The 56,790-nt window shown below is 65.5% G+C and carries 52 protein-coding genes and 1 pseudogene (1 of these 53 only partly in view); 31 read left to right on the top strand and 22 right to left on the bottom strand.

Annotated elements, in window-relative coordinates; translation table 11 throughout:
- The 5 genes from rfaD to JKF87_RS03505 form a co-directional block, all read left to right on the top strand.
- On the top strand, window positions 1–936 hold the 3' portion of the coding sequence (rfaD, locus tag JKF87_RS03525) for an ADP-glyceromanno-heptose 6-epimerase (RefSeq protein WP_236261101.1). Its footprint begins 66 nt before the window's first position; only the last 936 of its 1,002 coding nucleotides appear in the window; the start codon falls outside the window, past its left edge; its stop codon occupies window positions 934–936.
- Window positions 936–2,042, top strand: a complete 1,107-nt coding sequence (locus JKF87_RS03520) for a DUF3089 domain-containing protein (protein WP_201097364.1) — start codon at window positions 936–938, stop codon at window positions 2,040–2,042. Before rfaD ends, JKF87_RS03520 begins: the two co-directional genes overlap by 1 nt.
- Window positions 2,043–2,113: 71 nt before the next feature.
- Window positions 2,114–3,112 (top strand): SPFH domain-containing protein, encoded by a 999-nt coding sequence (locus JKF87_RS03515; protein WP_201097362.1) that lies wholly within the window; start codon window positions 2,114–2,116, stop codon window positions 3,110–3,112.
- 15 nt (window positions 3,113–3,127) lie between these two features.
- Window positions 3,128–3,586 carry an NfeD family protein gene (locus JKF87_RS03510; protein WP_201097360.1) on the top strand — a complete coding sequence of 153 codons (459 nt, stop codon included), beginning with the start codon at window positions 3,128–3,130 and terminating at the stop codon, window positions 3,584–3,586.
- A gap of 90 nt (window positions 3,587–3,676) precedes the next feature.
- Window positions 3,677–5,041 carry an MFS transporter gene (locus tag JKF87_RS03505; protein WP_236261100.1) on the top strand — a complete coding sequence of 455 codons (1,365 nt, stop codon included), beginning with the start codon at window positions 3,677–3,679 and terminating at the stop codon, window positions 5,039–5,041.
- Here JKF87_RS03505 and rnhA read toward each other — a convergent pair.
- Window positions 5,038–5,490, bottom strand: coding sequence for a ribonuclease HI (rnhA, locus tag JKF87_RS03500; RefSeq protein ID WP_201097356.1), 453 nt, complete (start codon window positions 5,488–5,490; stop codon window positions 5,038–5,040). The genes JKF87_RS03505 and rnhA overlap by 4 nt on opposite strands.
- A 111-nt stretch (window positions 5,491–5,601) precedes the next feature.
- Here rnhA and JKF87_RS03495 point away from each other — a divergent pair, with 111 nt between their 5' ends.
- From JKF87_RS03495 to JKF87_RS03480, 4 genes are all read left to right on the top strand, one after another.
- Window positions 5,602–5,820 (top strand): twin-arginine translocase TatA/TatE family subunit, encoded by a 219-nt coding sequence (locus tag JKF87_RS03495; protein ID WP_201097354.1) that lies wholly within the window; start codon window positions 5,602–5,604, stop codon window positions 5,818–5,820.
- Window positions 5,821–5,843: 23 nt separating this feature from the next.
- Complete coding sequence (tatB, locus tag JKF87_RS18570; RefSeq protein ID WP_201097352.1) at window positions 5,844–6,389, top strand: Sec-independent protein translocase protein TatB; 546 nt, start codon at window positions 5,844–5,846, stop codon at window positions 6,387–6,389.
- Entirely contained in the window at window positions 6,386–7,273 is an 888-nt protein-coding gene (tatC, locus tag JKF87_RS03485) for a twin-arginine translocase subunit TatC (protein ID WP_236261099.1), read from the top strand. Before tatB ends, tatC begins: the two co-directional genes overlap by 4 nt.
- Before the next feature lie 98 nt (window positions 7,274–7,371).
- On the top strand, window positions 7,372–7,770 hold the full coding sequence (locus tag JKF87_RS03480) for a hypothetical protein (protein WP_201097350.1): 399 nt from the start codon (window positions 7,372–7,374) through the stop codon (window positions 7,768–7,770).
- Between the two features lie 68 nt (window positions 7,771–7,838).
- Here the strand turns inward: JKF87_RS03480 and glnA are convergent, their stop codons facing one another.
- Both glnA and JKF87_RS03470 read right to left on the bottom strand, forming a co-directional pair.
- Window positions 7,839–9,248, bottom strand: a complete 1,410-nt coding sequence (gene glnA / locus JKF87_RS03475) for a type I glutamate--ammonia ligase (protein ID WP_201097347.1) — start codon at window positions 9,246–9,248, stop codon at window positions 7,839–7,841.
- 84 nt (window positions 9,249–9,332) lie between these two features.
- Entirely contained in the window at window positions 9,333–9,671 is a 339-nt protein-coding gene (locus JKF87_RS03470) for a P-II family nitrogen regulator (RefSeq protein ID WP_054765773.1), read from the bottom strand.
- 114 nt (window positions 9,672–9,785) lie between these two features.
- On the opposite strand from JKF87_RS03470, the gene JKF87_RS03465 reads away from it, so the two are divergent.
- The 6 genes from JKF87_RS03465 (at window position 9,786) to JKF87_RS03440 (ending at window position 20,207) form a co-directional block, all read left to right on the top strand.
- Window positions 9,786–10,616: an NAD(P)H-hydrate dehydratase gene (locus JKF87_RS03465; RefSeq protein WP_201097345.1), complete on the top strand. Its 831-nt coding sequence runs from the start codon at window positions 9,786–9,788 to the stop codon at window positions 10,614–10,616.
- 66 nt (window positions 10,617–10,682) lie between these two features.
- Complete coding sequence (locus tag JKF87_RS03460; RefSeq protein WP_201097343.1) at window positions 10,683–11,315, top strand: LysE family translocator; 633 nt, start codon at window positions 10,683–10,685, stop codon at window positions 11,313–11,315.
- A gap of 774 nt (window positions 11,316–12,089) precedes the next feature.
- Window positions 12,090–13,019 (top strand): hypothetical protein, encoded by a 930-nt coding sequence (locus JKF87_RS03455; protein WP_201097341.1) that lies wholly within the window; start codon window positions 12,090–12,092, stop codon window positions 13,017–13,019.
- Between the two features lie 342 nt (window positions 13,020–13,361).
- Complete coding sequence (locus JKF87_RS18565; RefSeq protein WP_201097339.1) at window positions 13,362–16,019, top strand: PD-(D/E)XK nuclease family protein; 2,658 nt, start codon at window positions 13,362–13,364, stop codon at window positions 16,017–16,019.
- Window positions 16,019–19,174, top strand: a complete 3,156-nt coding sequence (locus JKF87_RS03445) for a UvrD-helicase domain-containing protein (protein WP_201097336.1) — start codon at window positions 16,019–16,021, stop codon at window positions 19,172–19,174. Before JKF87_RS18565 ends, JKF87_RS03445 begins: the two co-directional genes overlap by 1 nt.
- Before the next feature lie 19 nt (window positions 19,175–19,193).
- On the top strand, window positions 19,194–20,207 hold the full coding sequence (locus tag JKF87_RS03440) for a hypothetical protein (protein ID WP_236261098.1): 1,014 nt from the start codon (window positions 19,194–19,196) through the stop codon (window positions 20,205–20,207).
- Window positions 20,208–20,349: 142 nt separating this feature from the next.
- On the opposite strand, the gene JKF87_RS03435 is transcribed toward JKF87_RS03440, so the two are convergent.
- The 6 genes from JKF87_RS03435 to JKF87_RS03410 form a co-directional block, all read right to left on the bottom strand.
- A complete protein-coding gene (locus tag JKF87_RS03435) occupies window positions 20,350–21,645 on the bottom strand; it encodes a ThiF family adenylyltransferase (protein ID WP_201097334.1) in 1,296 nt (431 codons plus the stop codon).
- The gene (locus JKF87_RS03430; protein WP_201097332.1) at window positions 21,645–22,085 is read right to left on the bottom strand and encodes a Mov34/MPN/PAD-1 family protein; all 441 of its coding nucleotides are present in this window, start codon (window positions 22,083–22,085) and stop codon (window positions 21,645–21,647) included. The genes JKF87_RS03435 and JKF87_RS03430 overlap by 1 nt, the downstream gene beginning before the upstream one ends.
- A gap of 1 nt (window position 22,086) precedes the next feature.
- The gene (locus JKF87_RS03425) at window positions 22,087–22,803 is read right to left on the bottom strand and encodes a multiubiquitin domain-containing protein (RefSeq protein WP_201097330.1); all 717 of its coding nucleotides are present in this window, start codon (window positions 22,801–22,803) and stop codon (window positions 22,087–22,089) included.
- A gap of 86 nt (window positions 22,804–22,889) precedes the next feature.
- Window positions 22,890–26,279 carry a UvrD-helicase domain-containing protein gene (locus tag JKF87_RS03420; RefSeq protein WP_201097328.1) on the bottom strand — a complete coding sequence of 1,130 codons (3,390 nt, stop codon included), beginning with the start codon at window positions 26,277–26,279 and terminating at the stop codon, window positions 22,890–22,892.
- On the bottom strand, window positions 26,280–26,852 hold the full coding sequence (locus JKF87_RS03415; protein ID WP_201097326.1) for a hypothetical protein: 573 nt from the start codon (window positions 26,850–26,852) through the stop codon (window positions 26,280–26,282).
- Entirely contained in the window at window positions 26,849–27,574 is a 726-nt protein-coding gene (locus JKF87_RS03410; protein WP_201097324.1) for a hypothetical protein, read from the bottom strand. Before JKF87_RS03410 ends, JKF87_RS03415 begins: the two co-directional genes overlap by 4 nt.
- 346 nt (window positions 27,575–27,920) lie before the next feature.
- Here JKF87_RS03410 and JKF87_RS03405 point away from each other — a divergent pair, with 346 nt between their 5' ends.
- Genes JKF87_RS03405 through JKF87_RS03395 form a run of 3 tightly spaced genes read left to right on the top strand, consistent with a single transcriptional unit; the run spans window position 27,921 to window position 29,901 of the window.
- Entirely contained in the window at window positions 27,921–28,109 is a 189-nt protein-coding gene (locus JKF87_RS03405; protein WP_201097322.1) for a hypothetical protein, read from the top strand.
- Window positions 28,106–28,990: a hypothetical protein gene (locus tag JKF87_RS03400; protein ID WP_201097320.1), complete on the top strand. Its 885-nt coding sequence runs from the start codon at window positions 28,106–28,108 to the stop codon at window positions 28,988–28,990. The genes JKF87_RS03405 and JKF87_RS03400 overlap by 4 nt, the downstream gene beginning before the upstream one ends.
- The gene (locus JKF87_RS03395) at window positions 28,987–29,901 is read left to right on the top strand and encodes a DUF4238 domain-containing protein (protein ID WP_201097318.1); all 915 of its coding nucleotides are present in this window, start codon (window positions 28,987–28,989) and stop codon (window positions 29,899–29,901) included. Before JKF87_RS03400 ends, JKF87_RS03395 begins: the two co-directional genes overlap by 4 nt.
- Window positions 29,902–29,904: 3 nt before the next feature.
- On the opposite strand, the gene JKF87_RS03390 is transcribed toward JKF87_RS03395, so the two are convergent.
- The 3 genes from JKF87_RS03390 to JKF87_RS03380 form a co-directional block, all read right to left on the bottom strand.
- The gene (locus JKF87_RS03390; protein WP_201097316.1) at window positions 29,905–30,111 is read right to left on the bottom strand and encodes a hypothetical protein; all 207 of its coding nucleotides are present in this window, start codon (window positions 30,109–30,111) and stop codon (window positions 29,905–29,907) included.
- Between the two features lie 75 nt (window positions 30,112–30,186).
- Complete coding sequence (locus tag JKF87_RS18560; RefSeq protein ID WP_201097314.1) at window positions 30,187–30,840, bottom strand: phosphatase PAP2 family protein; 654 nt, start codon at window positions 30,838–30,840, stop codon at window positions 30,187–30,189.
- A gap of 80 nt (window positions 30,841–30,920) precedes the next feature.
- Entirely contained in the window at window positions 30,921–31,547 is a 627-nt protein-coding gene (locus JKF87_RS03380) for a methyltransferase family protein (protein ID WP_201097312.1), read from the bottom strand.
- Between the two features lie 134 nt (window positions 31,548–31,681).
- Here JKF87_RS03380 and JKF87_RS03375 point away from each other — a divergent pair, with 134 nt between their 5' ends.
- Window positions 31,682–32,050 (top strand): PepSY domain-containing protein, encoded by a 369-nt coding sequence (locus JKF87_RS03375; RefSeq protein ID WP_201097310.1) that lies wholly within the window; start codon window positions 31,682–31,684, stop codon window positions 32,048–32,050.
- Between the two features lie 75 nt (window positions 32,051–32,125).
- Here JKF87_RS03375 and JKF87_RS03370 read toward each other — a convergent pair whose 3' ends face one another.
- The 4 genes from JKF87_RS03370 to JKF87_RS03355 are packed head-to-tail and all read right to left on the bottom strand — an operon-like array spanning window position 32,126 to window position 38,162.
- Complete coding sequence (locus tag JKF87_RS03370; RefSeq protein WP_201097308.1) at window positions 32,126–32,740, bottom strand: DedA family protein; 615 nt, start codon at window positions 32,738–32,740, stop codon at window positions 32,126–32,128.
- On the bottom strand, window positions 32,740–35,853 hold the full coding sequence (locus JKF87_RS03365) for an efflux RND transporter permease subunit (RefSeq protein ID WP_201097306.1): 3,114 nt from the start codon (window positions 35,851–35,853) through the stop codon (window positions 32,740–32,742). The genes JKF87_RS03370 and JKF87_RS03365 overlap by 1 nt, the downstream gene beginning before the upstream one ends.
- Window positions 35,854–35,856: 3 nt before the next feature.
- Window positions 35,857–36,780: an efflux RND transporter periplasmic adaptor subunit gene (locus JKF87_RS03360; RefSeq protein ID WP_201097304.1), complete on the bottom strand. Its 924-nt coding sequence runs from the start codon at window positions 36,778–36,780 to the stop codon at window positions 35,857–35,859.
- On the bottom strand, window positions 36,777–38,162 hold the full coding sequence (locus JKF87_RS03355; protein ID WP_201097302.1) for a TolC family protein: 1,386 nt from the start codon (window positions 38,160–38,162) through the stop codon (window positions 36,777–36,779). Before JKF87_RS03355 ends, JKF87_RS03360 begins: the two co-directional genes overlap by 4 nt.
- Before the next feature lie 156 nt (window positions 38,163–38,318).
- Between JKF87_RS03355 and JKF87_RS03350 the strand changes: the two genes are divergently transcribed.
- Both JKF87_RS03350 and JKF87_RS03345 read left to right on the top strand, forming a co-directional pair.
- Complete coding sequence (locus JKF87_RS03350; RefSeq protein WP_201097300.1) at window positions 38,319–38,996, top strand: winged helix-turn-helix domain-containing protein; 678 nt, start codon at window positions 38,319–38,321, stop codon at window positions 38,994–38,996.
- A complete protein-coding gene (locus JKF87_RS03345) occupies window positions 38,983–40,359 on the top strand; it encodes a sensor histidine kinase (protein ID WP_201097298.1) in 1,377 nt (458 codons plus the stop codon). The genes JKF87_RS03350 and JKF87_RS03345 overlap by 14 nt, the downstream gene beginning before the upstream one ends.
- Before the next feature lie 10 nt (window positions 40,360–40,369).
- Here JKF87_RS03345 and JKF87_RS18615 read toward each other — a convergent pair whose 3' ends face one another.
- Window positions 40,370–40,627, bottom strand: a complete 258-nt coding sequence (locus tag JKF87_RS18615) for a TonB family protein (protein WP_201097296.1) — start codon at window positions 40,625–40,627, stop codon at window positions 40,370–40,372.
- A 279-nt stretch (window positions 40,628–40,906) separates the two neighbouring features.
- On the opposite strand from JKF87_RS18615, the gene JKF87_RS03335 reads away from it, so the two are divergent.
- Entirely contained in the window at window positions 40,907–41,044 is a 138-nt protein-coding gene (locus tag JKF87_RS03335; RefSeq protein WP_201097294.1) for a hypothetical protein, read from the top strand.
- An 88-nt stretch (window positions 41,045–41,132) separates the two neighbouring features.
- Here JKF87_RS03335 and JKF87_RS03330 read toward each other — a convergent pair whose 3' ends face one another.
- A complete protein-coding gene (locus tag JKF87_RS03330) occupies window positions 41,133–43,295 on the bottom strand; it encodes a TonB-dependent receptor (protein ID WP_201097292.1) in 2,163 nt (720 codons plus the stop codon).
- Window positions 43,296–43,451: 156 nt separating this feature from the next.
- Here JKF87_RS03330 and JKF87_RS03325 point away from each other — a divergent pair, with 156 nt between their 5' ends.
- A complete protein-coding gene (locus tag JKF87_RS03325) occupies window positions 43,452–43,880 on the top strand; it encodes a Fur family transcriptional regulator (RefSeq protein WP_275945222.1) in 429 nt (142 codons plus the stop codon).
- A gap of 14 nt (window positions 43,881–43,894) precedes the next feature.
- Here JKF87_RS03325 and JKF87_RS03320 read toward each other — a convergent pair whose 3' ends face one another.
- Window positions 43,895–44,323: an EamA family transporter gene (locus tag JKF87_RS03320; RefSeq protein ID WP_236261095.1), complete on the bottom strand. Its 429-nt coding sequence runs from the start codon at window positions 44,321–44,323 to the stop codon at window positions 43,895–43,897.
- 29 nt (window positions 44,324–44,352) lie between these two features.
- A complete protein-coding gene (locus tag JKF87_RS03315) occupies window positions 44,353–44,631 on the bottom strand; it encodes a hypothetical protein (RefSeq protein WP_201097286.1) in 279 nt (92 codons plus the stop codon).
- A gap of 131 nt (window positions 44,632–44,762) precedes the next feature.
- Here JKF87_RS03315 and JKF87_RS03310 point away from each other — a divergent pair, with 131 nt between their 5' ends.
- The gene (locus JKF87_RS03310; RefSeq protein WP_201097284.1) at window positions 44,763–46,019 is read left to right on the top strand and encodes a hypothetical protein; all 1,257 of its coding nucleotides are present in this window, start codon (window positions 44,763–44,765) and stop codon (window positions 46,017–46,019) included.
- Here JKF87_RS03310 and JKF87_RS03305 read toward each other — a convergent pair.
- Window positions 46,016–46,585: a recombinase family protein gene (locus JKF87_RS03305; protein WP_201097282.1), complete on the bottom strand. Its 570-nt coding sequence runs from the start codon at window positions 46,583–46,585 to the stop codon at window positions 46,016–46,018. The two genes, JKF87_RS03310 and JKF87_RS03305, sit on opposite strands and share 4 nt — an antisense overlap.
- Before the next feature lie 365 nt (window positions 46,586–46,950).
- Between JKF87_RS03305 and JKF87_RS03300 the strand changes: the two genes are divergently transcribed.
- From JKF87_RS03300 to JKF87_RS03270, 7 genes are all read left to right on the top strand, one after another.
- Window positions 46,951–47,244 (top strand): hypothetical protein, encoded by a 294-nt coding sequence (locus JKF87_RS03300; RefSeq protein ID WP_201097280.1) that lies wholly within the window; start codon window positions 46,951–46,953, stop codon window positions 47,242–47,244.
- Window positions 47,241–48,857, top strand: a complete 1,617-nt coding sequence (locus JKF87_RS03295; RefSeq protein WP_201097278.1) for a DNA-binding domain-containing protein — start codon at window positions 47,241–47,243, stop codon at window positions 48,855–48,857. The genes JKF87_RS03300 and JKF87_RS03295 overlap by 4 nt, the downstream gene beginning before the upstream one ends.
- Entirely contained in the window at window positions 48,854–49,744 is an 891-nt protein-coding gene (locus JKF87_RS03290; protein WP_201097276.1) for a TniB family NTP-binding protein, read from the top strand. The genes JKF87_RS03295 and JKF87_RS03290 overlap by 4 nt, the downstream gene beginning before the upstream one ends.
- Window positions 49,734–50,765 carry a TniQ family protein gene (locus tag JKF87_RS03285; protein WP_201097273.1) on the top strand — a complete coding sequence of 344 codons (1,032 nt, stop codon included), beginning with the start codon at window positions 49,734–49,736 and terminating at the stop codon, window positions 50,763–50,765. The genes JKF87_RS03290 and JKF87_RS03285 overlap by 11 nt, the downstream gene beginning before the upstream one ends.
- Before the next feature lie 344 nt (window positions 50,766–51,109).
- Window positions 51,110–51,412 carry a hypothetical protein gene (locus tag JKF87_RS03280; protein ID WP_201097265.1) on the top strand — a complete coding sequence of 101 codons (303 nt, stop codon included), beginning with the start codon at window positions 51,110–51,112 and terminating at the stop codon, window positions 51,410–51,412.
- Between the two features lie 375 nt (window positions 51,413–51,787).
- The gene (locus tag JKF87_RS03275) at window positions 51,788–52,948 is read left to right on the top strand and encodes a site-specific integrase (protein WP_167349643.1); all 1,161 of its coding nucleotides are present in this window, start codon (window positions 51,788–51,790) and stop codon (window positions 52,946–52,948) included.
- A gap of 2 nt (window positions 52,949–52,950) precedes the next feature.
- On the top strand, window positions 52,951–54,432 hold the full coding sequence (locus JKF87_RS03270) for a site-specific integrase (protein ID WP_145915904.1): 1,482 nt from the start codon (window positions 52,951–52,953) through the stop codon (window positions 54,430–54,432).
- Window positions 54,433–56,709: 2,277 nt separating this feature from the next.
- On the opposite strand, the pseudogene JKF87_RS03265 reads toward JKF87_RS03270, so the two are convergent.
- Window positions 56,710–56,790 (bottom strand): annotated as a pseudogene (locus JKF87_RS03265) (IS5/IS1182 family transposase); the annotation flags it as partial.

Genomic DNA, 56,790 nt, shown 5'->3' with positions numbered 1-56,790 from the left:
TTGACGGCTGAGACAGCCTATGACGTCGTGGTCTGCGACCGGCTGGAAACCGCCGATCTGGCCAAGTGGAAGAACCTGGCCAAACACCCCATCGCCGACTTCTGGGCGCCGGAAGAGCTGTTCGAACAGTTGGAGCGTCACGCCGAACGCATCGAGGCTGTGGTCCATATGGGCGCCATTTCCTCAACGACCGAGCCGGACGCCGACCTGATCCTGCGCACCAACTTCACCCTGTCGCGCGACCTGTGGGACTGGTGCACGATCCGCGATGCCCGTCTGATCTACGCCTCGTCTGCGGCGACCTATGGCGATGGCGAAACAGGTTTCGATGACGACGACGATGCTGAGTCCTTGTCCAAACTTCGCCCGCTAAACGCTTACGGTTATTCAAAAATGCTGTTCGACCAGCATGCCGTACGCCAGTCGGATCGCGGACAGGCGCCGCGTCAGTGGGCGGGTCTGAAGTTCTTCAACGTCTATGGCCCCAACGAAGGCCACAAGGGAACGATGAAGTCGGTCGTGGCCCAGATCTGGCCCAAGGTGGCGGCGGGCGAGACGGTCAGTCTGTTCAAGTCGCACAACCCGAACTACGCCGATGGCGGTCAACTGCGCGACTTCGTCTATGTCGATGACGTGGTCGACATCATCGAGTTCCTGCTGCAGTCACCTGGGGTTTCGGGCGTCTTCAACGTCGGTTCGGGACAGGCGCGTTCGTTCGAGGATCTGGCGCGCGCCACCTTTGCTGCGGCGGGCAAGGACGCCTCCATCGCCTATGTCGACATGCCCGAGGTGATCCGCGACCGGTATCAATATTTCACCCAGGCCCGCATGGACCGCATCCGCGCCGCCGGATTTGAAGGCCAGTCCACACCGCTGGAAGAGGGCGTGCGTCGCTACGTTCAGGACTTCCTGGCCACTTCGGATCCGTATCGCTGATGCTGCCGAAGCTGACCTTCCGCCAATGGGTCGGCTATGCGGGTTTCGCCGTGGTGTTCATCCTCACGGCGGCCGTCGCCGTCTGGCGTGGCGACATCCTGCGCGCGGGACTGGATCCGCAGGTTCCGTTCCAGACCTATGTCCCGCCGCCCGCGCCTGATTACACCACGCGCAAGCCCTGGGCCCTGTACGAGGCGCGCGTCGCCGGGGCAGGCGAGGCAGCGGTCTTCTTCGTCCATTCCACCACCTTCGACGGGGGCAGGGAATGGAACGGCCCCATCGGCGCCCCCGCTTCCGACGCCTATCTGCGCCGCGTCGTCCTGCCGAACTACGCCGGGCCGTTCGCGCGGGCGGGCGCCGTCAGCGCGCCGCTGTACCGGCAGGCCAGCCTCTATTCCCGCCTGACGCTGCGCGATGATGCGCGAGAGGCTCGGGCCTTCGCCTATCAGGATGTTCTGGCCGCCTTCGACAACTGGCTGACCCGCCACCCTGACGGCCCCATCGTGGTGGCGGGTGTGGAGCAGGGGGCTGAACTGCTGGACCGGCTGCTACGTGAACGGATTTCACCAGATCCGGCGGTCCGTGACCGTCTCGTCGCCGCCTATCTGATGGACGTGATCATCGCCGCAGATCGCGTGCCGGCGAACATCCCCGCCTGCACCACGCGCCGGGAACTCCACTGCATCGTCGCCTGGTCCCAGGTCGGCGACAATGACGATTCAGCCGGTCGCAGGCGTTTCCGTCGGGCCCTGATCTGGGACGACAAGGGGCGGTTGGTCGAGTTGAACGGTCGCGCAGGCCTGTGCGTCAACCCCATCACCGGCACGACGGACGTGGCCCCGGTGCCGGAACGGATGCATCGCGGCGCCACCAATGCGACAGGCCTGGAATGGGGCGCGCGGCCCGCTTTGATGACGCGTGAAGTGAAGACCCAGTGCCGCGACGGATTGCTGCGTCACAGTTGGCCGAACCTGGAGTCTTTCCGCGATGGAGGCAGCTGGTCGGACAGGAGAAAAGCCAGACCATACAATCTGTTCTACGGCGACCTTGAAGCTGACATTGCGGACCGGCTCACCACCTATAGGCTTGAATCGGCGAACCCTTGAGCGAGGACCGTTCAGTTTAGGTAGCGCCGTGCGATGGAGATGCGTAACCTTGCGTCAAAGGGAGTTTCCATATGGACGTAGCCACCATTTTCGCCGGGGTCGTGCTTCTGCTCGCGATCGCGCTGTTGTTCAGCGTAATCAAGATTGTACCGCAAGGACGTGAGTTCACGGTTGAGCGTTTCGGCAAATACACCAAGACCCTTAGCCCCGGCATCGGCTTCCTGACACCTTTCGTGGAACGCGTCGGTCGTCGCATGAACATGATGGAGCAGGTGTTGGACGTCCCGACGCAGGAAGTCATCACCAAGGACAACGCCATGGTGAAGGTCGACGGCATCGTCTTCATTCAGGTGATGGATTCAGCCCGCGCCGCCTACCGTGTCGATGATCTGCCCTACGCCATCTCGCAACTCTGCATGACCAATCTGCGGACCGTCGTCGGCTCGATGGAACTGGACGAGGTGCTAAGCCAGCGCGACAGCATCAACACCCGCCTGCTGCACGTCATCGACGCGGCGACTGAACCCTGGGGCGTCAAGGTCAACCGCATCGAGATCAAGGACCTGACGCCGCCGACGGACATCACCAACGCCATGGCCCGTCAGATGAAGGCCGAGCGTGAACGCCGCGCCGTCATCACCGAGGCTGACGGCGAAAAGTCCGCCGCCATCGCCCGCGCCGAGGGCGCCAAACAGGCCGCCATCCTTCAGGCTGAAGGCCGCAAGGAAGCCGCCTTCCGCGACGCCGAGGCCCGCGAACGTGAAGCCGAGGCCGAGGCCCGCGCCACCGCCATGGTGTCGGAAGCCATCGCGCGCGGCGATGTGAACGCCATCAACTACTTCGTCGCCCAGAAGTATGTCGAAGCCTTCGCCGAGTTGGCGCGCAGCCCGCAGCAGCGCACCGTCATCGTGCCCGCCGAAATGGGCGCCCTGGTCGGCACCATCGCCGGCATCGGCCAACTGGTCGGCCTTGCGCAGGACCAGAGCCAGGACAGCGCCCGCGCGCCCCAGCCGCCGCGCCCGTCCGCCCCGCGCCGCCCAGCGGGCGGCAGCGTTCCGCCTTCGGCCTGACAGGACCTCTGAGCCATGACCGCCGTCCTCAATCTGTACGCCGCCCAGCCTTTCTGGATCTGGCTGGCTATCGGCGTTCTGTTGCTGGCCATCGAATCGATGGCCTCGACGGAATGGCTGCTGTGGCCCGCCGTTGCGGCAGGCGTCGTGGCGGTGCTGACGGCGGTCGGGCTTCACCTGGGACTGCCCGGCGAGGTCGCAGTCTTCGCATTGCTGACCGTGATCGCCACTGTCCTGTCGCGTCGTCTGGTGTCCAAGGCCAACCCCAGCGGCCCGGACATCAACGACCGTGACAGCCGCCTGATCGGCCAGCACGCCCGGGTCGTCCAGCCCTTCGTCGACGGCCGCGGCCGGGTCTTCATCTCGGGTGCCGAGTGGCCTGCGGAGATCGAGGGAGAAGGACCTGAAACCGGCGCCGATGTTCTGGTCCACGGCGTCAGCGGTTCGCTGCTGAAGGTCACCGCCTCGCACTAGGCGGCATTCGCGGCAACCTTCGCGGTAAATGGGCGTTCGGCGTTGATGTCAGACGCCCCGACCGCACCAACGCCCGCCTTTCAGGATGGCTTGCCGGTCCCTCGGCGATATTGGGCCATTGTCTCCATCGGCCTTGGCATCACCCTGGCCGTGCTGGACGGGGCCATCGCCAATGTGGCGCTTCCGTCCATCGCCCACGATCTTCAGGCGTCCGAGGCGGCGTCGATCTGGATCGTCAACGCCTACCAAATCGCCATTGTCGTCTCGCTGCTGCCCCTGGCCTCGCTGGGCGAGATCGTCGGCTATCGCCGGGTGTCGCAGGCGGGGCTCGCGGTTTTCACCCTGGCCTCCATCGCCTGCACCCTGTCTGATTCCATCGTCACCTTGAGCCTGGCGCGGGTGCTGCAGGGCTTCGGCGCTGCGGGGATCATGAGCGTGAACGGCGCGCTGGTGCGCTTCACCTATCCGCAGAAATTCCTGGGACGCGCGGTCGGCATCAATGCGGTGATCGTCTCCATCGCCGCCGCCGCCGGGCCGACCATAGCCAGCGCGATCCTGGCGGTAGGCGAGTGGCGCTGGCTGTTCGCCCTGAACATCCCCATCGGCCTGCTGGCCGTGTCGATGGCCGGTTTCACCCTGCCGCATAATCCGCTGCAGAAGCGCAAGCTGAACTGGACCGGCGCCGCACTCAGCGCTGCCGCCTTCGGACTGTTGATCACCGGCCTGCAGTCACTGGCGCACGGCGAGGCCGCCATATTGGGCTTCGGCATGACCGGCGCGGGGCTGGCCGCCGCCGTGCTGCTGTTCCGACACGAGAAGCCGCGCGCCGCGCCCTTGATCCCCCTGGACCTGCTGGCCCGGCCGATGTTCGCCCTGTCAGTCGGAACCTCGATCATCTCCTTCACCGCCCAGATGATGGCCTTCGTGGCCTTGCCCTTTTTCCTGCAAGGCTCGCTGCATCTCAGCGCGGTGGAGACGGGCTTGTTGATGACGCCCTGGCCGCTAGCCACCATGTTCGCCGCCCCCTTGGCCGGATGGCTTTCGGATCGTTATTCGGCGGGAGTCCTGGGGGCGATCGGTTTGACCGTCTTCGCCTGCGGTCTGATGGCGCTCAGCTTCCTCGACGCCGATGCGACCAAGTTCGACATCATCTGGCGCATGGCCGTCTGTGGTGCGGGCTTCGGCTTCTTCCAGTCGCCCAACAACCGCGCCATGTTGTCCGAAGCCCCGCGTGAGCGGGCAGGGGCGGCGGGCGGCAGTCTGGGCACAGCCCGCGTCCTGGGCCAGTCGATGGGCGCGGTGGTCGTCGCCTTCCTGCTGTCATCCGCGCCCGTCGCGGGCGTTCGTCACGGCTTCCAGATCGCGGCCGTCGCCGCCCTGTTCGGCGCCGTCATGAGCGGATCGCGCGTGCGACGCCGCAAGGCCGAGCCGGAGAAAGAAATCGAAGCCGTCTAGCGCCGCTTCAACTCGGCGACGCCCCGATTCGCCAACTGGTCGGCCCGCTCGTTCAGTTCGTGCCCCGCGTGACCCTTCACCCAGCGCCATTTGACGTCGTGGCGCAGGCGGGCGGCGTCAAGCCGCTGCCACAGATCGGCGTTCTTGACCGGCTTCTTGTCGGCGGTCAGCCAGCCGCGCGCCTTCCAGCCGCGCATCCACTCAGTGATTCCCTGCATCACATATTTGCTGTCGGTGTGGAGCTCGACTTTGCAGGGCCGTTTCAGCGCTTCCAGCGCCATGATCGCGGCCATCAACTCCATGCGGTTGTTGGTCGTATTGGCCTCGCCGCCCCACAATTCCTTCTCGTGACCGCCGCCGGCCTGAAGCACGGCGCCCCAGCCGCCAGGGCCAGGATTGCCCTTGCAGGCGCCGTCGGTGTGGATGATTACGTGATCGGAGGGACTCATGGTCGCGCAGACCTACAGCGTCCCTTGGCGCGGGGCCATCACTGCGCCTATATGCACGTCGAAGAATAGTGGATGGGATCGATCATCGGTTCCACGCGAGGAGATTACGCCATGGGCTCCATGAGCATCTGGCATTGGGCCATCGTCATCGTCGTTGTCGCGCTGCTGTTCGGCGGCCGCGGCAAGCTTTCCGGCATCATGGGCGACGCCGCCAAGGGCATCCGCGCCTTCAAGGACGGCCTGAAAGACGAAGACAAGAAGGACGGCCCCAGCGAGGGGGTCAGCTCGTTGCCGCGCACCGAGGCGGAAAAGGAAGAGCTGAAGCGCTAGTCGTCGTCTGTAAGGGCTGACGCATGGGCGGGCTCGCCCCCGGAGTGGGGGGTTTCGAATTAGTGGTGATCGGCATTGTGGCCCTGCTTGTGGTGGGGCCCAAGGATTTGCCTATTCTGATGCGTCGCGTTGGTCAGATGGTTGCGAAAGCGCGCGCCATGGCCAACGAGTTCCGCACCAGTTTCGACGAAATGGCGCGCCAGTCCGAACTGGACGACCTGCGCAAGGAAGTCGAAGCGCTGCGCAGCGGGCAGGGGATGTATCCCCTCGGGGCCGAGGCGGAAGCCGCTTTCAAGGAAATCAACGCAGGACTGGTGACACCGTCCTTGCCGTCGCCAGAGCCGGAGCTTCCTGCCATGCAGCCTGCGCCGGATGAGTGGCCGGACAAGACGCCGGTGCAAGAAACCGTCGTCACTGCGCCTAAGGCCAAGGCTGCGCCCAAGAAGGCCGCGCCCAAGACCGTTGCCAAGCCAAAAACGGCGACCGCCGCTAACGCCAAACCCAAAACTGCTTCCAAGACTGCGGCCGCCAAGCCCAAGACAGTCCGCAAGAAGGCCGTCGACCTTTGACCACCCCAGACCGTGACGAGGCCGAGATCGAGGCGTCGCGTGCGCCCTTGATGGACCACCTGATCGAGCTGCGTAAGCGGCTGCTGATCTGCGTGATCGCCTTTGCGGTCGGCTTCATCGGCTGTTTCGCCTTTTCCGAACCGATCTATCTGTTCCTGGTCAAGCCGTTCGCCGCGGCTCAGGCCTTCTATTCGTCCGTCGGGCCGCACGGCCATGTCTCGCCGCTGGACCTGATCCTGGGCACTGCGGGGCTGAAGCCCCTGCCGCATGTCGATGGCCATACGGTCAATCTGATCTACACGGCACCGCTGGAGATACTGTTCACCAAGATGAAGCTGGCCGGTTTCGGCGCTGTCTTCGTGGCCTTCCCGGTCCTGGCCTGGCAGCTCTATCGCTTCGTCGCGCCGGGTCTGTACCGCAATGAGCGCGGCGCCTTCCTGCCGTTCCTGGTCGCTGCGCCCCTGCTGTTCCTGCTGGGCGCGGCCCTGGTCTATTTCGTCATGCTGCCGTTCGTGATGTGGTTCTCGCTGAGCCAGCAGATCATCGGCGATGGGGTGCAGGCCAATCTGCTGCCCAAGGTGTCGGACTATCTGAACTTGGTCACGGCGCTGCTGCTGGCCTTCGGCCTGTGTTTCCAGCTGCCGGTCGTCATGACCCTGCTGGGCATGGCCGGGCTGATCAATTCCAAGCTGATGGCCACGGGCCGTCGCTACGCCATCGTCGCCGTGGTCGTGGTCGCCGCCGTAGTCACCCCGCCGGATCCCATCAGCCAACTGATGCTCGCCGTGCCGATGGTGCTGCTCTACGAGGTCTCCATCTGGTGCGTCCGTTTGATCGAACTGCGCCGCAAGAAGGCGGACGATCTGGAAGCGGAACTCGCCTGAGCGCGTTGGCGCCATACCCAATGTAGGTGATATCCGCCCGCCTGATCGCATGAGACCTTCCCCAGCTCGAACAACGATGTTCGCACTGGAGCGATGACATGAATATCTTCGCCATCATTGGGGGTGGTCTGGCGCTCGCGCTTCCAGCCACCGCCATTGCGCAGACGACGCCGTCAAGCGGCCCCACACTGGTTCAACTCGCAATCGGCAACACCCTGACCGCGGTCTATCCGGATGGCGGGCCGACAGTGACCTTTGCCTTCAAGCCCGACGGGACCTTTACCGCCGTCTTTCCGGGCGGGGTCCAGGGCCACGGCGACTACGTGGCAGACAGTCGCTATGTCTGCTGGATCGTAAAGGCCCCGCTGGACGAGCCGCCTGGACGGAATGTTCGGTGCGAAGCCAACTCCACGGACGGTCACACCATCGGCCAAAGCTGGACCATCACAGATTCCTACGGCGACAAACCCACCCTGACCATTCGTCCGGGCCAGTAGAACGGGCTCAAAGAAAAGGCGCTGACGGTTTCCCGTCAGCGCCTCTGCTCTTTAGCCAGATCTGACGATCAGCAGCTGTAGTACATGTCGAATTCGACCGGGTGCGGGTGCAGTTGCAGACGGGCGACTTCGTGTTGCTTCAGCTCGATATAGGCGTCGATGAAGTCGTCATCCATCACGCCGCCCTTCTTGAGGAAGGCGCGGTCGGCGTCCAGGTTTTCAAGTGCTTCCTTCAGCGAGCCACAGACCTCGGGGATCGAGCCGCGCTCTTCTGGCGGCAGGTCGTAGAGGTTCTTGTCGGCGGGTGCGCCCGGATCGATGCGATTCTCGATGCCGTCCAGACCGGCCATCAGCAGGGCCACGAAGGTCAGATAGGGGTTGCCCATCGGGTCAGGGAAGCGGGCTTCCAGACGCTTGGCCTTGGGCGACGAGACGTGCGGGATGCGGATCGAGGCTGAGCGGTTGCGGGCCGAATAGGCCAACTTCACCGGAGCTTCATAGCCGGGCACCAGGCGCTTGTAGCTGTTGGTGGTCGAGTTCGAGAAGGCGTTGATGGCCTTGGCGTGCTTGATGATGCCGCCGATGTACCACAGACACTCCTGCGACAGGCCGGCATACTTGTCGCCCGCGAACCGGGGCTTGCCGTCCTTCCAGATCGACATGTGCACGTGCATGCCCGAGCCGTTGTCGCCGAACATGGGCTTGGCCATGAATGTCGCCGACTTGCCGTAGGCCGCCGCCACATTGTGGATGACATACTTATAGAGCTGCAGGCGATCGGCCATGGTCAGCAGGTCCGAGAACTTCAGACCCAGTTCATGCTGGGCCGGTGCCACTTCGTGGTGGTGCTTCTCGGGCTGCAGGCCCATGTCGCGCATCACGCCCAGCATTTCGCCGCGCAGGTCCTGGCCGCTGTCGACCGGATTGACGGGGAAATAGCCGCCCTTGGTCTGCGGGCGGTGGCCCATGTTGCCTTCGGTGTATTCGGCGTTGGTGTTGGCCGGCAACTCGGTCGAATCATACGAGTACGAGGTGTTGTGCGCCTGGGTCGACCAGCGCACGTCGTCGAACACGAAGAACTCGGCTTCCGGGCCGAAATAGACGATGTCGCCCACGCCCGACGATTGCACATAGGCCAGGGCCTTCTTGGCCATCGAACGGCTGTCGCGGTTGTACGGCTCGTTGGTGTCCGGGTTCAGCACGTCGCAGAACAGGAACATCGTCGTCTGCTGGTAGAACGGGTCGATGTAGGCCGTGGTCAGGTCCGGCTTCAGCAGCATGTCGGACTCGTTGATGGCCTTCCAGCCCGCGATCGACGAACCGTCGAACATGGTGCCTTCGTTCAGGAAGTCCTCGTCGACCAGATCAATGTCGAAGGTGACGTGCTGCAGGCGGCCTTGGGTGTCGGTGAAGCGAACGTCGACGTATTTGACGTCCTTTTCCTCGATCTCTTTGAGGATCTTGGCGGCGGCGCTCATTCTCGGAAGTCCTATTTTTTTGGTCGTTGGGGAGGAAACCGGTCACCGACCCGAAGGCCGAGGGCCGGGGAGGGTCGTTCAGTTTCAGACGGCTTGAGCGCCGGTCTCGCCGGTGCGGATGCGGATCACATCCGCCACGTCGGACACGAAGATCTTGCCGTCGCCGATCTTGCCTGTGCGCGCCGAGGTCTGGATGGCCTCGACAACGGCAGGCGCGAGGTCGTCAGCGACGACGACCTCGATCTTTATTTTGGGCAGGAAGTCGATGACGTATTCGGCGCCCCGATAGAGCTCCGAATGACCCTTCTGGCGGCCATATCCCTTGGCCTCCAGCACAGTCATGCCTTGCACGCCCACGTCCTGGAGCGCCTCTTTGACGTCATCCAGCTTGAATGGCTTGATGATGGCTTCGATTTTCTTCATGGCGACCCCTGAGCGGCGCACGGAATGCAGCGGCGCTCGGGCTTGAATGGGACACACCAAGGCGACTGAAAGCAAGCGGTTTTCGCAGAAAAGTCACGGATAATCGGAGCCCGGATGATTGAAACCAACGACCCTGCGTTATGGCGCAATTTTCTGCCCTGGCCGGACGCCCAGACGCACAAGCATACGCGGGGCCGATTAGGCGTCGTGTCCGGTCGCGCCAACCACACGGGCGCCGCACGGCTGGCCGCACGCGCCGGATTGAGGGCAGGGGCTGGACTGGTGCGGATTTTCTGCCCGCCGGACGCCGCTTCGGTCATCGCTCCATCCATACAGGCGGTCATGCTGACGCCCTTCGCCAGCGCCGAATCCCTGGCGCGAGAGGTCGAGGGGATGGACGCCATGATCATCGGCCCCGCCGCCGGTCTGGACGACGCCACCATCGGCAACATCCATGTGCTGGCCCAAAGCGGCGCAGCCCTGGTCATCGACGCCGATGGTCTGACGATCTTCAAAGGCCGGGCCGCCGAACTGTTCGCCATTCTGGACCGTGACGACATCCTGACGCCGCATGAGGGCGAGTTCGAACGCCTGTTTCCCGGCTATCTGGCCAAGGGCCGCGTCGAGGCCGCTCAGGACGCCGCCAGACGCGCCCAGGCCGTGGTCGTGCTCAAGGGCGCCCAGACTGTGATCGCTTCACCTGACGGCCGCGCCCGCATCAACATCAACGGCTCGCCGTGGCTGGCGACGGCAGGCAGCGGCGACGTGCTGGCGGGCGTCATCGGCGGACTTCTGGCCCAGCGCATGGACAGTTTCGACGCCGCCTGCGCCGCCGTCTGGATGCACGCCGACGCGGCCAACCGTTTCGGTCCGGGTCTGATCGCCGAAGACCTCTCGGAAATATTGCCTGCGGTGCTGCGCGATCTGTGGTCCGCCGCCGAATGATCGGACTGGAACCCGTGGTCTGACGGCGATATTCTGACAGCCTGTTGATCGTGCGGGGCCGACGTCGTGACCTTCCAAACCTGGTGGCTGTTTGTGGTCGCCGTCTTCCTGCTGTGCGGCACGCCGGGGCCGAACATGCTGCACATCCTGTCGCGCAGCGTGGAGATGGGGCTGAAGCGCAGCTTCTTCGCCATGGCGGGTTGCCTGACGGCGCTGGTTCTGGTGCTGACGGCCTCGGCCGCGGGTCTGACCACGCTGTTGCTGGCGCTGCCGGGCGTATTCGAGGTGCTGCGTTACCTGGGCGTGGCCTATCTGATCTATCTCGGCGTCAAGGCGTGGCGCAGCGACGCCGCGCCCGTCGATGTCGGCGGCGAGGGCGTCCTGAGCCCGCGCCAGTCCGTCGGGCGCCTGTTTCGCGGCGGCTTCACCATCGGCGTCAGCAACCCCAAACTGATCCTCTTCGCCGCAGCCTTTCTGCCGCAGTTCGTTCATGCCGGTGCGCCCAAGGCGCCGCAGTTCGCCATTCTGGTCATCACCTTCGCCCTGGTCGAAGCCTTCTGGTACCTGGCCTACGCCTGCGGCGGCCACTCGTTGTCGCGCTACCTGGCCATTCCCAAACTGCGCCGCATCTTCAACCGCATCACCGGCGGCATCTTCGTCGCCTTCGGACTGGCCCTGCTGAAGATCAAACCCAGTTGACGCCCACGCCATGAGCGACAGTCTGAACCTGACCGATGAAGCAGAAGCCGCAAAGTCCGATTGGTGTCGCTGATCTGAATGCTTGCGACCCGCCCGCAGTGACTTCCAAGAAAGACGGCTGGAGAGATTGACGCGTAATGCGCCAATCCGACCCTTGGTGGGCGAATACTTCGCGAACCGGAATCGCGCGGGGTTTGCGAACAAAGCGCGCGGATCCTGCCGACTAGCCAGAGCGGTCGATGGCGATGGTCGGTCGTCATGCATGCAGTATCCCTCAAGCCCCTGCAGCACAGCTAGTGGCGCGCTGCAGGATTGGTGAGTGGCCGGATTAGAGGGATGCCAGCCGGGCTATACACAGCTTAGCGAAGCGGGTGGCGATGCGAAAGATGGTCTAGCGCGGACTGTTTGGCGGTCCGGAGGACTGGCACACCAGAGTTGGGACCCTGTCGCGAGGTAAGATGCCGAAGGTACGATCAGCGCCATCAGCAGACATTGGGTGGCGTCCGCAAACTGGACACGTCGCGCTCGCTGCTCGAGACCAATGGCGGACGTTCAAGTTACCATAGCCAGACGCTCGGACATGGCCCCTCTTACCTTGGATGGCCTGCTTGCGGGGGTAAGCGTCACATCGGGATGGTCTGAGCGCCGTGCATGGGTCTCATGAAAATTCTGGGATCAACGCCCCCGAGATCCCGTCAAGTTCGCCCTTTGACCAACCGGGGCAGAAGTCCCAAATCAAAGACCGAGATGAGCGATTGTCAGGAGGTTCTTAGGATGAGCGAAACAACCAGCCCGAGGCCGGCCTCACCGTTCGACGGTCAGGCGTTCGACGTCGAAAACGCACTGTTGATGTACGCCGTGAGCTACGCGACCATGCCTGCGGAAGGAATCTATGAGGCGGAAGCCCTCGAGCCACTCCTTCCGCAGATCAAGGATTGTCACATCTATTTGGTCGGCCTGACGCCCGTCGTGCGCACCGAGGCCGTGGTTGTGGAAGGCGGCGACATGGTCACCAGTCACTCCGTCAACGGCGCCATCCATGACCTGAGGTGGCCCATCCCTCCCGGCATCGAGCTCAAGGGCGATGCCGACCAAGGTTGGTGGGGTGAAGATGCGGGAGGACGACGGTGCTTCCCGGATGACACGACGATCGCTCTGCGGATCCGACAGGCAGCGGGAGTCGACTTCAAGGTCCTCTACATTGGGCAGGCGTTCGGTGAGGATGGATCCCGCAATGCCTTGGACCGCCTTCGCAAGCACGAGACACTCCAGAAGATTGCCCTGAAGGGTGTCCCCGAGGGCTATCGCCTGACGCTGCTGATGCTGGCGATCCAGCCGGGTAACAGCACCATCACTGTCTTCAATCCCCGCGCCGCCGACCGTACCCAGGGACAGGAGCGGATTCGGAACGGTCTGGACAAGCTGTTCGGCACAGACGAGGCGGAGCGGACGACGCTCTACGAAGCGGCGCTGATCCGCTATTTCCAGCCTCATTTCAACACCGTCTTCAAGAACAGTTTTCCGTCGACCAACCTGAAGGTTCTGGCGGACTGTTATGACAAGGACTTCGCCGCGGTGATCGCAGAGATTTCAATCGACGAGCTGCCTTGGACGCTATTCAGCGACGCCGCGCCCCACCGTCTGAACCACATCGCCAAATTCGACCTGCATGACGACAAGGCCCGGCGAATGTTCTTCACCTGAATCAGGGCCTACCTCGCCGATCGCGGCTCCGCCAGGGCTCGGCCGCGGGCGGACTGGCAGCCAATGGCGGCCGACCCTCTTGGCCCGAAGGCGTGAACCTGCCTACGCTCGGGCCATGCGCCTACTGCCCACCGAGCTAGCGTCAGATCACGCAATGCGAAGGTATTAAAAGCGCCAATAGCGGTCGTAGGGACCCTCCGATAAACGCGATATTTGTTGCGCAGCAGGCGGGCCGCCTTTTGATGCGGTGCTGACTTCACCGACGTGAGCGGACACACGCGATGGTGGCGAAAAGACGCGCGCCTCACTAAAGTGGTCTGAGGGGAGCGAAACATGAAACTGGTGTTCGGACTCGGGGCTGACGGTCGCATCTGGCCGGAAACGGCGGAAGCCGCAGGCGATCTGGATGACGCCGTCGTCGGGCCGCACGGCCTTGTCGGCCTGATCGAATCCCAGCTCGGCCTCGGGGGACCGACCATCTCCCACCCCTCGCGCGTCGCCGCCTGGCTCAGCAAGATGCGGGCCGCCGGCTCCGGTCGCTTCTGGGCCCAGTCCTTCGACAAGGACCCTTGGTCCACCGCCGAGACTCTGTTGGACTGGCGCGACGCCCTCGTGGACGGGGGCTGGACGGGTCAGCGCGTCGGCGCGGCCCGGATCGACGATCTGGCCGATGCCGGTCATGCCGGCGCGCCGTTGCCGCCCAGCCTGGCGGACCGGCTCGCGCTCGCCGCCCTCAGCGTCGCCGACCGGCCCGGCCTGCGCATCGCCTCGCTCGCTCTGATCGAGCCTCGCGATCTGGCGCCTCCGGCCATCGCGCGTCTGCTCGATGCGTTGGAGGCGGCCGGGGTGGAGATCAATCCGCCCTCCGCCCCGACGCTCGCCGCCGCGGGATCGGACCTGCGCCGCGTTCAGGACGCCTTGGCCGGGGGTGGGCGGGACGCGCTCACCGGCGACGGCTCGCTTGTGGTGATCCAGTCAGACACCGCCGTCATGGCCGCCGAGACCGTGGCGGACTGGCTGGCGTCGGGGCCCGCCGACGCCGTGATCCTTGCGCCCGACGGCGACACCGCTCTGCTGGACCGAGCGCTCAAGGCCCGGGGTCTTCCGGCGCTCGGTCTGTCCGGAGCCTCGCCTTGGCGGGGCGCCTTGCAGGTCCTGCCCTTGGCGTTCGCGACGGCATGGCGGCCCTTCGACGCCCGCGCCCTCCTCGACCTGATGACGCTTCCGCGTCCGCCCATCTCCCGGTGGGCCGCCCGCCGCCTCGCGAGGACCCTGGCGGAACACCCCGGCACGGGCGGCGCCGCCTGGCTCGAGACCTGGGCGGGTCTCGAAGCGCGGCTTCTCGAGCTGAATGCGGCGGAGGAAGACCCCGAGGGGAAGACCGACCAGACACTAGCGCAGTGGCGCGCCTGGACACAGGTCGGCCTTCACGATCGGGCCGTCGGCATGCCGCTTGACGCCGTGCGCGAGATCGCAGGGCGCGTGGCCGCCTGGGCCATCCGGATCGACGCCGCCGGACAAGATCCCCTGCTGCTCGGCGTCGCCTCGGCGGCGGGAGCCCTCGTCGACGCCGCCACGCGCCTGGAGTCTCCGGTCATCCCCGCCCTGCTTCTGGAGCGAATGATCGGTCAGGTCTTGGCGGACGGCGTTTCCAATCCCGCCCACATCGCTGAGGCCGGTGCCCTGCGCGCCGTTCGGGTGCCCGGAGCGCTGTGGAGATCCGCGCCCCGGGTGATCTGGTGGGGTTTCGCCGGACCGGGCGAGAGGGTCGCGCCCGAGCGATGGGACCGGGCGGAGCGGGTCGCGCTCGCGACGGCCGGCGTGACCGTGGAAACGTCTGCGGCCGCCTCAGCGCGTGTCGGCGCCGGCTACGCCCGCGTGGTGATGAACGCGGCTGAGCAGATGCTGCTGGTGCGGCCGGCCCTCGCGGGCGGCGAGCCCACGACCGCGCACCCGCTCGCCCACCAGCTTCGCCCTCTCCTCCAGGGCGCGGCGGACGGCGTGTTCTTCCGGGCCGAACGTCTGTTGGCGGAGCCCGTGGCGGATCTGGCGCGGCGCTCCATCTCCCGCACCCCTGTCGCTACGGTCGATCCGCCCGCAGGCGCGCCGCGATGGACGGTCGCCGCCGACCTGTCGGCCGTGCTCGACAGCCGCGTGGAAAGCGCAACCTCCCTGGACCGGCTGTTCAACTGCCAGATGGGATGGTTCGCCCAGGACGTCCTCGGTCTGCGCCGCGGTCGCCATGCTCAATTGCCGGAGACGAGCCAACTATTCGGGGCTCTGGCCCACGAGATCGCGCGTCGGCTGCTGCCTGCCGGTCCGCCGCCGCCCTGGGCCGAGGTTCGCGCCAGCGCCCTGGCCCTGTTCGATGAACTCCTGCCCGCTATGGCCGCACCATTGGCGCGGCCCGAACACGCCGGCGAGCTCGCCGCCGCGCGGGAACAGGTGCCCGCGGCGATGGAGGCGCTGGTGCGACTGTTGCACGAGCGAGGGCTCGAGGTGGTGGGCGCGGAGTTGTCGCGCGAGGGCCGTTTCGGCGATCTGCCGCTCACCGGACGCATCGATCTGATGGTCCGCCGCGGCGCCGAGGTCGCCGTGCTCGACCTGAAGTGGACACGGTCCGACCGCCGCTACGTCTCGATGGTCGCAGACGGCGTCGCGGTGCAGCTCGCCGTCTATCACGCTCTCGCCCGGACCGACGGCGTTGTGGCGCCCGGCGGCTATTTCCTGCTGCGGCAGCGGCGTGTCGTCGCCAGCGCGGGATCCTTCCTGACCGGCGACCCGGTCGAGGCTGTTCGTCCCGACGACGACACCCTGCGGATCGTATCGCAGGATTGGGCGGCTTGGACGGCGCTCGCCCGCAATGGTGTTCTGGTCGCCGCCGGCCTGCAGGGTTCCGCGACGGACCGGCCCGACGACCTCGGTTTCGCGGCGCCGGCGGAGCCTTGCCGCTACTGCGACCTCACCGGCCTGTGCCGCATCAATGTGGAGGCGCTGTGATGGCCCGACTCACCGCCGTCACGGCCTCCGCCGGCGCGGGAAAGACCACGCGCATCGTCGGCGACATCGCCGCCGAGGTGGCCATCCGGCCACCCGAGGAGATCGTCGCCACGACCTTCACCATCAAGGCGGCGGATGAACTCGTCGAGCGCGCGCGGGCGCGCCTGTTCGGCGACGGGCGGACGGACGCGGCCGCCCGGCTGCTCGGCGCCCGGTTCGGGACGGTCAACGCCGTCTGCGGCCAGATCGTTTCGGAGTTTGCGCTCGATCTTGGACGGTCTCCCTCCACCGCCGTCATCGGCGCCGAGAACGAGTCCCTGATCTTCTCGATGGCGGCGGATCGCGCCATCGCCGCCCATGCGGCGGTCCTCAACGACCTGGCCGATCGCTTCGGCTACAATGACCCGCGACCGCCGACGGGCGCAGAAGGACCGGACTGGCGCCGGACGGTTCGCCGGATCGTCGACCTGGCGCGCGCCAACGGTCTGGACGCGGACGGCGTCCGCGTCTCCGCCGACCGCTCGATCGCTTCCTGTCGATCGCTGCCGCCGGCCGCGGCGTCGGACGGCGACGCGCTCGACACAGCCCTGAGCGACGCCCTCTCGGCCGTCATGGCGGCGCGACCCTCCGGGCTGAGCGCGAAGGCGCAAAGGCCGATGGAAGTCGTCCGGGCGGCGCATCAGCGTCTCGCCCGCGGCGAGAGCCTGTCGTGGCCGACCTGGGCCAGGCTGGCCAAGGCGGAATGCGCGCCAACCAAGGACGGACCCGCCTTCGCTTCGGCCATGACGGCTCTGGCCGCCGCGGCTGGACGGCATGCGGATCATCCCCGTCTTCGCGGGGACATCGAAACTTTCATCCGCGCCACCTTCGACTGCGCGGCCGAAGCGCTCACCGCCTACCAGGACTGGAAGGCCCAGCGGGGCCTGCTGGACTTCACCGATCAGGAGGCGCTGGCGCTCGAGGTTCTGCGTGATCCGGCGATGGCCGCCCGGCTGAGAGAGCGGATCAGCCGGGTGTTCGTCGACGAGTTCCAGGATTCCAGCCCGCTTCAGCTGGCGGTGTTCACGGCGCTCGCGGGTCTGGTCGAGGAAAGCACCTGGGTCGGCGATCCCAAACAGGCCATCTACGGCTTCCGAGGCGCCGACACGGATCTGACGCAGGCCGCGTTCGCCGGCGCCGCCTCGCAGGGAGAGGCGGCGGACGTGCTGGCCACCTCCTGGCGCAGCCGTCAGGGCATCATTGACCTGTCGAACGCCCTGTTCACGCCGGCCTTCGACCGCATGGGATTGCCGGCGGCCAATCACGCCTTCGCCGGGACCAACCGCTCCGAGACCGGTTTTGACCGGGCCGCTTTGGGCTGGTGGACCCTGACCGGCAAGGTCGATGAGCAGGCTCAGGCGCTCGCCGCGCAGGTCGTCGCCTGCCTCGATGACGGCGGTGAATGGTTGGTGGAGGACCGGTCGGGCGAGCACCACCCGCTCTCGATCGGTGACATCGCCGTGCTCTGCCGCACCAACACCGACGTGGCCCGCTACGCCCGGGCGCTCAGCCAGGCCGGCCTGCCGGTGGCGGTGGAGCGTGGGGGGCTCGCGCGAACGCCCCATGTCGAACTGGTTCTCGCGGCCTGCCGCTGGGTCGCCGACGCTTCTGATCGCCTCGCCCTGGCCGAGCTGGCCCGGTTCTTCTCGGACGATCCGGAATCGGACGCCTGGCTCGGCGCCGCGACCGAGGCCGACGCCGAATCCGCCCTGTCCGACCTCGTGCCGGTCGCCGAGGCGCTCGCCGTGCTGCGTACGGACACACTCGCCCTCACGCCTGCGGAACTGGTCGACGCGGTGACCGCCCTTCCGGAGGTGATGGCGCGCATTGAGCGCTGGGGCGACACCGCGATCCGGTTCGACGACCTTGAAGCCCTGCGGGGGTTCGCGCGAACCTATGAGACAGAGTGCGTCTCGTCCGGCGCGCCCGCGACGCTTCCCGGCCTGATCCTCGCGCTCGACGGCGCCGATCCCAAGCGCCCGCCCAGCCTCGCGGCCGACGCCGTCCAGGTGATGACCTATCACGGCGCCAAGGGCCTCGAATGGCCGATGACGGTTCTCGTCGGACTCGGCTGGGAGCCCAAGGCCCGCCTGTTCGAGCCCGCGGCGGAAGTGGATGGTGAGATGGATTGGCGGGACCCGCTGGCCAATCGCTGGATCCGGTTCTGGCCATGGCCTTACGATTCCGCGGGCGGGGGCAGCGCCCTGGAGGCGGCGGCGGCCGGGTCCGCGTTCGGCCAGGCCGCCTGGCGACGCGCCGTGCAGGAAGACACGCGCCTGCTCTACGTCGGCGTCACGCGAGCCAGGGACTATCTGATCTTCGCCGCGCCGCCGAAACGCCCTGCGTGGCTGGCGGTGCTGGACGCAGCCGACGCGCCGCCCCACGTCACACCGCCGGCCGTGGAAGACAATCTGATCGGCGTCGGCGACGCGACCTTCCTGGCCGATGTGCGTGTGCTGGCGGCGGACGAGAGCGCAGCGCCACGGTATCCGCAGGCGCCTCACGTGACCGCGCGCGTCGCTGCGGCGCCGCCTGCGTCTCCCCTGTTCGTCAAGCCCAGCGGCGCGAGCGGCGGCGGCTGGCGCGTGGCCGAACGGGTGGATCTCGGACCAAGGCTCGGGATCGATGGGGTGACCGACATGGCGGCCCTGGGCGAAGCCCTGCACGCCATCCTGGCTTACGACGATCCGACGCGGGACGGTGCCCGGCGTCTCGCCGATGCGGACGCCATCCTGCGGCGCTGGTCGGTGGCCGGGCTGTCCGCGACAGACGCCGTGGAGGCGTCCACCCGTCTTCGCGCCTGGCTGGCAGAGCGGTGGCCCGACGGCGCGATCCTCAGCGAAAGCCCGATCCGCGCCCGCGTCGGCGATCAGATCGTCCAAGGGCGGATCGATCTGCTGGTCCGGCACGCTTCGGGCGTCGCTCTCGTGGACCACAAGAGCTTCCCAGGGGCGTTCGACCGGTGGGATGAACACGCGCTGGGACACGCCCCCCAGTTGGGACTCTACGCCGACGCGGTGACCGCGGCCTCGTCGGACGCCTGCGACGCCCTGTTCATCCATATGCCCGTGGTCGGCGCGATCCTGAGGCTGGAAAGGGACAGCGAAGCGACGTGAGAGCGCGGGGGCGACGCGCATGATCACGGTCGATCCCGAGTGGTGGGAGCATCTCACGCCGCCCGACATGCATCCGCATCGGGCGACTTTCGACGCCATGATGCACCGGTTCCTCGGCACGGCGCGCGGCGTGAGCTGGCTACGGTCGGCCCTGACGCCTGACGGCCTCATCCGAGTCCGTCCGGGCCAGCCGATTCCGGTCTTGCACGTCGCCCTTCTGGGCGGCGCGCTTCCGATCCTGATCCCGCCCCGGATCGTCGAACCCGAGCATCGCGCGCTGGGCCCGACCGCCATGCGGTCCGGCCGCTCCCTGGCCCCGGGCGAGCTGGCGCTCTGTCCCGAGATCCGGTTCGAGCTCGTGATCGATCCGGTCATGCTCGACGCCTTGCGGGTCGGCGCGTTCGATCAGCCCTTCGTCGGCGTGACCCGGCCAGCCCAGATCTTTTCAACGCCGGCGCACCATCTCCTTAGGCCCGCGTCCAGGCCGGAAGGGGCCTTCGTCCTATATCAGCACATCTTCGGCCACGCCGCGTCCTACCCCGACGACGGCTGGTTCTATGTCGGCGTCACGACCCGGCGTTGGCAGACCCGGTGGGCGGAGCATCGCCGCGCCATCGGCAGCGGGAGCCGACTCCGGTTCCATCAGCGGTATCGCGACGAGACGGCCGCCGACCGCGTCTCCTACGTCCATCATAAGGTCATGGCCGTAACCGAAGACATCGAGCGCCTCTACAATTCCGAGGCATGGCTGCTGGAAGGCCACCGGCAGGACGCGCGCCTTCTCAATATGAGCGCTGGAGGCCGGGCCGGCCGCCGCCGGACGCCGGGCGCCTCCTTATCGAGCGCCGACGCCAACTGTGCCCCGCCGCACCGCCGCCGCCGCGCCCCGCGCCTCACCCTGGACCAACTCAACGCCATCCGGGGACTGGAAGCGCTCGCGACAGTCTCCGAGATCGCAAAACGGGTCGCGGCCGCCAGCCCTCGGCAGGTGCGAGACGTTGTCGCAGGCCGCACCTACCGCAACGCGCGCTGAGGCTCGGGAGTTCGCGACGGACCTGGAGCCGACCGGGGCGCTGGCGATGGGGACCGGCCCGCAGCTCGCGCGCCGCGCGCTGGATGTCCCATGCGCGCTGGACGGTCGCCATTCGCAGAGGCCGAGCCTCCAGGCCGGGGCATCAGGCCGCGGGCCGGGCCTGCAGTTCCGTTCGACCCGACGCCTCGCAGCCGACCGGGCAGCCGGGATGGGCCGACAGGCCGAGCCGGGCGTATTCCCAGCCCTCGGGACGCAGCGGGCTGAACCAGGTTTGGTCCCCGGACAGGTGGCGATCGTCTTCACGGAACAGAAGCCGCAAGGCGAGGAGCAGCCCGGCCCAGAAGGAGACGAACGCCACCGTCGGGATCGGACCGTCGGTCATGCCGGCCTGCGGATGAAGGCAGCCGACGCAAGGGGTCGTCGCGTCGTGCGAAGACACCTGGACCGCGAAACCGACAGTGGCACCGACGCCCAGCCAGTCGGGCCGCCGCCGCTGCGCCGACCAGCGCGAGGGAATGTCATCGACGCCCAGCAGGACAACGGCGGCCAGGGGCTGGCCGTCGCGATAGCGCTCGACAAGCGGCTCGATCTGCAGGTCGCAGCCGTGACGGGCCAGGTCCGCCACCTTGGCCATGCCCAAGCTTGACCGCAGCAGCAGGGCGTTGCGGTTCAGGTTGCTGAGGGCGGACTCGTCATCGTCGATCACGCGGCAACGTCCGCGAATGTCCGGCGTCCTCAGCAAGGCGAACAGGGCCGCGTTGGCGATCGCCCCGCCGCTCACCAGGTCGAACGCGCCGAGCGACGGTTCGGGTCTCGCCCCGCCGGGCGCGAGGTCGAGAACGGCGTCCGTCGCCGGGCCGAACATCCGGTCGTAGGCCTGTGGGCTGCGCGCGAATGTCGACAGGCGGCGCATCGAGACCTTGAAGGCCTCGCTGGCGGCCAGGGCCCCCGCCGCCATCGCGCCGAACGGCTGATCGGCGGCCGTCCACGCCTGCGGCGCAGCCGTCGACAGGCTGGCGGACCAGTCGGACGCGCCGACGTAAAGAACACGCCCCGCCGCCGCGGGGCTCCGGTCGCCGAAGACGACGACGAGATCGGCCGTCGTCGGAGGGACGCCGATCTCGATCGTGCGGTCCGGCAGGAGGTCCGCTCCCCCCTCGCGAAGGGCGTCGTGGAGTCGATCCCCCGCCAAGGGCGGCTGGGGCTCCGGCATCGCCGCATCCGGGCAGTCGATCCAGACCCGGTGGCCGGACCGGGCCATCAGCAGGGCGGCCGTGACCACCGCCGTGCGTCCCGGCGCCGTCCCGACCACACGGGCGTCGGCCGAGATGACCACCGACAAATCCGCCAAGGCGTCGACCAAGGCGGACTCGGGGACATCGTCCCGAAGTTCGGCGCGCATCAACAGGGTGGTGCGGCTGAGAGCCTGGGCCAGCATCAGACGATCTCCAGAATGTCGGCGATCCTCACCTCGTGGAAACGGCCGTCGGGCTCGATCCGGGCGAGAAAGGCGTCGGTGAAATCCGCCGGCCCTTGGGCGAAGCGCGGGATGACCAGGCTCAGGAAGCCGGGCGTGTGGATCAGCGGGAAGGCGTCGTCCGTGGCCGAATGGTAGGCGGCGCCCGGATGGGTGTGGACCTGCACGCGCACGCCGGAGCCGCTGTCAGACAGGTCAAGCCAGAAGTCGGTCAGCCAGTCATGATCGACCTGGAAGCCGACGGCGCTGGCGGTGTGGCGGGGATGTCGGACCTCGCTGACGAGGGAGGGGTGGGCCCAGGGGCCCACCCACAAAGCCTGGCATTCCCGGCGGCCGCCGCCGCAGGACCTGAGGTGGTCGAACGTCTGCGCGAGGACCGCCGACGGAATCTGCAGCTTCATCTCAGCCCCCCTGGACGACGCGGGGACGCAGGATCAGACGCGCGCCGTCGGACAGACCGGCCTGGGCCACCGTCTGACCGAGCGCCAGCTCGGCCCCGCCCTCGCTGAACAGAACCGGGCCGCCGGCCGGGTGGCCGAAATCGGCCAGGGCGCGCTCCAGCACCGCCTGCAGCGTCACCTCGGGACGCACCCGCTGCGGAGCGGGCGCGCCATTGTACAGGACCACGATGCCGAAACCGGGCGTCTCGCGGGGTGCCAGGAAGAAGCGCTCAATGCCGGGTTCGTCCAGCTTGACGACGTCGTTGGGCCGAATGCGGCGGTTCTCGGCGCCGCGGGCCTGCAGATACAGGTCGGTCGTCTCGGGATCGGCTTCGGCGAGGCCGTACAGGATGCGGCCGCTGATGAGCGGCTTGCCCCAGCGCATCTCGCTGGACTCGATGACGAACTTGTAGTCGCGGTCGGTTTCGAAGCCGATGAACCGCTCCTCGCCGCGCGGGCGGACATCGATGGTCTCGTCCAGCCGGATATCCTCGAACTCACCGTCCGACAGGATCACGAACAGGCTGTAGGATTCCGCCGTGCGCCCGACGGCGGTGTTGAGGATCTGGCGGCCGGTCGGGACGGGGTCCGACAGGCTGATCGGGCGGAAGTTCAGGTCGCCGTCGGCGAACTGGATCACATGGGCGCCGGCGGGCCGGCTGTCGTTGGGGGAGGTCACTGGTCTTGTACTCCATGGCCGAGGGCGAAAGTGCCGGGCTCTGAAGGTCAAACCGCCGCCAATTGGGGGAACGGGTAATTCCGTCGTCAGATTTTCAGCGACCCCGCGGCGATCGGGCCGCAAACGAAGAAGGCGGGGCAGTTCGGGCAGGTGAAGGCGGATTCCCTGGTCGGAAAACGACCGTCCAGGATATCCGCCACGAAAGCGTTGATCGCGTCGCGGCGCTTGCCGACGTCCTTGGGCGCAAGGCCGCTCACCGTCTCGACGCGGCCGTCGCCCAGATAGACGACTTCCATCGCCGCGCCCGGCGACACGGCGTCGATCACCAGGGGGAAGACGGCTTCCGCCTTCGCGGTCGCGCTGGTTTTGGAATAATGCCCCGTCCGCACCCGGCGGAATACCGGCCCCCCGGCGCCGTCCAGGACCTCGTCGGGCTGGACATGAATGTCGGCCCGGTCGAGCGCCGCGACCAGACGTTCACCAGACCGACCGGAGCGACCCTGGCGGCTCTCGACGAAGCCCTCGACCAGTTCGACCGCGATCTGCCGGAAGTCAGACCCGTAGTCGTCCCCGGCGAGACCGCTGGCCTCCAGCGCGGCGTCCAGAAGCCTGTCGGCCCGGCCGGGACCGCCATCCCGGATCACGTCGGCGAGCACGTCCCGGACCACATCGTGCATGGTCAGGAAGGCCGGTCGCGTCCCACTGTTTCCACCGATCGCCAGAAGGACGCTGTAGAGGAACTGGCGAGGGCATTTTTCGTAGAGCGCAAGTTCGTGCAAAGCGAAGGCGGGCCGCTCGCCGGAGGCGACGGCGACGGGCAGGTCCTCCGGCCGCGGATCCGGCGCGGCCGGATCCGTGAGCCAGCGCTCAGGACTCTGTGTCGCCCGGCCCACGAAGGCCGACACCGCGCGCTCGGCCGCCTTCCGACCCGCCGACGCCTTGTTCTGGCGGGCCGAGTAGATGAAGAGGCGGTCACGTGCCCGGGACAAGGCCACATAGAAGAGACATTCCTGTTCGTCGTCGTGGGCGGACCGGAGCAAGGGACCGGCCGGCGTGTCGAGGCGTCCGATCAGGCCGTCAGGCGGCGGGCAGGGCTTGGTGCGGAACGATCGGGGCAGCGCCTCGTGATTGAGGCCCGGCAGGTGGACGACGGGAAACTCCAGCCCCTTGCTGCCGTGCATCGTCATCAGCCGCACAGCGTCGATGACCTGGGCGGCCGCAGGCAGCTGCCGCAGATCCCGATCGTCCGCCAACGCCACGAGCCGCCGAATGCGGTCCAGCAGACGCCGCACCGGTCCCCGAGCCCCGCCGCCCGGCTGGACGCGGACGAAGTTCAGGAACTGCCAGATCGCCATGCCCCGCGCCTTCGCTTCGGGCGCGACCGATGACGCGATGTCGGCGACCACACGGGTGCGGTCAAGCAGCACAGACGCTAGGACCGTCCAGGGATGGTCCTCGGCGCTGAACCCGTCCAGAGCCGCGCGAAGACGCTCCAGCGCGGCGCGCCCCTCGGGCGACACCACCGCCAGGGCGTCCGTCCAATCCAATGGATCCCGGTTCCGGGTTCGCAGGGCCGTCATGGCGGCCTGGACGTCCGCCAGCGACAAACCGGCGGACAGCGGCGTCTCTCGGACCAGACCCATGGCCCGCGGATCGGTGAGCAGGGTCAACCAGGACAGCAGATCCTGGACCTCGGGTCGTTCGAACAGGCTTCCGAGGTGGAGGACCGGAACCCCGCGCCGTTCCAGCTCGGATCCGAGGCGGGCGAGACGGTCGTTTCCCGAGCACAGGATGGCCTGATCCCGCAACGCGAAGCCCGCCGCCTTCAGTTCGCCGATCGCATCCGCTAGGGCCGCGGCCTCACCGTCATTGTCCAGAAACCGGCGATGCTCCACCGGATGACCCGAAGGACCGCGCTCGGCCTTCAGAGCCGCCGGTCGTCCGGCGCCGGCCGACATGCCCGTCGCGAAGGCAGAGAAGGCCTGAACGATCTCCTCGCTCGACCGGTAGTTCACCGCCAAGGGCAGGCGCGTCCCCGCGCCGAAGTCGGCTGACCCGAAGCGATCGACATTGAACGGCGAGGCCCCGCGGAAACGGTAGATCGACTGGCGCACGTCGCCGACGACCCACAGATTGCGCCCCGTCGGACTGAGCCGCTTCAGCAGTTCGACGCTCGCGTGGTTCACGTCCTGATATTCGTCCACGAGGATGTGGCGATAGAGCGCCCGCAGGCCGGCCTCGGCCTCGGGGTTTTCGCGCAACAGCGCCACGGGCAGGGTGATGAGGTCGCCGAAATCGATCGCCCGTCTGTCGCGCTTGATCTGCTGATAGCGCGCGTAGACCCGGGCGACCTCGACGGCCTTCTCGGCGGCGATCCGCGCCGTCGCGTCGTCGCCGGCGGCACCTTCCATCGCCTGGGCGAGGGCGAGATACTCGGCCGGATCGACGAGTTCGTCCTGCGCCCGCGAGATCGCGGCCAGGATGTCGGAGAGCTTGGACGCGGGATTGCGGATGTCCTTGTAGTGCCGCAGGCCCAGTCGGGCGGATTCCGGCTCAAGCAGTTCGATGGCCTCGACGCGATCCATCAACCGGGGCTCCTGGTCGAAGCCCAGCCTCGCGAAATGCCGTTGGACCAGATCTCGTCCGAAGGCGTGGAAGGTTCCGATCCACATGGCCGCCGCAGCCTCGGGGTTCCGGGTGGCGATCCGGTCCGCGAGTTCGCCCGCGGCCTTGTTCGAGAAGGTCAGGACCAGAAACCCTCTGGGATCCGCCCCCTCGTTCAACAGGTCCACGATCCGCTTCACGAGGGTCTGCGTCTTGCCGGTCCCGGGTCCGGCCTCCACCAAGGCCGGGCCGCCCCGATGCCCGGCCGCGGCGATCTGGGATGCATCGGGTTTCGCCGGCGGGCGGGCCGGCCCTTCGGGCTCGGGTTGGATCGGCGGCAACAGGAGGGCGTCGAAGAGCTGCTGAGCCGCCACCGCGAATGGCGCCGCGAACATCCCGGCGATCTCGGTGGCGGTCCTGCCCTCGTCGACGTGCAGCCTGCGGACGACCGGACGGGGCAGGATGAGCTCCCGCGCAAACAGGTCCATCTGGACCTCGCGTCGCTGACGCCGGCCGTAGTCAATGACGCGCTCCTCGCCGACCGGCGCGGCTTCGGCCGGACGGAAGGGGTCGATCTCGCAGGCGCCGGCCGGCGCGGCGTCGCCGAGAAGGGCGTGGCCGAGTTCGTGCGCCACGTAGATGGCCTGCTCGAACCCGGACCCTGAACGGGTGTGAATGATGCAGCCGGCGTCCGCATCCAGACGGGCGAGGGCACCGTCCAGCATCGAGTCCGGCACGGGACACACGGTGAGGCCGTGCCTTTCCGCCTGCGCCACGACGAAGGCGTAGGGCGCAGTCGGATCGTCCCCCTTCTCCACGCCCTGTTGGTGAACGCTCGCCGCCTTCTGGCGGGCGAGTTCGATCGCATCCATCTAGGCTGGCCCGTCGAGCAGGCGACGCCGTTCTTCCTCCGGCAGGCCCAAGTCGCGCAGGAAGTCGGCGTAATCGAGTTTTTCGGCGGCGACCTGCGGCGCCTGACTGGCCTTGTACGCGGCCGCCTTGGCCAGGCCGGCCGGCTGGTCGAGGTAATCGGCCACCGCCTCCTTCGTTCGCTCCAGACATTGCGACAGGACGTCGAACAGATGGGACGGCAGGGATTCCGTTTTGAACCGTCGGTCACGCAGATTCATGACGACGGGCATGGGCGCGCCCACTGCCGCCTGGACCTTGCCCATCATGGCGCCCGTCCAGTCGGCCGCCGTCACCGCCGTGCGCTCGGCCGACTGGATCGTGGCCCAGCCCATGGCGATGAGGTCGTCTTCGTCCGACGACGGCGGCGCGTGCCGGCTGACTTCGGTGAACGCAATGTCGTGGGCGAGATCGAGCAAGGCCTCGGCGTGGTCCGGATAGCGTTCCAGATAGAGGGACAGTGTCCGGCTGTCCGCGGCGTCTTCGAGCAGGAAGGCCTCGATGACCTGGTCTTCGCTCAGTGCGGATCGGGTCATGTCAAGGCTCCGAGACCCAGCGCGCGCTGAATGAGTTCGACGGCTCGGTCTCGCCGCGCCCGCGCGGTCTTCGGCGTGCAGCCTAAAAGGCCGCTGATCGACGGCGTATTGGCGTCCTTCGCCTCGATCGGAATGTTGTTCAACGTCATGGTCGCTACCCTGCGATGTTTTTCAGGCAGAGTGTCAATCGTCGCCAGTACCCGTTTCAGGTCATCCGATACGTCATTTTTGGTCGCATCACTCAGTTCAGACAGCCGCGCGGCGGCCGCCTCGACCTCAGCAGACGCCTCTCGGCCATCCTCGAGAGGGTTGAGAGCCTCCTCGCGGTCCACCAGACGGTAAACTGCCTTGCGGGCCGAAGACCTGTCCTTGGCGGCCGCGAGCCCGAACCGGATTTCGTAAATGTCGAGCCGGTCATCGCCCTCGGCGCGATCCTTGCGGATTTTTTCGACAAAACGATCGACGGCGTGCCGCCGGAGGTCTTCCAGAGCCCCGTCCGTGCGGATCACGCCTTCGCGTTGGCGGTCAGGGCATCGGAAGAACGACAGGTAGTGCTTCATCACCGCCGTGTAGAGACGGTTGAAGCGACCCTCATGGTTGGCGCGCCGCTCCTCGCGCATGAAGTAGACAAGCGCTTCGGGACTCACGGGAGTCGCGTCCGAGGCTGCGGCCGGACACAGCCGCGCCATGCGCTCATCGACGTCGAGCGAAAGCAGCGCCATAATCTCGGCCTCCACCGCCTCTGGCCGATAGTACAGCTTCCCCGCCGTGGTGCGTGTAAGCGGTCGGATCAGAATCGCCTCCCCTAGACACGGCGACCTTAGCAGCACCATTGATTGCTCACCACCGGTTGCATATCTGTTCGACATGCCCGGTACAATTGGCGGGCCATTTCCGACATCTTCCGCCCGTGTTCGCGCGTGCATCCCTCACCAATAACGGCCTCCCCCAAGGTCGCCTCAGAGTCAGAAAGAGCTGTCCGCCGCCCGCAGCGGGATCGTGCAACGTCCCTCCCTCGCGGTAAACTGGCGCCGCCTACACTGACCTCGCCGAGAAGCGATCACACGAATGAATCAATACACCTTACTCCTCGACGATGACCGGGGCGGCGACCCTATGGAAGAGCGGGTTGAGGCGGTCCACGACGCAGAAGCGTGCGATCTGGCGCAGCTCCGACTGACTGTTCTTCCCGGCGTGATCAGCATCGTCGTGATGAAGGGCGGGATGGAGATTCGCCGGGTGCGTCGCCCGCAATGAAGAAGCGGTTCGCTCGCCTGTTCGCGCCAGCGAAGCCTTCGCCGAACGGTGGAGTGAACCTGCGCTGGCCGGCGGCCGGCGTGGCCGTCGTCACCGCGATTTCGCTCGCCCTGATCGCCTTGGACGGCGGATGCAAACTCTCCCCGAGCGAGGGGTGCCGGTCGGTCATCGTGCCCGTAACCACCATCGCATGGTCGTGGCAGTCGCTTCTGGGCGCCATCTTCACCCTGCTGGCGGCGGTCTACGGCGCCTGGTTCGTCCTGCGTCAGATCCAGCAGAACGATCAGCAGGAGCAGGACCGCAAGGCCCGGCGTCTCCGGGCCCAGCGCGCCGCCATGCCGTTGGTGATGAGCGACGTGTGCGAGTTCGCGGAGCAGAGCGTCGAGCGGCTGAAGCGGGCGCTTCCGGTCGCGCGGCAGTATGGCAGCGTGACGGGGAACCGGTTCACCGTGCGGGCCCCGAGGCTGGCGTCCGACGCGGTCAAGGAAATCACCGCGATGATCGAGGCGGCCGATGGAGCCGAAGCGGATGCTTACATCGACCTGTTGGCGGAACTGCAAGTTCACCTCGCGCGATGGCGCAGTTTCAAAGCGGACCTGACGGCTCGCCGCAAAGGCCGCGTGCCGCGGGACATCGAGGTCGAGTTCGTCGACGCGGCGGAGATCTACGCCAGGGCGTCGAACCTTCTCGCCATTGCGAGACCGGCGCGGCAGCCTGAGGAGGGTCCCATGAGCCGTCGATCAGCGATGACGGTCCTGGGCCTGCACGACGCCATGTATGACGACGCGAAAGGGTATGCGGAGCGGATGGATGGGCGGACGCCGTTGTCGTTGCCCGACGATGGCGACGCCACCCTGGCTGGACCTGCAGCCGGCGCATGACGTCGTCCAATCCGCCTCGCAAGCACCACTTCGCGCCGGTCTTCTATCTCAACCGGTGGACCGGACCCGATGGACGCCTTGAGCAGTATGACCGGCCGTTCGGCGACGCCGTGAAGCGGCGGCGCGTATTTCCAGCCGGTACGGGATACGAGGACGGCCTGTACAGCATGCCCGGTCTGTCGCCCGACCTCATGCAGCAGGTGGAAGAGCGGTTCATGCAGCAGGTCGACCATCAGGCCGCCGGCGTGCTCGCGCTTCTGGAAAGGGGGCAGTTTCCCCAGACGTCCGGTACGAGAAGCGCATGGTCACGCTTCATCCAGTCCCTGCAGTTGCGCACGCCCGCGGATATCGCCGGGATCAAGGCGCGCACCCGAGCGGACTGGATAGTCAATCAGCCAGAGATTCAGGCCGCGTATGAGGAGATGGTTCGCCAGGACGGCGATCCGGCGACCTTTGAAGACTTCATGACCGCGCGGGACCCGGAAATCGTCGAACGGGTCGCCATGCAGATCGCGACGGTGCTCATCGATAATCCCACGATGGGCGAGTTCATCAACAATATGCGCTGGGCCGTGGTCGATTTGGCGGCGTCCAGCCTGTCGCTGCTGGTCTCCGACTGGTGTGTGGAGCAGGTGTCGGGTTTGCGGGATCCGGAGGCCTTCATCCATCTTCCGATCGGACCCAAACGCCTGTTCGTCGCGGCGAATGATCAAGGCACCATCGACGCTCTGCGACGGGCTCCTCCGCGAGAGTTGGTGAAACGCCGCAATCATACAACCGTCGCCTTGGCCCGCAGATATGTCTGGGCGGCTGATCGGCGGCAGGAAGCGTTCATTCACGCCAACTTCGGCTCGGTCACGAGGCCGACCCTCGGGGAGAGACTGGCGGATCTCGGCGCGACCGGCGCCTGACGCTCAGAGCGGGATGATTACAACCTGGGTGTAGCCCACGGCGCCGTCGCTTGTAGGAAGGGCGACGTACTCCACGCCCGATTTCTCCATGGCCTCGCGAGCGAGGGCGCTGAACGCCTCGCCCGACCCCGTCAGGATGAAGCCGTGATCGGTATCCTGAACGTTCGACGCCCGTGCGTCGCCCTTCAGCGCGGTGAGAAGTGGTCCCATAATCAATCACTCAGGATGAGCTTTGCAGATGCCAGAATAACGCACTCTGGTTGCGAGAAAAGACGAGCGTGGCGGTTATGATATCGGTTCAGCCGATTTGCTGACGGTCAGATTGAGAGCGAGCCAGCCGATGATCGTCCAGGCGCTTCCCAGCGCCCAGCCGGCGATGACGTCAGTCGGCCAGTGCACGCCCAGATAGGTCCGGCTGATGCCGATCACCACGACCAGAACGGCGGCCAGAGTACAGACCGCCGCTCTGGATCCCGCGGAGCGAAGCGCGGGGATCAGGATGATGGCCAGCATCATGTAGACGGCCGCGGACACTGCCGAATGGCCGCTTGGGAAGCTGTTGGAATAGACGTAGCTCTCGTGAGGGACCAGCGCCGGCCGGGGCCGGGCGTAGAGCGCCTTGAGAAGGTCGCTCGACAGCTGGGCGCCGAGGACCGTCACGGCCAGGATCATCGCCTCACGTCGGCGAGCCAGTCGCCACAGGCTGATGACGGCCACCACGGTAATGAGGGTCAGGACGGTGAACCCGCCCAGCGCGGTGACGTCCCGCATCGCTTCCTCGAACACCCGTGATCCAATCGGATCGCTGAGATCTGCGGGATTGCGCATCCGGAGCAGAGCCCATTCGTCGAAGGCCTGGGTTTCTCCTTCAAGCGCTTCGCCGCCCAGGGTCAGGCAGCCCCAAAGGGTGAAGCTTGTGAGGCAGAAGGCGAGGAGCACCCGTCCGACCGGTCGGCCCAGCAGGCGCTTCAGCTTTCCGGCGGACTGAGGGCTGCGAGCACTCTGTGCTTTTCGGGACGTCACGGCAGGACGATCGGAGCGTGAAGCCAGCCCGCCTGCTGGGCCGTTTCGACCATCTCAAACAGGGGAATGGCGATCAGGAACGCCAGACCGTCGCGCAGGGTGAGCAGGAAGAAGGCAGGGCGAACTTCCAGGCGATCCTCGTCGCGCCAGAGGCGGAAGTTGGGCCAGAACCGCGGCGTGCGCTCGTAATAGGCGGCGTAGACGTCGCCGAAGTTGGCCAGCAGCCAGACTTCCTCGCGTTTGACCGTGGCGTAGAAGACGATCACCGCGATGAGCAGAAACACCGTGGCGAGAACGATGCTGCCCGTCTGGGCGCCCATGCCGAAAGCGCCCATGAAGCTGAACACATAGAGGGGATTGCGGCTCAGCGAATAAGGACCGCGATCGACGATCTCCGCCTTCTTGCGTCCACCGATATAGAGCGAGCACCAAGCTCTCCCCACGATGCAGATGACGATCAGCCACAGGCCGACCGCCTCGAGGGCTTCGTGAAAAACGGTTTCGCCGGCCAGCGTCTGGCTGAGAGCGGCCACCGCGATCACGGCGATGATCGCCACGAACAGCACGGCCTTTCGGATGAGCTGGGTTCTTTGGATGTCACGCGCGGTATTCAAGGTCTTCATCCGATCAGGTGGCGATGCAGGAGGTGGGCGACGCGAAGGGTGGCGTCGGGGTTTCGTAATGTTGGCTCAACGATGGGCGGAGGGGCCTTAGGGCAGGTTCTCCTTGCGGACATCGGGTCCGCGAGGAGAACCGCATGAAGAAGTTGCAGATGATGGGGCTCGCCGCCGTCGCGCTGGCGGGTTCCGCCGGAGGCGTGCTCGCCCTGACAACCCACGCCGCGCCGCAGAATGAGGACGCCGCCCTTCTGGCGCGGGCGTCGGTCGCGCTGTCGCAGGCCGTGTCGATCGCCGAGGCCCGCACCCAAGGGCGGGCCGTCGAGGTCGCTCTCGAGGGTGCCGCGAGCGGTCCGGTCTGGGATGTAACGACGGTCGGATCGGCCGGCGAACAGAAAGCCCAGATCGACGCGACCTCGGGCTCCATTCTCGCGGTCGCGGCTGAGACCGAAGATCGTGACCAGGCGGAAGCCGAGGACGGCGAGGAAGACGACGACGGCGCTCGCTGAGGGCGCGCTGTCGATGTAGGTTGAGCCGCAACGTTTCCCCCGGCGTTGCGGCTCTTCGCCTGTGCGGTCGCCGATCTAGTCATTGCGGTTTGCCTGTTGTCGCGGGAAGACGATGACCCGCCAGATCCAGGTGACGACGCCGGCGACGAGCAGGAAGGTCGTGATCGGATCGAGCCAGCTGGCGACCCGTTCGTACTGGCTTTCCAGCGCATAGCCGGCGGCGGTCAGGGCGAAGGTGAAGATGGCTGTGCCGAGCAGAGTCCAACCGAGGAACGGGGCGGGCCGCATGTCCGCGACCCCGGCCGGAATCGAAATCCAGGTCCGGACGATGGGCAGGAGCCGGCCGAAAAAGACCGCCGGTGCGCCGAACCGTTGAAAGAACCGGGTCGAGCGGTCGATATCCTTCGGTGTGAGGGTGAGCCAGCGACCGTGTCGCGACGACCAGGCGCTGAGCCGATCCGCGCCGATGCGACGGCCGAGTTCGTACCAGATGGCCGCGCCCGCGGCGGCGCCGAGCGTGCCGGCCGTCACCGCGAGGAAGAAGTTCATGTCCCCGCGCGCGGCGGCGAAGCCCGCCAGAGGCATGATCAGCTCGGACGGGATTGGCGGAAAGATGTTCTCGGCGAACATCAGGATGAGCACGCCGAGCACGCCGGTCACGGTGATGATCTGGATGATGAGGTCGAACATCAGGCGATAGCCTCCTGGAGGCGAGTTGCGGGAGCCGCCTTCGCGGGCAGGGGGCGCCAGAAGCGCCAGATCAGCGCCGGCAGGACGAGCAGGGTCATCAGGGTCGAGGAGATCAGGCCGCCGAGGATGACGATGGCCATCGGGCCCTGGATCTCGCGTCCGGCCTGACCGGTCTGCAGAGCCAGCGGCAGGATGCCGAGGCCGGTGACGAGCGCTGTCATCACGATCGGCGTCAGCCGCTCCCGCGCCGCCAGGATCACCGTCTCCAGTGACCAGGCCTCACCCTCGTGCGACACCAGGTGCTCGGCATGGGAAATGAGCAGGATGGCGTTTCGGGACGCGATGCCGAAGAGAGCCACGAAGCCGACCAGGGCGCCCAGCGAGAGGCTTGCGCCGGTCAGGGCGACGGCGATCACGCCTCCGACCAGAGCGCCCGGCGCGGTTCCGAGGATCAGGCCGACGGCGCGTCCGCTGCGGAAGGCCAGCAGCAGCAAGACCACGACGCCGACTACGGCGATCGCCGTGTTGAGCAGCAGGTCATTGCGCGCGGAGGCCGCCCCGGCCGCCGCCCCGGCGTATTCGACGTAGACGCCCTGCGGAAGCCTGACCTGCGAGGAGATCGCGGTCTGTGCGGCCCTTGTCACGCGCGCCACATCGCCGGGCGCAGGATTGGCGGTCACGGTCTGGACCGGGCGGCCTCCATTGTGAGCGATGACGGTGCGGCTTTCCGCCAGTCGCACGTCCGCGACCTGGCGCAGCGGGACGACGGCCCCCGAGGACGAGCGAAGGAGCAGGTCCCCGACGGCTTCCGGCTGATTGCGCAGTGAGGGCGGGGTGGTGACCGCGATGTCGATGGCGCGATCCAGGCCATAGATCTGGGCCGGGATCGCGCCCTGATAGGCGGTCTGGACGGTGTTCAGGGCCTCGGCCGGGGACAGGCCGTAACGCGCCAGCGCGGGCAGGTCGAGCTCGACGCGCACAGCGGGGGTGGACGGCGGCGTTCCCAGCTGGACGTCCGTCGCGCCCGGAATCTTGCCCAGCACCGTGCTGATGTCGCTGGCGGCCTGATCGATCTTGTCGAGGTCCCCGCCATAGACGTTGACCACCAGACTGGCGGTCTCGCCGCTCAGGGACTCGCCGATCCGATCGCCCAGGAAGGTGAGCACTTCGGTCTCAAGTCCGGGATAGCTGGCGAGAATCTCCTGGATGCGCGCCTGGATCTGATCCTGCCGGGCGCCGGAGAGGCCGGGCTCGAGCTCGACATGGAACTCGCTGCGTTCCGTGCCCCAGGTGTCCTCGCCGCCTTGGGCACGGCCGATCTGTTGTTCGACGGACTGGATGCCGCGCACCGCCAGAAGATCACGGGTGATGGCCTTGCCATAGGTGCGCATCACCGCGAGAGAAGCGCCCGGCCGGGCGGCGATGCCGAGCACGAAATGGCCTTCGCGGAAGGCCGGCAGAAGCTCGCTGTTGAACAGGGCGAAGCCGGTCGCCGACATCAGAAGGGCCGCTACGGAAACGATCACAGCGCTGCGGGGACGGGCGGAGATGCGTCCCAGCAGACCGGCGTGGCGATCCTTGAGCCGCGCCAGCACGCGGGGTTCCTCGGGAAGACGCGCCGATCGAAGCAGCAGCAGGCTGAGCGCCGGGGTCACCACCACGGCAACCGCGAGGGAGGCGAGGGTGGCGAGGATGAAGGCGGCGGCCAGAGGGCTGAAGAACGCGCCCTGCAGGCCGTGAAGGAACAGGACCGGCGACAGGACAAGAGCCACGACCAGGGTCGCGTAGATCACCGGAGCCCGCACCTCGAGCGAGGCCTTGAGGATGGTCGCCGCCGCCGGTTCGCCGCCGTCGCGGGTTCTGAGACGCCGGACGATATTCTCCACATCGATGACGGCGTCGTCGACGACGACACCGAGCGCCACGGCCAGGCCGCCCAGGGTCATGGTGTTCACCGTCAGGCCCATGCGGTCGAGCACCACGACGGCGATCAGCAGGGACAGGGGGATGCTGAGGAATGAGATCAACACCGCACGGCCATTGCGTAGAAAGACGAACAACACGGCCGCGATCAGCAGGGCGCCGATGACCAGATCGTCGACGATGCCGCGCAGAGCAGCCTCGATGAAGTTGGCCGGGCGATGCAGGTCCGCGTTGACCGTGACCCCGGCGGCGTCGAGCGTAGGCTTTAGCTCGGCCAGCGCTTTCTCGAGTTCTCGGGTGGCCGTCAGGGTGTTGGCGCCGTACTGGCTCGACAGGCTGACCAGGACGCCGGGGCGGCCCATCATCAGGGCATCGCCATTCAGCGGAGCCATGCCGTCGACCACGTCGGCCACATCGGACAGGCGCAGGACCACTCCGTCCACCGTCGTGATCTGCGCTGCCCCGACCTCGGCCGCGGTCGCGGCCTGTCCTTGCGTCTCGATCAGGATCCGCTGTTCTGCGGTGTCGATGAAACCGCCGCCGGTCACGCCCGTCGCACCCTGGGCGGCCGTGATGATGTCGGAAAAGCCCAGCTCCCGCAGGGCGAGGTCAGAAGGGCGGACGCGAACCTCGATGCGGCGCGCCTCCCCGCCATAGACCGTGGCCCGTGCGACACCCGGCGCGGAGAGCAATCGGGGGCGGACGGTCCACTGGACGAGATCCCGCAGCTCGGCTGGCGTCAGCCGATCGCTGGTGAAGCCGACCTTGAGCAGGTCCATGGTCGACGACGTCAGGGGCGCCACCTTGGGCGCGCCGGCGGCGGCGGGCAGGCCGCTCGACGCTTCGCCCAGCGCCTCGGCGACGATCTGGCGGGACCGATAGGGGTCGGCACCGTCCTTGAAGGTAATGGATACGATGGAAATGCCTTGGGTCGATTCCGACCGCACGACTTCGACCCCGGCGGCGCCCGCGACCGCCTGTTCGATCGGGCGTGTCACCAACTGTTCGACCTGCTCGGCGGTCAGGCCCGGGGCCTCGGTCTGCACCTCGGCTTGGGCGGGCACGAACTCGGGAAAGACATCGTAGGACGCCCGGGTCAGGGTCAGGCCGCCGAAGAGCAGCACAAGGGCGGCGGCTGCGAGGACGATGCGGGCCCGGTCCAGGGACCAGGCGACGACGGCGTTGAGCATGGATCAGGACCCCGCCAGTTCCGCCGCATACAGGGCCGACGCGCCGCGGATCGCGACGATTTCTCCAGGGCGCACGCCCGATCCGGCGAACAGTCCCCGATCGACGGCCGCGACAGAGCCGAGCGCGCGGCGTTCAAAGGCGTCCGGGGCTGTCCGGACATAGACCCAACTCTCGCCCTCGGCCCGCAGCACCGCCGAGTCCGGCACAAAGACGCCGGCTGATCCGGCGCCGGCGGGCAACCGGACGGGCACGACAAGCCCGGTGGCGAGGCGCCGCGCCTGGTTGCCGGAGGCCAAGGCGAGGCTGCCCGAAGATTGCAGGCGGACATCGGCGGTGCGCGCCGCGCCGAGCACCCGCGCCGGGACCAGACCGTTCGGCCCGAGATCGAGCGTGACCGTACCGCTCAACGGCGTGTTGGGACCATCGATGCGAAGGAGGGCCGCCTCACCGCGCGCGATAGAGGCCACCAGGGCGCGACGCTGGCCGTCGCTGAGCGCCCCAAGCGCTGGTCCCCACTCCAGACCCAGTCTCGTCCGCAGGAGCGAGACCCGGGACTGATCGGCCGTGGCCTGGGCGGCTGCGGCCTCGGCGACTTTGGCCGCCACCAACTGATCTTCCGAAGCGAGGATGCGGGCGCGCGACGCCTCGGCGCGAGAGGCGCCTGCCGCGGCGAGCGCGGCTGTGAGGTCGGCTTCCAGCGTCGCCAGCGGAACGGGGTCGATCACCCGGGCATAGCCGGTGGCGCCCGGCGCCCAGCTCATGGCTTCCAGAGGCGCCGTCCGGACGGCCAGTCTCGCCTGCTGTACGGAGGTCAGGGCCGCTTTCGGCGCGGCGGCCGGCGCCGGAGCGGCCGGCGCGGCGCCCAGCAACAAAACGACGGCGAGGGCGGCGATCGGGGCTGCGTGCCCCAGACGTTGAAGCATCATGAGCTGGCGTCCAGACTGGCCATGGCGTTCGCGATGACGATGAGTTCGGCAGGATCGGCGGGCCGACGAATGGCGGCCTCGAGGTCGGCGATCGCCGCCGCGCGCAGACGCATGGCGTCGATTTCCGCGAGTCGGACGTCGAGGACGCCGGCCTGGGCCGCGATCAAGTCCGTCCGATCAAGCTCGCCCAGTTGAACTGCGCGCTGCGTCAGCCGCTCGGACCGCTGGGCCAGCGGCAGGTCCCGGCCCCGCAACTGGATCAGGCTGTCGTCCGCCGCCCGCAGGGCTTCGACCGCTGCATCCGTCTGGGCGTACACGGCGGCCTGGACGCTCTCCAGCGCCTTGCCCGCTTCGGCCCTGCGAGCCTCCGCTTCGCGGATTGTGGCCTGGTTCAGATCGGGCGGGGGCAACGACAGCCCGAGATTGAAGGGCAGTTTGGCGACGCCGCGCTCCCAGGTGTAACCGGGGCTCAGGGTCACCGAGGGGTACTGGCCCGCTACCGCCTGACGCAAGGCCTGTTCGGCCAGATCATAGTCGATGACCGCCTTCAGGACGTCCGCGCGAGCCGTGGCGGCGTCCAGCCGGGCGCCGCGAAGCTCGGCAGGAGTGGGGGGCGCAATGGCCGGATCGACCGTCACCTCTAGATCGGCGACAGCCTCAACTGGCAGTCCGAGAGCGGCGGCGAGGGCCGCTGTCGACTGGGCCTCGGCGCCCCGAGCGGTCGTCAGTCGCTGGCGGGCCAAAGCGTGGTCGCTCTGCGCCGCCAACGCCACGGATCGTCCATCCTCACCGATCGCGACCCGGCGTTCCATGGCCGCGCCGCGCTGTTCTCGCAACGCTACCTGGGCTGAGGCCAATGCGATTTCCTGCCGGGCGACCGTGCGGTCCAGAAGCGCCCGGCGGAGCGCGGTGCGGACGGCCCACACCGCTTCGGCCACGTCGTAGCGGGCCTTCAGGACGGCGAGATCCGCGCTATCCAGTCGCGCTTCGCGGCGTGTGCCGGCATCGACCGGGACGTCGACAGCGCCGCCGAACAGCCAGGGATGCTGGGGGTCGGCCTGACTCGAGTACTCGGCGGTCAGCGTCAGGGTCCAGGCGGACCCCACCCGCGCTGTACGCGAGGCGGCCACCGCAGAAGCGTAGGCGGCCTTGGCTTGATGGACGGAGGGCGCATTGACCAGCGCGAGTTCCAGCGCCTCGGCTTCGCTCATGATGCGCCCGGCAGGCCAGTCTGCCCGGCGATCCTGGAAGGCCTGAGCCGTGACGGCCGGATCAATGGGAGCGGGTCGATACGTCGTACAGGCGGACAGAGTTGCGCCCACGGCGGCGATCAGCACGACCGTGTGCGACAGAGGCAGGAAGACGCGGCGAAAAGCGGTCACGGACAGTCTTTCGGGACGATCCGCCAGCCCTAGCGCGGTGCGTTTACGCGTAGTGTGACGGCCCCGTTAAAACCGTCGCAGAGAGGCCGTGTGGTCCTTTCGCCCCGCGCATCCGCATGATTGGATAACTGTCGAAGCAGGCGGCTGAGGCGCGACGTGAAGGTTCTGGTTATCGAGGATGACGCCCGCACGGCCTCCTTTATCGGGCGGGGGCTGACAGAGGCCGGCCACACCGCGGATCTGGCCCATAATGGAGACGACGGCCTGCATCTCGGCTTGGCCGGGGGCTATGACGTGCTGGTCATCGACCGGATGCTGCCCGGATTGTCCGGTCTGGAGGCTCTGCGAGCGCTTCGCGCCGAAGGCGTCCGCGCGCCGGTTCTCTTGCTGACGGCCCTTGGCTCGGTCGATGATCGGGTCGCGGGTCTGGAGGGCGGCGCCGATGACTACCTGGTCAAGCCGTTCGCGTTCAGCGAACTGTTGGCGCGCCTGAACGCCCTGGTGCGGCGACCGCCTCTGGCCGATATCGAGACGCAGATCCGGATCGCGGACCTCGAGATCGACACCCGACGTCGGCGGGTGATCCGCGCCGGCAGACGCATCGATCTGACGCCTCAAGAATACAAGCTGCTGGAGTTCCTGGCCCGGAGGGTGGGTGAGACGGTTACCCGGACCATGCTGCTGGAGAACCTGTGGGGCTTCCACTTCGACCCGAGGACCAACATCGTCGATGCCCACGTGAGCCGACTGAGATCGAAGGTCGACAAGGGCTTCGATTCCGAGTTGATCCGGACGCTTCGCGGCGTGGGATATCTCATCGATGAACCGGAATAGGCCGCGGGCGCGACTTTGGCAGACCACCACCTTCCGGCTGGCGGTTCTGTTTGCGACGATCTTCGGCATCGGTTCGGCGGCGTTGCTGGTCGTACTGGATCTCGCGGTCGCCGATTTCGCCGAGGAGACCGCCCGCGATGCGCTGCGCGATCAGATGGCGGTCCTGAAGGCGGACGCTAACGCCGAGGGCGGCCTCGCCCTGATTTCGGCGCTTCGAGAGCATGTGGAGGGGGGGCTTCCGGAGCGCTTCAGCTATGTGGTGATCGCACCGACCGGCGAGCGGCTGGACGCGGGCCTGCCGCGCGCGGTGGAGACGATCTCCGGATGGGGTGAGCTGCGTATTCCGACCCGTGAGGAACAGCCGGGTCCGGATCCCTACAATATCAACCTCATCGTCCTGACCGATCGCGCCTCCGATGGCACCTTCATTGCGGTCGGCAGGGACGACTACGCCCTGTCGGAGCTTCGGGAATGGCTTCACAAGCTGGCCGTCTGGGGTGGATCGGCCATGGTGTTGCTGGCCCTGCTCGGCGGCGTCGCCGCGGGGCTGATCCTTCTCAATCGCCTGAAGGCGGTCGGCGCGGCCGCCGAGAAGGTCATGCGGGGCGATCTGAGCGAGCGGCTGCCTTCGCTGGGCCTCGGACGGGAATTCGACGATCTGGCCGACATACTGAACGTCATGCTGGAGCGGGTGGAAGACGCCATGGTCGCCTTGCGGCAGGTCTCCTCCGATGTCGCCCACGACTTGCGAACCCCGCTGACCCGGCTGCGCAATACGCTCGAGGAAGCGCAGCAGGCCGATGCCAGCCAGAGAGACGGGCTGCTGGCGGAAGCGATCGGGGATACGGACCGTCTGCTGGAGATCTTCAGCGCGCTGCTTCGCCTGGCGCAGATCGAGGGTGGAGCCGAGCGGCGGTTCATCGTGATGAACCTGACCGAGATCGTCGGCGACGTCGTGGAAGCCTACCGGCCGGCTGCCGAAGAGGGGGGAGGGGCTCTGACGGTGCAGGCTGACGGCCCGGCCATCATGTCCGGCGACCCGACGATGCTGGCGCAGGTCGTGGCGAGCCTCATCGACAACGCCATCACCCACGGCGGACCCGGTGGAGCGATCGTCATCGCCGTGCATGCGCTGGACGAACAGGTCGAACTCAGCGTGACCGACAACGGGCCGGGCGCGCCTGCGGAAGAGATGTCGAAACTGACCCGCCGGTTCTACCGCCTCGATCGCAGCCGCAACACCGTGGGATCCGGCCTCGGCCTCTCCATGGTGGCAGCCATCGTGGATCTGCACCGGGGCGAGCTGATCCTGGAGAACAGTCATCCTGGCATGAGGGTGCGGATGATCTTCCCCGGCGGCTGAGCCTGCAGGATCAGTTCAGGGTGAACTCAATGGCGACCGTCAGCGTCAAAGGCGCCGACAGGTTTTCCGGGACGGTCGGCAATGGCGTGGCACGCCGGACAGTGTCGAGCGCCTCGCGGTCGAGCGCTGCGACGCCCGAGGACCGGTCAAGACTGATCGCGCTCGGCCGACCGGAGCGGCTCAACGTGAATCTGACATAGGCCGTCCCGGTTTCACGGCGAGCCCGGGCAGATGCCGGATAACGCTTCACCTGCACCAGCCGCGCCATCACGCGTCCTTCGAAACTGTCCCGGGAGACCGGCGTCGGGGAAGCCGGCGGCGGATCAACACGCGGCGAGGCCGGAGCTGGCGTCGGCGGTGTGGGGGGCGCAACTGCGACAGGAAGAGGTTCTACCGCCGCCGCAAGCGGGAGGGGCGCAGGTCGTGGCGCGGGCGGCGCCGACGCCGGGGGCGGCGGCGTGGTCGACCGGATCACGTTCTGACGCGGACGCGGATCCTCAGGCGGGGTCAGCGCCCTGGGGGGCGATGGACGAACCCGGGGCTCCAGTTGCACGAGGATGACCGGCTCCGCCGCGGGCTCGCGCCGCAGATCGGGGCGGACGATCGAAAGCCCGGCAATCACAGCCGCGTGGCCGACAACAACGATCAGGACCGCGAGCATACGCTCGCGGCCCCGACGTCGTGACCCTTGAACGGCGACTGGCGTCAGCACGGGGATGGGCTCGCCAGTCGCCGATCTGGACGGGTAGGAGGCGCCGTCCATTTCATCAGGCCTAGAACCGCGTGGTCAGGCCGACCCGGAAAGCGCGCGGGCCGCCCGGGGTGATGTTGTTGTTGCTGTGCGCCGTGGCGAAGTAGTCCTCGTCCAGCAGGTTCTCGACATTGAGCTGAACATCGATCCGGTCGGTCAGCGCATAGAACAGGGCGCCGTCAACGCGGGTGAAGCTCGGCATCACCTGGGTGTTGTCGGACGCCGTGAAACGGTCGCCCTGGTAGATGACGCCGAGGCCAGCGCCGAACCGCGGCGTGAAGTCATAGCGGCTCCAGATCGAGGCGCTGTTTTCCGCCACGTTGGCCAGCTTGTTGCCGGCTAGGACCGTCGTCGATTGCGCCGCCGTGATTTCGGCGTCGAGACGGGTGTAGGCCGCGACCACGCTCCACTGTTCGGTGATCTGTCCCGTGGCGCTCAGTTCCACCCCCTTGCTGCGCTGGCCATCGACGAGGATGGACTGCGCCGGGTTGGCGGGGTCAGGCACGACGACATTGCTGCGATCGAGCTGGAAGACGGCGGCGGTCAGGCTCAGGCCCGGCGTCACGTCCCATTTGGCGCCGAGTTCGTAGTTGTCGAACTCCTCCGGATCGAGCGCGCGGTTCGTCGGCGTCAGGCCGGTCAGTTGCTCGCCCGAACGCGGCAGGTAGGTCTTGGTGTAGCTGCCATAGAGCGAGAGATTGTCCATGGGCTTGAACACCAGGCCGGCGCGCGGCGACCACAGATTGTCGGTTGCCTCCGTGCGGACGTTGTTGCGGCGGTTCAGAACCTCGCTTTCGATGTGCTCGTAGCGTACGCCCAGGATCAACTGCAGCTGCGAGGTCAGCTCGATCTGGTCCTGCAGGTAGCCAGCCGCCAGCTTCGTCACGCCCTCGTTGCTGGCATCCGTCGCACTCGGCGCCCAGGTCAGCGGTTGATTGATCGTCGGGTTGGTCAGCGGCGCGTTGAAGGTCGTGCCGCCGCCCGGGAAGTACCCGGTCAGGCGCAGGTTGTCGGTTTCCTGGCGGCCGAACTCGGCGCCGGCCAGGAAGGTGTGCCGAACCGAGCCGGTGTCCGCGTAGAAGACGAGGTCAGTCTGGTTGATCAGGTTCTGACGCGTGGTGGCGTTGTTGTATGCCGAGATCGGCACGGTCTGGGTGGCGGCGTTCACCGCGCCCGGGAAGACGTTCTGGTAGAACTTGTCGTAGTCGGCCAGGCGAGTGCGGTTGCGCAGGGTCAGTCCGTTGTCGAACCGGTGCTCGAAGGCGATGCTGAGAGCATCGACGTCGGTATCGGTCGGGCTGCGAGCCGGGTCGCCGAAGAAGGTGTCGCGATAGCCGTCCAGCGGACGGGCCGGGTTTGCCCGTGTCCCGCCCGGATTGGCCGAGACCCCGCGGTCGGCGATGCGGCGGTCTTCAAAATGCTCGTAGCCCAGCTGCAGCAGGGTGTTGTCGCCCAGGCGGAAGCTGGCGGTCGGATTGATGCCGAACTTCTCGTAGGTCACGCCATCACGGTAGCTGCCGCTGTCCTCATAGAGGCCCGTGACGCGCAGCGCGGTCGTGTCGCTGACCTCGAAATTGTAGTCGACCGTCCCGCGATAGAAGTCGTGTGAACCGGCCTCGAGGCGCAGCTCGTTCTCGACATCCCATCCGGCCTGGCGGGTCACACGATTGATCAGACCGCCCGAGCCGCCGCGGCCGAAGATCATGGCGTTGGGGCCCTTCAGGACCTCGACGCGCTCCACATTGTAGAGGTCGCGGTAGTACTGGGTGTCGTCGCGAAGGCCGTCGGTGAAGTAGTCCGCCGTCGAGGCGATGCCGCGGAAGATGATCGCATCGCGGTTGCCTTCGCCTTGGGCGTAGGTCACGCCGGGCACATAGCGGACAAGATCGTTCAGCCCAACCAGGCCCTGGTCATTGATCTGGTCGCGGGTGACGACAGTGATCGCCTGCGGAGTGTCGATCAGAGCCGTTTCGGTCTTGGTGGCGGAGGTGCTGGTCGGGGCGACGTAGCCTTGGTCGCGACGCGGCTGGATGCCGAAATCTCCGGCCTGGTCGTCGACACGAAGGGTGCCCAGAGGAACGGCGGGCTGTTGCTGCGCGAAGGCGGGAGCCGCCACGCACAGAGCCGTGGACGCCAGCAGAACGGGGGCGAGTTTGCGGATGAGCGGGGTCTGGATCGGATTCACCTGAAGGTCCTCACGCGGCGGGATAGCGCCGTTCGTTTTTGCGATTCATTCGCGGGACCGCCAGCTACTGCGATTGAGAATGCCTTTCAACAAGCAAGCAGGGCCTTCGGCGTAACCGTAATCTTCCCGTCATGTTACGCGAATGTTCGCCCTCCCATGGTCCCCGCCATCGAAGGAGCGCTCTTGGAAATTTGGGAAGCTTGTCGGCGGCGGGGTGTGCGGCCGACGGGGCCGCGCTTGGCCGTGGCCAGGGTCTTTGCGGAGACCGAGGATCTGCTCGACGTGGAGACGATCTGGCGACGTCTGAACGTGGAGGGCGCGAGTTTGTCCCGCACGGCGATCTATCGGGCGGTGAAGGATCTGAGCAACGCGGGCGCCATCCGCGTTCACGCGGTTGCGGGCAGCGGCAGGACCTATTTCCAGAAGCACACCGAGCTGCCGCCCATCAGCCTCGTCGACATCGATCAGGGTGACATCATTGCGCTGAACGCGCCGGATCTCGCCGCCAGGATCGGCAGCGCCGTTAAGAACGCGGGCTATGACCTGGCGGGCGGGATGGAGGTTCGTGTCACACGTCGTCGCTGAGTTCCGCGCGGGTGTCAGGCGGATTTGAGCGCGATCAGAATGACGCCGGAGGTGATCAGCGCCACGCCCAGCCAGGCGCGCGGCGAGAGATGTTCCCCGAGGAACGCGACCCCGAAGATCGCCACCAGCACGACGCTGTTCTTTTCGACGGGAGCGACCTGCGCCGCCTGCCCGAGACTGAGCGCGCGGAAATAGCAAAGCCAGGACGCGCCGGTCGCGAGGCCGGAGAGGATCAGAAAAACCCAGGCGCGGGCCGGTAATGGCTGGTCCGTCTGAAATCCACTGGTCAAGGCGACGATGGCGCCGGCGAAGACCAGGATCACCAGTGTTCTGATGAAGGTCGCGTAGTTCGGATCGATCGTCTGAACCCCGGCCTTCGCAAAGATCGCGGTCAGCGCTGCGAAGGCGGCCGAGAGCAGGGCCCAGGGGAGCCAATGGGTCATGGACGCCCCGGCTTCGAGCCATCGACCCATCAGTCCTCAACTCCGCTTGGCGGCCGGGTCGGGGGCAGGGGAGAGATAGTGGGCGTGCCCGTATCGTCGGCCTCCCGCGGCAAAAACCTGAGGATCCAGAGACTGACCGCAAACACGATGACAAAGCCCGCCAGGCCCACGGCGATCTGATGGGGAAGCAGGCGTTCCCAGCCGAGGATGGCGGTCATGGCCAAAGCGAAGAAGCCCAGCGCGACGTATCCGAGCCAGCGTGCCCACAGGATCAACGAGGTCGTTTTCTGATGAGGAGACAGCGCCATCACGGTCCCTTGGGTGGTTCACGTCCCATTTCACTACGAAGTCGATGACTTTTCCAACCCTGTCGTCCGGAGCGCATCTGAGCGGACCTTCGCGCCATTGCGCAGGCGCACCCCTCCGATAGCTTGGGCGGATGTCCGATGACGTCGAAGTCTATGTAGGGTGCATAGCGCTCCCCTCCGCCGAGATCCTCGGCTGGCGCGCGCTCGTCGATACGGTCTTCACGGAGGCCGATTTTGTGTCGCGGCCGCGGGCAACTGCGCATCGGCAGTTACGCGAACATGCGGATCGATATCGCGACGAACCGCTGGCCAGCTACCATTATCTGCGTGCGCCCGCCCGCACCGTTCGCAAACGCCTCCTGATCCAGGGCTACACGACGGAGTTCTGCGCCCAAGCCTGGGACATCGCGCGACGCCATGCGGTCGAATTGAACCGTCGTTGGGCCAGCCCTGATGGGGACAGCGCGGCCGCGCTCGCCGTCATGGAAAGTATTACCTATGAGGCGTGGAAGAAGGCGGTGGCCGAGGCTGCCCGCTCAAAGCAACTGATCGCCGGGCGCCATCAGCCTTGGGATCTACTGAGCCTGCTGGATGGCCCGAGCGATCCGTTTGTTCAACTCGCCATGCTCACCGAGATAGAAGCCCGCTCGACGGTCTGGATGGATTGTTCGCACCTCTACGAGGATGAAGACACCGTCGTGCCTCCCCAGGAGCTGGCACGTGAAGAACAGGCGGAGGAGGCGCTTTACCCGAACGGCAAGATCATCGTCCTGACCGAAGGCAAATCCGATACGCGCATCATCACGGCGGCGCTGCGGGCCTTCTATCCGGAGTACGCGGACCTCTATCAGTTTATCGACTTCGATGAATTCCGCATCGAGGGCGGCGCATCTCTGCTCGCAGGGATGGTGAAGGCGCTGTCCGGCGCCCGCGTCCAGAACCGTCTTCTGGCGCTGTTCGACAATGACGCCGCCGGCCTGGAGGCCATGGCCTCGCTGAAGGCTGTGAAGTTTCCCCGCACCGTAAGACTGCGGTCGCTGCCCCGCACCGAACTCGCCGCCGACTATCCCACCTTGGGCCCGGGAGGTCTGACCCGAATGGATGTCAACGGCTCCGGGGCGCCCCTGGAGCTCTACCTGGGCCGTTCCTCGCTCACGGACGCAGCCGGCGCTCTGAGACCCATTCGATGGAAGGAATGGAAGGGCGGCGTGGAGCGCTATCAGGGGGTGGTTCAGGACAAGGACGCGGTCGCCAAGGCGTTCGAGACCGCCATCCAGGGCACGCATCACCCTTCGGCGCTGCGTAAGCGATTTCCTGAAATGGACCTCTTGCTGCGCTCCATCTTCGACGCGTTCGAGGACAACGCTCCGCCGCTGGACCTGCCCTAAGACCCGACGCTCTCCGGATATCGCGCAAGCGAGCGGTAGAGGGTGCTCCGGGAGACGCCGAGCGAGGACGCCACGCCTGCCATCGTCTGGTCCGGGTGCTCCAGAAGGAGCCGGGCCTGCGCGACCTGACGCTTGGTAAGCGACTGGCGCCGTCCGCCATTTCGGCCCCTCGCGCGGGCAGCGGACAGTCCGGCCATTGTGCGTTCACGGATCAGGTCCCGTTCCATCTCGGCGAGCGCCGCCATCATGTGGAAGAAGAACCGGCCGGCCGGCGTGGTCGTGTCGATGCCGTCGGTCAGGCTCCTGAACTCCACACCCCGACCCCGCAGACTGGCGACGAACTCGACGAGTTGACCGACTGTCCGACCCAGACGGTCCAGCTTCCAGACGACGAACACATCTCCCGCCCGGGCGTGGGACAAGGCTTCGGTCAGCGCGGCCCGCTCCGTCCGCACGCCGGACGCCACCTCGCAGAATGTGCGCTCGCATCCCGCCTTCTCCAGCGCGTCGGTTTGGAGGGCGAGGTTCTGGTCGGCGGTCGATACCCGCGCATATCCGATCAGCATGTCGCAAAACCCGTCAGCGTCTTCGATCCTGACACATAGAATCAGCGACAGGGTTTCGACACAAGAAGGGCCGAGCAGCGACGCGGGTCACGCTCCGTCGACCGGCAGCGTGTCAGAAACGAACGTTTGTGAGACGCCGGTCCTGCCCGATCTGGCAAACTGCAAACCTGCAAGTAGAGCGGTGCCGAGGACTCTCACACCAATTTGATAAGCCGCGAAATCCGTGCTAATTCAGTTAAGTCTTTGCGACGCGTTACATGTAATTCGCGCGCGCCAATAGCTGGCGAAGCCTGTAGCCGCCAGAGTTGCGATCATACATTTTCGGAGTCGTGAGTTGCCCTCCCATCCAGCTGGAGGACTTGCTCATGACTGCCCCGTCGTCTTCTCAAGGACCCGACTCGTCACATCGTGACGATCCGCTCGCCGGATTGCCGGAGTGCGTGATCGTCGCCACGGAACAGCTTCTCTGCGATCTGCTTGAGGCGGCGACCGCCGAGGTCGACCTGGACAACTGGGATGTCCAGGCGGCCGAACTCGACGTCGCGGTGAAGGGATCTCAGGCCGCTTGGTTGGTCACCGTCACGGACCTCACCACGCGGTCGATCTTGGGTTCGACCACGGTGTTCGAGCCGGTCTCGACTGAGGCGGTTGCGGCATGAGCGCGGTCGAGCCGATCACGGGCGGCGATCTCGAAAGCATGTCCGAGGAGCGGTTCGCGCAACTGGCCGCCCGGGCTCGTGGGATCGCCGACCTCGCGACGCGGGAGCGGAGAACTGTCTGGGACGTGGAGACGGCGGCCGAACGCGCCGGCGTCAGCCGGGCGACCGTTTACCGTGATCTACAACGAGCCCGAGGGGAGGGGAGGACGACCATCCGGGACCTGACGGGCCGCAAGGGCGGCTTCCCCAAGGGCCGGAGCCGCCTTCATCCGCATGTGGAGGCCGTTGTGGCTGAAGCCCTGAGGACGCACTACCTGTCGCCCAACAAGCCGCCTTTGACGGAAACGGTGAAGGTCATTGAAGACGCGTGTGAGCGGCTGGGGCTGCCCGGTCCGAGATACACTACGGTCCGACGCCGCCTCCAAAGGATGAAACGCGCAGCGGTGCTCGGACGTCGCGACGGAAGGAAGGCTCGTGAAGCTGCGACCGCTCGGCCGGGCAGCTATGAGATCGAGCACCCTTGGGACTGCTGGCAGATCGATCACACCAAGGCCGACGTCATTCTCGTCGACAAGGAGAGCCGGAAACCAGTCGGGCGCCCGTGGCTGACGGTCATCATCGATGTCGCCACCCGCATGGTGGCGGGCTTCTATGTTTCGCTCGAACCGCCCTCGATTCTGCGGGCCGGAACCGCTCTGGATCTGGCCGTGCAGCCCAAGGGCGCCTGGTTGAAACAGATGGGGCTCGACTATCGCTGGCCGGTCGAGGGACTGCCCAAGCTTGTCCATTCTGATCGTGCCGGCGAATTCCAGTCTCGCGCCTTCGAGCGGGCGTTGGCCAACCAGGGCGTAGACACTTTCCTGCGCCCGCCCGGCAAGGCTCACTGGGGCGGCCACATCGAGCGAATGATCGGCACGATGATGGGCCGGTGCAAGATGCTGCCGGGCGCCACCCAGCGAAGCCCTAAAGAGCGTGGCGACTACGACGCCAGCAAGGGAGCGGCCCTGGACATCGACCAGCTCGAGCTCTGGTTCGCCCACCAGATCCTTGGGGAGTACCACAACACCGTTCACAGCGCGCTTGGCTGCACGCCGCTCGAAGCTTGGGACCGTAAGGTGGCTGGCCTGCATCCGCGGCGACCGGACGATCCCGAGGGCTTTCGGATCGATCTCTTCCCGGAAATCACCCGCACTCTGACCCGCACAGGCCTGAAGGCCTTCGGCGAAGAGTACGCGTCAGAAGACACCACGCTCGCCTACGCTGAAGGACGAACCAAGGTGCGTCTGAAGTTTGATCCCCGCAACCTCGGCTGCGTCTACCTCCAGATAGCCAAGCGATGGATCCGCGTGCCGTACCGGCTGCCGAACTACTCAGGGCGCCATCCAACCCTCTGGTTCTACAACTACGCCCGTCGGCTCGCGCTGGTGCTCGGCGCGCCCCTCGAGGGCATCCTCGCGCGCGCGGCCCGCCAGCGGTCAGAGGAGTTGTTACACGGCGAAGCCCATGGATCCAAAATCGCCCGGCTGGCAGTCGAACGCCTCCGCCACGCTCGCGCGACCACGGAAGCCCCGCCGGCGCAGCATGAAGACGATAGCTGGGGAGGCGCGCTGTGATCGATGACACCAGCGATCCGTTCGCCCATCTGGACGACCGGGTGAAGGACAGCGCGCTGGCGACTGACGCATCCCGGCTGGCGCTCATCTCCAGCGACTGGTGGATATCCTATCCGCCCGGAGACGAGGTCATAACCAGGCTGTTTGAATTGATCGATCTGCCGCTCAGGCAAAGGCCGCCATCCGTCGTTGTCCACGCGCCGCCGAACTATGGGAAATCGGCGATCATCGACCGGTTCAAGGCGCTCTACGCCGGCCGGGTATCGCGTGACGAGGCTGACAAGGACGGCGTCGTCGTCATTCAGGCACCGCCCACGGTCGACGAGAAGCGCCTCTATCTCGAGATCCTCTCTGCGATTGGCGCGAGCGCTCCCGAGACGACGACGGCGCGGCTTCGGGCGATGGTCGTCAATCAGCTGCGCCTACGCCGCACCCGCCTGCTGATCATCGACGAGTTGCAGCACGCCTTGCTGCAGCGGGCCAGCGCTCAGCAGGTCGTCCTGAACACCCTGAAGTACCTGTCCAATGAACTGGGCCTTTCCATCGCCGGTTTCGGTTCGCGGGAGTCGAAGGCCCTCGTTTATTCCGACGAGCACCTTGCCCAGAGGTTTGAGGTTATCGCCCTCCCGGCCTGGGACAAGAAGCACAGCTGGGTCGTCGACGTGGTCCGCCAGCGCATCGCGTTGTTTCCGCTGCGTCGGCCGACCGTGGTCGATCGACGCTTCATGAACCTGCTACTTCAGCTGTGCGGCCCCACGGGCGGGCGAATGCTGGCCATGCTGGAACGCTGTGCACGGTCGGCTATTCGCGACGGCAGCGAGCGTCTGTCGGTCGAGCTGCTGGAAGCCGTGGCGCTCAAAGGCGAGCGGCTCGAAAATGGGGTTTGATCGGCCGCATGGGGCGACGCTCTCATTTCCCGTCGTCAAGCGGGAGGAGGGGGAGGCGCTGTCCTCCTGGCTGGCCCGCATCGCGAGGACGCATCTGCTGGATATGGATCATGTCGCCGTTGAGATCGGCTGTCCCCTGCAGTTGGTCGACCACGCGCCTGGCGAAGAGGTCCTCGTTCAGATCGCCCGGCGCACCGCCGTCGACCTCGACCAGGTCAGAGCGGCGGTGCATCCTATTCTCACGATTACTGAGCGACCTTCGCGCGCAGAGTTGGATTGGCGGGTATGCGCCTGCTGTCTTGCCGGAGACGCCGAGGCGGGGAGGCCGCTCCATGTGAGGACAGCGTGGACCCACCCGCTTTCGACGGTGTGTCTCAAGCATGGCGCGCCGCTCCTGATACCGACAGAGGCGCAGGCCTCGGTCATGCTTCCGTTCGATGTCAGCCTGCCCCGTCAGGATCATGGGTTGTCGAACGTCGAGCAGGAGCCCTTAGACAGCCTTCTATTCGCCGCCCAGATGGTCGACCCGGTCCGATCAGCCGCCTCGCACGTCACAACTTCAGTCCGCGAGGTGAGGGACCTCGTCGACGCGCTTTCCGTCCAGATCAACCTGGCCTTGGGAAGGGGCGCCGCGCTGACCCTTTTTGAAGAGCCTCGTCGGGGCCGTCACATCGCGCCGCTTGCGCTCACTCTGCCAGAAGGTCTCCTAATGGTGCTGGACCCGGCCGATCGGCTTCTGTTCGCGCGCGCCGCCATCGCTCTGCGCTGGCCGTCGCCCGGCTATTGTCATGAGCGGGAAGTGCTAGGCGATTGGTTTTCCCGCGTGGTGGCGCTCGTCGTGCCCAAGGGCCGGCGGCGAGTGATCGGCGACGTCGGCATGGACCCGCTGGGGCTGCTGGCCGTGGCCCTGCCAGTCCAAGCGTTTCATCAGCTACGCGCGCGGGTGCACGGCTGGTCCGACGAGCTCCAAACTCGATGGGCTGCGGCTGAGCAACTGGCCGCCTTGGCCGGCCTCAACTGAGGCGTGCGAAGTCATTCTCGATGGTGCTCACGGCGGACGTTAATACCCCGCCATGCTCGAGCTGCTCGCGAGAGAAGCGCTCCGAGAGCGAGCACCGCGAAGAAGACCAGCACGACCAACAATGAAAACTCGTCGAGCACGACCTAGCCCTCCGTCGAACGTTGCCAGATAGCTATATAGCCTGACCGAGAAATCGGAGCACGCTGTGTTGACGCCGGCGACTAGACGTGGAGTCCACGATCAGCGATTCTCCCGCCGCAGCAGGGAGTTTGCCGATGACAGAGCCAGAACCCACACACATCCGCGATGAAGTTGACTGGGGTATACCCCGGGCCAACCTGTCCATGCGTATTCCGCGATGGGCCCACAAACGGATGAAAGCCGTTGCCCGTGACGAGGGCAGGACGGTCGCCGACCTCTATTCCGACGTCGTGCAGGAATTCCTGGATAACCAGATCGATCGCTGGAAGAACGGGCTGATCGCGGGACCCACGTCGTCGCCCTCGACATCTCTCGCCGTGCCGCGGCCTCTGGCGAACCGCGTCCGTGGGATCGCCGAAGATCGCGACGTGATCATCAGCGACATCATCTACACCGCAGTTCTGCTGCACCTGGGCGAAGCGCCGCCGAGCGCCGCCGCCGCCTGAGCTACGAGCCGGGCTGGCCACTCAAGCTGCGCTCATGATCACGGAGTCGCAGCAATTCGATCAAACTCGACTGATCTGAACTCAAACCCGCTGCGAATGGTCGTGGCCGGTGAGATTCTCAAGGAATGAGAAAAGTGACAATTGGCCAGGAACTGCGTCGCGACGAGATTTGCGCCTAATATTCATTATGCGAAGGCCGACCAAGTTCATTTCCGTTGCAACATGAGCTCAAGCCCAAGCTGCGCAGCCATTCAAAACAGCGCAGCAGCTTGGGCTTGGGCGGGCTCCATTCGACACGTATGCCCTTGATCATTCCCGTCTAATCCTGCTGAAGCTACGACAGCTACGGTTGGTTGTGTGTTTTGGCGTATGAGTTTGATCCCAGCATCCTTGCGCGGTCCAGTATGCACCGATGCGCTCGGGCTACCTCGGTATGCCGCAACGATATGGCTTGATTTTCTCAACGCACACCAGGCCATCGCGACGCGCGAAAAACATGCCTTTGCTATATCCCAACTCTATCATGATGCTGAACGCCTGAATCCGCCAGTCGACCTCGATCGAGCGCTTGTTGCTGCGGATCTCAACGCTATCCAACGCGTACTGTCCTCAGCCTTGTTAGGTCATCAGTCTCAAACGGCGCCGGAGAAGCGTTGGGCGCTCCAAAGGCGCTTCGTGTTCGGTGTCCTAAGTATGATTAACGGGGCCGATCCTCGAGATCTATCGAAGGACCTGCAGCGTCTTCAGCGCTCCTATTCGCAGCTACGCGCCCAGCCAAAAGCAGCTACTGCGTCGATCCAAGTAAAGTCCTTGCCTGCCATTGTCCTAGAAGATGTGTTTGACATCGTGAACCCCGACAGCGAGAGAAATCCGTTTCGCACTGAGACAAATCGGTGGCGGAATTATGCCATGGCTCTAATGCTATTCCAGCTTGGCTTGCGTCGCAGTGAATTGCTTCTTCTTACACCCGATAGCCTTCAGAATGAGTTCGATTTTCGCACGGGAGAACAGGTATTTTGGGTCAGTATTCGCCCGCCAGAGCACGAAGATCGACGATCCAGTTCACCGCAACTGAAGAACCATTGGGCAAGCCGCGACCTGCCGCTGTCGAGAGCACTTACAGCAGCGATTGACAACTATATCGTTCATTATCGCGGTGACCCGGCGCATGGGTACCTATTCTCTTCGCAGGAAGGGGCTCCGATATCCAAGCAGTCTCTCAATGAGATATTCCTGAAGATAAAACGGAGTCTTTCTGCTCAGGCGCGCAATGCCTTGGCCGCGCGAGCTAATGACCAACTCTCGCCCCACTCGCTTCGACACACAGCAGCTGTAGTCAGGTATCAACGATTTTCGGAGGGCGGGATGGAGTTTGAGGAAATAGGGCGCAGGATTCGTCCCTTTATGGGGTGGGCTCCAGGTTCAGAAATGCCATTTCACTATGCTCGCGCATTCTTCGAGCCGCGCTACGCGAAGATGTGGAACGAAAGTTTCGATGACACTCTGGCAGCGTTGCGAAGCGGAGTGTGGAGCTAGTGGTGCAGTATTCACTTTTTCCGCTCGATCAACAGCCCCCTCCCCTCCCTGCTTTGCCGGCCATGCCGCCCTTGGTCAGGTACAGGGATCGTTACGGCCGCAAAGATGTGACGCTTAAACAGCCTGCTCTGAGCGAGTGGTCGCTGCACATTAATGGAGGTATTAGAAACCTCAGATTGAGCTTTGATCACCCATGGATCGATCAGTTTATCCGGGCGCATTTAGCTGACAGATTAATTGAAGGTTCGGTTACAACCGTAATGAACTACGGCCATCGCTATATAGCGATGCACGACGAGGGAAAGCTTCACGCGATAGTGTTTGCGGTTGCGACTTTGACCCCTAACGATTTTCAAAAACTATGGATCGATCAGTTCCGAGATCAACTATCTAGGCATGACGCTGTTGCGATAAGATCTGCGATACGTTTCGCGTGCGCTTGGGAAATTGGACGCTGGCATCCCGCTGATTTGGATTTTGTTCGCGCGCTTCCTGGACACGATCTGGATAAATATAAAGGCGTTCGAGACGCCTCGAGCTTTCTTCCCACTGCTTCGCAAAGCCAGATAGTAGAATTTATCGATCAAACGGTTCGTAACCTAGACAGTTCGGGTTCAGATCGAATTCGAGTTGCGGCCATCTTGGCCCTGTCTTTCCAGTTCGGCCTTCGGCGCACTCAAATTGCATCGCTAGAGATGTCTGACTTTACTTTTCACAGCGATGACGCGTTGCATATACGTGTCGAGTTGTTGAAGCAGCGGCGTCAGAAAGTCGGCAGGTTGGTGACGCGGCGAATGCAGCAGAGTTGGGTACCGATCCTCCGGCGATGGATTGCCTGCCGTCCGGCTGGTGAAGTCAAGTTCTTTGGCCTAGCACCAGAGCGGATCGGCACTTTGATTGCCGACGCATTGCTTGAAATCACAGGGGCCAGTTACTCAAGCCAGACCCTTCGACACACCAGTGCTCAACGCCTTGTCGACGCTGGAATTTCACACGAGTCTCTGAGCGATTTTCTTGGGCATACAGATACGACAGCCGCCCAAGTGTATTTTGCCGCGTCTCAGAACCAGGCCAAACTGGTGAACATGGCGTTGGGCTATTCGCCCACATATCAAGGCGTCGCTGCTGCGGCCCGCGGTGATATGATCACGGCCGCACAGCTTCTCTCAAGACCAGTTGATCAGCAGATTTCAGGGATGCCTCACGGCGTCCCGATTTCGGGGATCGGCGCCTGCCAAGCAGGGCAATCGTCATGCCAGAGGAACCCAGTCCTAGCTTGCTATACTTGTCACAAGTTTCTCCCTGTGGCTGATCCTGAAGTGCACGCAACACTGTTGGTTGAAATGCGGGATGTCGTGCGTTCATTTGACCAACCACAACTTATAGATCGCGTTAGTCCGGCAATGATGCAGCTCCGTGTCACGCTCGAAGCCATAGAAGAGGTCGTCGGGATGGCGAGTGCTGGTGCATCACATGCCGTCTGAACTGGACTCTTTCATTCTTCGTGCGCAGCAGATTGCAATTGATCATCAGCTGGACTGGGAGGTTCCATACGATCTGGAGGACGGACGCATCCCTCGCGAGAGCTGGTGGGACTTGCGCGCTGCGGCGAAGCATGGCGCTGGAGAGCGCGCATTCCTCTCGACATTCGGAACTCTCGGGTCGGGTGCGGCGGCGCTCCAAACGCTGTGTGGTGGAGTTATGCCTGCCGTCATGGGACGTGATTGGATCGAACTCTACAAGGCGCTTTTGCTGCACGATCTTTTCGTAAAGCGAAACAAGCCCAGGAACGGGATCTCTAACCTGGGCAACCCCTTCCGCCTTCTTGCTGGCTGCGTAGGGTCAGCATCGCCCTCGCAAATAACCTCCGATCAGGTGCGTTTGGCCTACAATGTTGGGCTCATGGCGAGCACTTCGGGGCAGTGGGCTCGCTTGTTAAAGGGGATGATATCGGGCTGGTTTGATGCTTTTCAGTTAGCCGAACGTCGACCTCTGGCCCAATATTGTTCTGCCTATCCGGATAGGGCGCTCGTTCAAGAACAGGAGGCCAAGCTCGTCCAGGTGGCGCGGCGTCAGCTTGACACGAAGAGGCCTGACTCCCTTAGATCAAAACTAAGCATTCGTCATTTTGAGGATAAACTTCCTGAACAGGAAGATTTGTCGGAACTCGTTCGGATCGTGTTTAGCGAAACTCCGCGCACCACTTCAGATTTAATTCGATTCCATCAAGCAAGGGTACTTATTGTAACCGGTTTTAGAGTTGGAGAGTTAGTTCTCCTGCCCGAAAAAACACTCGTAAACAGGAATGACTCCCCGCCCCATCCGCGCATATACGGCCCACCGGAGCCAGGGACCGGCTTGCTTCATTTTGCTGAGAAGCAGCATCAGGATGGACCGGGACAAGAATTTGTCGAAGCTCTGCATCACGTGCCGAGCCTGCTCGCTCCTATTGTGCGAGAATCTGTAGCAGCCGTCCTTCGCGCAACGGCGCCACAAAGGCTCATGTTGCAGCGCCAACACGCCGAACAACGGCTTTTTGTCGGACTGTCTAACGACGATCTTCTCCCGTGGGCTGAAGCTTATCGCCGAATGTCTGGTATTATGCAGACGTCCCAGGAGCCTATCCCAGCAGACCTGCGCTCAAAATATCGCTCCAACTATGATCCCGCAATTTTGAACGAAATGCGCGATCATCAAGACCACCACGTTCACCAGAGCGGAGAACACAAGCAGGTCCGGGAATATTTCCGTCGCATGGAAGCTGCGTTGCAAAGGCCGATTCTTCGACGCAGCCGAGGAGAACTATTTAGTTTCGCTCTGAGGGAGAGGAATGACGGACGAGGTGTTTATATTCGCGCAGGCGACATGGAAGTTTACGCACGCGATCATCTTCAACTGAAATTGCCAGACGAGAGGGTGGTGCAGTTCGGCGAGAAAGATCTGCGTAGCGACGCTTTCCTTTTTCTGCTCCCTGGAAAGATCATCGCGGAAGAAAAGTACGATGCGATCGTCGATATCGACCGGTATTTTTCGGTGAAAAGGGCAGACAAAGCAGACCTAGAGCTACAGCTGGGCGGGAAGAATCCGGGCCTCATATTCAAAAAGTACGGCAAGAGCGAGCAGGCTAGATCGTTCTCAGTAAACCCTCATTCGTTGCGACATTTTCAGACCACTGAAATGTTCAAGTTGGGCGTGGCTGACACCATCATTACAAAGCGCTTCAATCGCACTTCGGTGGCTCAGAGCTACACTTATGACCATCGGTCTGTATCTGAACGCCTTGAGGAGATGGAGCCGGGACAGTCACGTCTGGCGGACGAAATGTTAGGCCCGAAAGCGCGCAAGGCGTTCGATCTGATACGCAGTAGAAAGATCCAAGGCCCTGTCGTTAAGCGGTTTCTGGAGCTTCAAACTATCATGGGCGATGAAGCGGCATTTGAATACCTTAATGCTGAAGCTGGATCTCTGCATATTACACCTTACGGATTTTGCCTTAATAGCTTCGCTGCCAGTCCGTGTTTGAAGCATCTCGAGTGCTTCAATAGCTGCTCGCACTTGGTTCGGACCGATGCGGCAGCGGAACAGGACAACTTGCAGACGTTGAAGCGCCGATTTGAGGTGCATATCGATAGGCTGAGGCAAACTGGGAGCCGCGCCCCTCATTTTCAAACACAGATGCAGCATGCGGAATCACGGCTCGCTGGAGTGAATGCGGCGTTGGACGCAGCTCCTGGCGAGAAGGTATTCCCTAGGCTCAGGACTCATAGCCAGAAGAGGACGGTTGCAGCGAGAGCTATGGCGGAGAGGAAGACGGTCGGGCATCGATCATAGCGCGTGGCGAC

Source organism: Brevundimonas nasdae (assembly GCF_016654005.1).
GTDB classification, from domain to species: domain Bacteria; phylum Pseudomonadota; class Alphaproteobacteria; order Caulobacterales; family Caulobacteraceae; genus Brevundimonas; species Brevundimonas nasdae.
Note: the sequence above shows the minus strand (reverse complement) of the source record. Positions and strands in the feature narration are given on the sequence as shown.

Coding starts and splice junctions, on each gene's coding strand:
- JKF87_RS03520 (WP_201097364.1), top strand. CDS start 936: ATGCTGCCGAAGCTGACCTTCCGCCAATGGGTCGGCTATGCGGGTTTC.
- JKF87_RS03515 (WP_201097362.1), top strand. CDS start 2,114: ATGGACGTAGCCACCATTTTCGCCGGGGTCGTGCTTCTGCTCGCGATC.
- JKF87_RS03510 (WP_201097360.1), top strand. CDS start 3,128: ATGACCGCCGTCCTCAATCTGTACGCCGCCCAGCCTTTCTGGATCTGG.
- rnhA (WP_201097356.1), bottom strand. CDS start 5,490: ATGAGTCCCTCCGATCACGTAATCATCCACACCGACGGCGCCTGCAAG.
- JKF87_RS03495 (WP_201097354.1), top strand. CDS start 5,602: ATGGGCTCCATGAGCATCTGGCATTGGGCCATCGTCATCGTCGTTGTC.
- tatB (WP_201097352.1), top strand. CDS start 5,844: ATGGGCGGGCTCGCCCCCGGAGTGGGGGGTTTCGAATTAGTGGTGATC.
- JKF87_RS03480 (WP_201097350.1), top strand. CDS start 7,372: ATGAATATCTTCGCCATCATTGGGGGTGGTCTGGCGCTCGCGCTTCCA.
- glnA (WP_201097347.1), bottom strand. CDS start 9,248: ATGAGCGCCGCCGCCAAGATCCTCAAAGAGATCGAGGAAAAGGACGTC.
- JKF87_RS03470 (WP_054765773.1), bottom strand. CDS start 9,671: ATGAAGAAAATCGAAGCCATCATCAAGCCATTCAAGCTGGATGACGTC.
- JKF87_RS03465 (WP_201097345.1), top strand. CDS start 9,786: ATGATTGAAACCAACGACCCTGCGTTATGGCGCAATTTTCTGCCCTGG.
- JKF87_RS03455 (WP_201097341.1), top strand. CDS start 12,090: ATGAGCGAAACAACCAGCCCGAGGCCGGCCTCACCGTTCGACGGTCAG.
- JKF87_RS03445 (WP_201097336.1), top strand. CDS start 16,019: ATGGCCCGACTCACCGCCGTCACGGCCTCCGCCGGCGCGGGAAAGACC.
- JKF87_RS03440 (WP_236261098.1), top strand. CDS start 19,194: ATGATCACGGTCGATCCCGAGTGGTGGGAGCATCTCACGCCGCCCGAC.
- JKF87_RS03435 (WP_201097334.1), bottom strand. CDS start 21,645: ATGCTGGCCCAGGCTCTCAGCCGCACCACCCTGTTGATGCGCGCCGAA.
- JKF87_RS03430 (WP_201097332.1), bottom strand. CDS start 22,085: ATGAAGCTGCAGATTCCGTCGGCGGTCCTCGCGCAGACGTTCGACCAC.
- JKF87_RS03420 (WP_201097328.1), bottom strand. CDS start 26,279: ATGGATGCGATCGAACTCGCCCGCCAGAAGGCGGCGAGCGTTCACCAA.
- JKF87_RS03415 (WP_201097326.1), bottom strand. CDS start 26,852: ATGACCCGATCCGCACTGAGCGAAGACCAGGTCATCGAGGCCTTCCTG.
- JKF87_RS03410 (WP_201097324.1), bottom strand. CDS start 27,574: ATGGCGCTGCTTTCGCTCGACGTCGATGAGCGCATGGCGCGGCTGTGT.
- JKF87_RS03405 (WP_201097322.1), top strand. CDS start 27,921: ATGAATCAATACACCTTACTCCTCGACGATGACCGGGGCGGCGACCCT.
- JKF87_RS03400 (WP_201097320.1), top strand. CDS start 28,106: ATGAAGAAGCGGTTCGCTCGCCTGTTCGCGCCAGCGAAGCCTTCGCCG.
- JKF87_RS03395 (WP_201097318.1), top strand. CDS start 28,987: ATGACGTCGTCCAATCCGCCTCGCAAGCACCACTTCGCGCCGGTCTTC.
- JKF87_RS03390 (WP_201097316.1), bottom strand. CDS start 30,111: ATGGGACCACTTCTCACCGCGCTGAAGGGCGACGCACGGGCGTCGAAC.
- JKF87_RS03380 (WP_201097312.1), bottom strand. CDS start 31,547: ATGAAGACCTTGAATACCGCGCGTGACATCCAAAGAACCCAGCTCATC.
- JKF87_RS03375 (WP_201097310.1), top strand. CDS start 31,682: ATGAAGAAGTTGCAGATGATGGGGCTCGCCGCCGTCGCGCTGGCGGGT.
- JKF87_RS03370 (WP_201097308.1), bottom strand. CDS start 32,740: ATGTTCGACCTCATCATCCAGATCATCACCGTGACCGGCGTGCTCGGC.
- JKF87_RS03365 (WP_201097306.1), bottom strand. CDS start 35,853: ATGCTCAACGCCGTCGTCGCCTGGTCCCTGGACCGGGCCCGCATCGTC.
- JKF87_RS03360 (WP_201097304.1), bottom strand. CDS start 36,780: ATGATGCTTCAACGTCTGGGGCACGCAGCCCCGATCGCCGCCCTCGCC.
- JKF87_RS03345 (WP_201097298.1), top strand. CDS start 38,983: ATGAACCGGAATAGGCCGCGGGCGCGACTTTGGCAGACCACCACCTTC.
- JKF87_RS18615 (WP_201097296.1), bottom strand. CDS start 40,627: ATGGCGCGGCTGGTGCAGGTGAAGCGTTATCCGGCATCTGCCCGGGCT.
- JKF87_RS03325 (WP_275945222.1), top strand. CDS start 43,452: ATGGTCCCCGCCATCGAAGGAGCGCTCTTGGAAATTTGGGAAGCTTGT.
- JKF87_RS03320 (WP_236261095.1), bottom strand. CDS start 44,323: ATGACCCATTGGCTCCCCTGGGCCCTGCTCTCGGCCGCCTTCGCAGCG.
- JKF87_RS03315 (WP_201097286.1), bottom strand. CDS start 44,631: ATGGCGCTGTCTCCTCATCAGAAAACGACCTCGTTGATCCTGTGGGCA.
- JKF87_RS03310 (WP_201097284.1), top strand. CDS start 44,763: ATGTCCGATGACGTCGAAGTCTATGTAGGGTGCATAGCGCTCCCCTCC.
- JKF87_RS03305 (WP_201097282.1), bottom strand. CDS start 46,585: ATGCTGATCGGATATGCGCGGGTATCGACCGCCGACCAGAACCTCGCC.
- JKF87_RS03300 (WP_201097280.1), top strand. CDS start 46,951: ATGACTGCCCCGTCGTCTTCTCAAGGACCCGACTCGTCACATCGTGAC.
- JKF87_RS03295 (WP_201097278.1), top strand. CDS start 47,241: ATGAGCGCGGTCGAGCCGATCACGGGCGGCGATCTCGAAAGCATGTCC.
- JKF87_RS03285 (WP_201097273.1), top strand. CDS start 49,734: ATGGGGTTTGATCGGCCGCATGGGGCGACGCTCTCATTTCCCGTCGTC.
- JKF87_RS03280 (WP_201097265.1), top strand. CDS start 51,110: ATGCGTATTCCGCGATGGGCCCACAAACGGATGAAAGCCGTTGCCCGT.